Genomic DNA, 55,942 nt, shown 5'->3' on the forward strand with positions numbered 1-55,942 from the left:
GACACCACCATCCGGTGGAGCGCCTCAGCGGTGGGGGCCGTCTAAGCCACCCAAATCACCCTGTCAACCCCGGTAATCCAGCAAAACCAGACCACACAACAATCAACACCAGACAACAAAAACAGACGATCACCCAGCCAATCAGCCGGATCATCCATCCGATCATCACCCAGAAGACACAAACGCCAGCCCGCCGAACCGAAGTCCCCGCTGGCCGCCGCCGATGAACAGGCTTCTAGAGGCCGCACGCCGAGCCGTCAATGCCAAAATCGCAAAGCTGATCGATTTTCGCGACAAACNGAAGTCCCCGCTGGCCGCCGCCGATGAACAGGCTTCTAGAGGCCGCACGCCGAGCCGTCAATGCCAAAATCGCAAAGCTGATCGATTTTCGCGACAAACACATGACGACACAACATAACTCGTTGCCGGCAAACAGGGATTCCCGCTTCGTGAACACCGCCCCAGCTCGCGGTCTCCAGGTTGACCGAGGTCAGGAGCCCCTCTGACGTCGAGCGGCGCGCCAGTCTTCGCCCAGCGATCTTCCATTCCGCCCGCGCGCTCTGGCGTGCATGGAAACATTCCGTCTTCCGAGGCGCCTCAATGTCGACATGCTCGACTTCGACATGTCGACCACCGACCGATACCATCGGTCGTCGCTCATGGTGCGCCGTCCCTCGCGAAACGAGATCCGGCCCTCTGAAGAGAAGAGATACGCTTGCGAGGGAACACCGTGGCGCGCGGCCGGCTCAGGATCGGAGCTCCGACGAACAGCACCGACTCCCATCCAGGGCGAGCCGCCGATGCGCCTCTCGATCTGTTCCTCACCGATTCCGCCCAGATCGATCGACGTGAGGTCAACCTGCGCTGGCTCTGTGCCAGTGCGTTGACCGGGCTGACCGGGGCCGGTCTCATCGGAGCTGCGATCTACGTGTCGTTACAGGGCGACGTCTCTTTCGCCGCGGTTCCGGAACATGCGGAGATCATGGTGCGCTCCGCGCCCAACGACGACGTCGCGAACATCGCGCGCAAGGGCGACCGCCTCGTCCGCAACCTGATGATCGCGTCGGCCAAACAGACGTTCCGCTCGCCGGTGACCGTGCGCCTGGGAGACCGCGAGATCATCAAGGTCCGGCCTTTCGTACGGATCTCGACGGCGCTCTCCATGTCGACGGGCGTCTTCTCCGCCGAGGTGCCGCGCTTCGACCCGATGAAATTCGTGTCCAGCGAACCGCTCGAACGGGCGACGGAAGCGAGCGCGGCTGATGCTCCCGGCGCGGAAGTGACCGTCATCAAGCGTGATCTCACCACGATGCCGATCGAGGCGAACACGCCCGCCCTCGGCGATGACGCCGTGACCGCCCAGGTCGAAGAGGAAAAGCGGCTGGCCGCGGAGGCCGGACGACGCACGGCGCTTCCCATCGCGCCGCAAATGATGCTGTCGCGGGCGCTCCAGCAGGGGATCGCGGCTCCGGATTTCGGCGGGATCGCCCCCCCGTCCGGCGATGCGAGCCCCTTCAAGTCCATCGACGTCCTCGTGGTGCCGGAGAACGTCACCAATCTCGCGAAGACGAGCCTCCGGCAGGGCGAGACGCCGCTGGTGGAAGACCGCGACGTGGCGATCAAGCGCGGCGAGACCCTCGAAGCCCTGCTGAAGGCCACGGGCCAGGCCAGCGACGAGCAGATCAAGGGGATCGTCGCGGCTCTCGGCGGGCGGGCACGCGTCGGCGACCTCGCCGAGGGCCAACAGTTCCGCGTCCAGATCGCACCGGGTCCGAAGCCCGGCGATCCCCGGCAGGTGACACGGGTCGTCCTGTATGGCGAGAACGGCGTCGAGGGGATCGCCGCCATCAACGACCGCGGCGCCTTCGTCTCGGTCGCGCAGGCGGTGGAAGACAAGGCGGCGCGCAAGGCGCCCGCCGCGTCGGAATCCGGAGACGACGACGAGGACGAGGATGGCGGTTCGGGCCCTCGTCTCTATCAGAGCCTCTATGAGACGGCGGCACGGCACGATCTGCCGCGCGCGACCGTGGAAGATATCGTGCGGATCTTCAGCTACGACATCGACTTCCAGCGCCGCATCGCGAGCGGCGACAGTCTCGATGTCTTCTATACGTACGACGAGGAAGGCGGTCAGGCCGCGCTCGACCGGCCGGAACTGTTGTACGCGTCGCTCAACCTCGGCGGCGAGGTGCGAAAGGTCTACCGGTTCCAGTCGCCTGACGACGGCTCCATCGATTATCTCGACGAGCAGGGCCGCTCACTGAAGAAATTCCTGATCCGCAAGCCCATCGCCGACGGCATCATGCGATCGGGCTTCGGTTACCGGCGCCATCCGATCCTGGGCTATGCCAAGCTCCATACCGGCGTGGACTGGGCCAACCCGATCGGTACGCCCATCGTCGCCGCGGGCAACGGCAGCGTCATCAAGGCGGAATGGGATTCGGGCTACGGCCGCCGGGTCGAGCTCCAGCACATCAACGGCTACGTCACCACCTACAACCACATGTCGCGCTTCGCCCGGGGTGTGACGGCGGGGGCCAAGGTGCGCCAGGGCCAGGTGATCGGCTATGTCGGTTCCACCGGCCTCTCCACCGGCGCGCACCTGCATTACGAGGTCATCATCAACGGCCATTTCGTCGACCCGATGAAGATCCGCGTGCCGCGCGGACGCGAACTCGACGGGCGGATGCTCACCGAGTTCACGCGCCAGCGCGAGCAGATCGAGACCACGCTGCAGAAATCCCGAACCGGCGTCGCCATGGCCCAGCGCGACGCCCCGCGCTGAGCCCCCTCCCCTCACCCGAATCCGAGCCGGCGGCGGATCTCCGCCGGGGTGACGCCCCGCGCCCTCAGATCGCCGAGAGATTCCGAGCCGCGCGATTTGGCGAGCTTCGTTCCGTCGGGGCCGAGGATCAGGGCGTGGTGATGATAGGCCGGGCTCTCAAGGCCGAGCAGGGCCTGAAGCAGGACATGCAGGTCGGTCGAGGCCGCGAGGTCCGCTCCGCGAACCACGTGGCTGATGTCCTGGGCGGCATCGTCGACCACCACGGACAGGTGGTAGCTCGTCGGCACGTCGCGCCGCGCGATCGGCGCATCCCCCCAGCGGGCGGGATCGGCGACGTGGCTCGTCTCCAGGCAACCGGCGTCGAGGCAGGAAAATCCGTGCGGCCCCGGAGCCTGCGCGAGAGCGCGGTTCATGTCGAGCCGCCAGCTATGCGGCAGGCCAGCGGCAATGCGTGACGCCCGCTCATCCTGGGAAAGGACGCGGCACGTGCCGGGATAGAGAGGCGCCCCGTCCGGATCGCGGGGCGGCTCCGGCCCGGCGGCCGCGATCACGGCGGCGCGGCTACAGAAGCAGGGATAGACGAGGCCGCGCGAGCGAAGTGCGTCGACGGCACGGCGATAGGCCGGAAAATGCTCGGATTGGCGCCGGACGGAACCGCCGAACGCGATCCCGAGCCAAGCGAGATCGTCGGCGATGGCGGCGATCAGGTCCGGGCGCGAGCGCACCGGATCGATATCCTCGATCCGCAGGATGAGGTCGCCGCCGAGCCGCGCGGCGAACAGCTCGTTCACCAGGGCGGAATAGGCGTGCCCGAGATGGAGGCGCCCGTTGGGGCTCGGCGCGAAGCGAAGGCGGATCGGAACGGACGACCCGGTCATCCCCCGGAATGGCGCAGGCACTGTTTCGCTTGCGGAACGCAGGCGATGCCCGGCAGGGAGCAGGCTATCCCCTCCCCGTGGCGTCGGCAGATCGTGCAGCCGTCGCTCCATTCGGCGCAGGACGCATCGGCTGCCGGAGAAACTGGTCCTGAACGCCCGTGCGAGGAGGGCGCGAAGGTGCCGATCAGGACGGTGACCACCACGACGGCCGCCACGGCCAAGGCCACGAGACCATCCCGGTTCTGCGACGTCGGCACGGGTGCCGCGGCATCCGATGGTGGCGAGGTTGGTGCGCGCATGGCCCGTGTTCGCTCGCTCGCCGCGCCCTGTCAACGCGAATTGCCGCTCAAGCCGCGGTGACGGCACGGCGTTCGAGGAGGGCGGGCAAAGTCTTGAGGTCGAGGGGTTTTGCCAGGAATTCGTCGAACCCGGCCTCCCGCGCGGCCAATTCGTCCTCGCGACCGGTATTGGCGGTGAGCGCCACCAGCCGGAGCCGCGCACGATGGTGCTCGGCCTCGCTGGCACGCAGCCGCCGCGCCGTTTCCAGCCCATCGATTCCCGGCATGCGGATGTCGATGAGGGCGAGGTCGAACCGGGATGCGGGATGGTCGAGCCGAGCCAGCGCCTCGGATCCGTCCCGCGCCAGAACCACCGTCGCGCCGAGACGCTCCAGCGCCCTGGTGGCCAGCAGGGCGTTGATCGGGTTGTCCTCGGCGAGAAGCACGTGGACGCCCTCCCCCGCGCGCGCGCCGTCCTTGTCCGCCGGGATCGCGCCGTCGTCGGGCACCGGTTTCGGCACGGGGCCGGTCGCTTCGACCCAGGAGCTCGGCGCCAGCAGCCTGTCGAACAGTGAGCGCGCCCGGACCGGCTTGATCAGGTAGCTGTCGAAGCCCGCCGCCCCCGGCGCACCGAATTCCCGCCGATCGAAGGGGGACAGCAGAATGAGGCTGCAGCGCACTCCGCGTCGCCGGGCTTCCGCCGCGAGGCTGCGCACGCTCGCGTCGCCGAGAGCGCGATCGGCGATCACCGCATCGAAGGGCACGCCCGACAGCGTATCGAGCCCGGCCTCGACGGTCGGCACCACCACCGCCGACGCGCCGGACCGGGACAGGCGCCGGGCGAGGAACGGCGCCTGATAGGGAGAATCGGCGACGATCAGGATCTTCCGCCCCTGCAGCGAGACGGGCGGCAGCGCATCCTCCGACGCAGCGCCGACCGACAGGGGCAAATGGACCGTGAAGGTGCTGCCCTGGCCGACGACCGAGCGCGCGTCGATGTGTCCCCCCATCCGCGAGGCGAGGCGCCGGCTGATGGCGAGGCCGAGCCCGGTTCCCTCATGGCGCGTGCTGGCGCTGTTGTCGCCCTGCTCGAATTCCTCGAACAGGATCGGGATGCGCGCCGCGGGGATACCCGCCCCCGTATCCGAGACCGCCAGGACGATCTCCTGCGCGACCCATGTCACCGTGACGCCGACCCCGCCCTGATTGGTGAACTTGATGGCGTTGCCCGCGAGATTGACCACGATCTGCCGGACACGGTCCGCATCGCCGATGAATTCGGACGGCACGTCGTCGGCGACGTCGATGGCGATCTCGATGCCCTTGTCCTGGGCGCGGGGCGCCAGGAGTTCGACCACGCCTTCCACCACCGCCCGGAGATCGAAGGGTTCGGCCGACAGGTCGAGGCGTCCCGCCTCGATCCGCGAGAAATCGAGGATACCGTCGATGAGGGTCAGCAAGGCCCGGCCCGACGTGTGCACCGCCTCCACGTAGGTCCGCTGCTCGGCATCGAGGCCGGTCTCGAGAACGAGGTCGGCCATGCCGAGAATGCCGTTCAACGGCGTGCGGAACTCGTGGCTGACTGTAGCGAGAAAGCGCGACTTGGCGACGTTGGCCGCTTCGGCGCGGTGGAGCGCCTCGTCGAGGGAGCGGGCGGATTCGATCCGTTCGGTGATGTCCGAGCCCGCACGCAGCCATTGCGTGCGCCCTCCGGGACCGGTGACGCGCGTCTCGATGAAGGAGAACCAGCGCGGAATGCCGTCGACGGGGCGCACCTGCATCTCCACGCGGCTGACGCCGTCGGATTGCTGTTGCCGAGGTCCCTGGTCCAGGATTTCGAGGTCCACCGTCGAGCCGAGCAGCGTCAGCGGTTCGACCCCGAAGAGACGCCCGAATCCATCGTTGGCGAAGGTGATGCGCCCTTGCGTGTCCCGCTGGACGATGACGTCGGTGGTCGCCTCCACGAGCGCGCGGTAGCGCTCCTCGCTCTCGGACATCCGCCAGATGCTGTCCTGGAGACGTTCGACCTCGGACGCGTCGCCTGCCGGCCGTCGCAGGCCTTGGGCGACTAGGCTCGCCGTGGCCAGGACCGCGAACAGGGTGATGGCGAGAGCGACCTCCAGGGTGATCATCGACCTCTCCGTGGGGCGGCCCGAGCGGATCGCCGCAGGGCGAACCGCCGCGCAGACTGGCGATGACGCCGAGGTTCCCGCTCCCACTCCATTCCTGTCATTCGCATGTGAGATTGAAGGACGGCTTTCGAAAGGAGCTTAAGGCTTCCTTGCCGCGACGGACGACATCCCTCGCCCCGCATCGGTGCCGTCACGCTCATAGCCGATGCCGGACAGCTTGGCGCGCCGCGCTTCACGGGCAGGCCGCGATGGTGTAGGCGCGACGGCTTGTACCTGGGCCGTCCCTCCCCCGAGGCCAGGCCGCGAGACGCAGGCACCATGACCTTTTCTTCGTCAGAGACCTCTTCGCAGCCGGACACCGCCGGTTCCACGAAGACACGCATCGAGGCCACCTTCGCCCGCTGCCGCGCGGAGAAGCGCGCCGCCCTAGTGACCTACGTCATGGCCGGCGACCCCGATGCCGAGACCTCCCTGAAGGTCCTCCGGGCGCTGCCGCAGGCCGGCGCCGACATCGTCGAGTTCGGCCTTCCCTTCACCGACCCGATGGCGGACGGGCCGGCGATCCAGGCGGCGGCGTTGCGCGCGCTCGCAGGCGGCCAGGATCTGGTCAAGACCCTCGACCTCGTCCGCCGTTTCCGGGAGGACAATTCCGGAACCCCGGTGATCCTGATGGGATATTACAACCCGATCCATGCCTACGGCGTCGACCGGTTCCTCGACGACGCCGTCGCGGCGGGGATCGACGGGCTCATCGTCGTCGACCTGCCGCCGGAGGAGGACGACGAACTCTGCCTGCCGGCGCTCGCCAAGGGACTGGCCTTCATCCGGCTGGCGACGCCCACCACCGACGAGCGCCGCCTCCCCGCCGTCCTCGCGAACACGGCCGGCTTCGTCTATTATGTGTCGATCAACGGCATCACCGGCACGGCGACACCCGATTTCGGTCGGGTGGCCGAGGCGGTGGGCCGTATCCGCAGCCATACGGACCTGCCCGTGGTGGTCGGCTTCGGCGTCCGGACGGGCGTCCAGGCCGCCGCGATCGCCAAGGGCGCGGACGGTGTGGTCGTCGGCTCCGCCCTCGTGGATGTGATCCACCGGGCGGTGGTGGACGGCCGGGACGCCGTCGAGACGGTGAGCGAACTGGTGCGCGAACTGGCCGAGGGCGTGCGCGGCCGGACCGCCTGAGAGAACCACACCGGAACGATCCGTCCGCGAGCCGATCCCCGGCTCATCCGAGACCCCTTCCCTCAAGAACGGTCAGTCGACGATGGTTGAACCCATGAACTGGATCTCGGAGGTCGTGCGCCCCAGGATCAAGACCCTGTTCAAGCGCGAGACGCCCGAGAATCTGTGGGTCAAATGCCCGGATAGCGGGCAGATGGTGTTCCACAAGGAAGTGGAGGGAAACCACTGGGTCATCCCGGGGTCCGAGCATCATCTGAAGATGAGCGCGCAGGCGCGCCTGAAGATGATGTTCGACGAGGGCACCTGGATCGACGTGCCCCTGCCGGAGGTGGCCGCCGACCCGCTCAAGTTCCGTGACGAGAAGCGCTATGCCGACCGCCTGAAGGACGCCCGTGCCAAGACCGGGATGCCCGACGCCTTCAAGATCGGCTTCGGCCGGGTCTCGGGCCTGCCGATGACCCTGGCGGTGCAGGATTTCGCCTTCATGGCCGGCTCCCTCGGCATGGCGGCGGGAGAGGCCTTCGTGCGCGGCGCCGAGACGGCGCTGGACAAGCGCACGCCCTACATTCTGTTCTCGGCCTCCGGCGGCGCGCGCATGCAGGAGGGTATCCTGTCGCTCATGCAGATGCCGCGCACGACGGTGGCCGTGCGCCGGCTGAAAGCGGCGAAGCTCCCCTACATCGTGGTGCTCACCAACCCGACAACGGGCGGCGTCACCGCTTCCTACGCCATGCTCGGGGATGTCCATCTCGCCGAGCCGGGCGCCCTGATCTGCTTTGCCGGGCCGCGCGTCATCGAACAGACGATCCGCGAGAAACTGCCCGACGGGTTCCAGCGCGCCGAGTATCTGCAGGAACACGGCATGGTCGATCAGGTCGTGCACCGGCATGCCCTGAAGGACACGATCTCACGACTCTGCGGCCTGCTGATGAACCAGCCTGCGGCGGCACCGGCCGGCGCGGGCGCCGTTGCCGAGCCGGCCTGAGCCCACACGCTATACGGCGAGCCGATCCATGGATTCCTCCGACGCGCTGATGGCCCGCTTCCTGGCCCTTCACCCTCGCACGATCGACCTGTCGCTGGGCCGGATCCAGCGCCTGCTCGAACGGCTCGGGCACCCGGAACGCAAGCTGCCTCCGGTCATTCATGTGGCCGGCACCAACGGCAAGGGCTCGACCATCGCCTTCATGCGGGCGATTCTCGAAGCCGGCGGCCTCGCTGCGCATGTCTACACCTCGCCCCATCTCGTGCGCTTCCACGAGCGCATCCGCATCGGTGCGGTGGGGGGCGGCAGCTATGTGCCCGAAGACCAGCTCGCCGACGCCCTCGCCCGCTGCGAGGCATCCAATGCGGGCGAGCCGATCACGGTGTTCGAGATCACCACCGCCGCGGCCTTCCTCCTGTTCTCGGAGACCCCGGCCGACGTGCTCCTGCTCGAAGTCGGGCTCGGCGGCCGGGTCGACGCCACCAACGTGATCGACAATCCCGCGGCCGCCGTCGTCACGCCGATCGGGCGCGACCATGCGGAGTATCTCGGCGACACCGTCGAAGCGGTGGCGACCGAGAAAGCGGGCATCTTCAAGCGCGGTTGCCCGGCGATCATCGCCGCCCAGGATTACAAAGAGGCGGATTCGGTGCTCTGCCGCATCGCCGAGGAGATCGGAGCCACGCCGATCCGGGTCGGGAACCAGGATTTCTCGGTCCATGCCGAGCGCGGTCGCATCGTCTACCAGGACGAACTCGACCTGTTCGACCTGCCGCAGCCCCGCCTCAACGGACGGCATCAGTTCACCAACGCCGCCACCGCCATCGCGGCCCTGCGCGCGGCCGGTTTCGGCGATATCGGAGTGGAGGCCATCGAGACCGGCCTCAACAAGGTCGAGTGGCCGGGCCGCCTCCAGCGGCTCACCCGCGGCCGCCTGTCCGACATGGCACCGAACGATGCGGAGCTCTGGCTCGATGGCGGCCACAACATCGATGGCGGTCGTATTCTCGCGACGGCGATGGCGGATCTCGGCGAGCGCAGCGACGTGCCGCTGATCCTGGTGGTGGGCCTTCTCGGCACCAAGGACGCGGAAGGCTTCCTGCGTAACTTCGTGGGGCTGGCGCGACACCTGATCGCGGTCCCGATCGGAGGCCAGATGGCGGCGCGGCCGGCCGAGGAGGTCGCCCAGATCGCCGCCGATGTGGGGCTCACCGCCTACGTGGCCTCCAGCGTCGAGGCCGCCCTGGAGAGCCTCGCCGACATCGCCTTCGAGCGGCCGCCACGTATCCTGATCTGTGGTTCGCTCTATCTCGCGGGCAACGTCCTCACCGCCAACGGTACGCCTCCGACCTGATCGCGTCGGGTGGGAGGCGGTCTCCTGGCGGAAGGCAAGTGATTCTGCCGGACGAGTCCTTGCCCTCGTCGAACAGGGTTACCGCATCGTTTGTCTTGGACAACCATGCCGGACGAGGGTCTCCGGCAGCGGCCGGACGTGACGAACACAGCGTCCTTGCTTAGGATCAGCGGGCGACACATCGCGACAATCCCCGCTTTTCACCGAACCGGCCACACTTGTGGCATCGGACATCGGGTGTGGCTCCTGCGCTACATCTCGGCTGCCCGAAATCGACTAGTTTGATTGTGGATCGGGCAACTCGCTGGGGATCAACGATGAAAAAGCTTCTCACCTCTTTCGCGGCCTTCACGGCCCTCACGGCAGCGGCAACCGCCGCCGACCTTCCGCGTCGCGCTGCGCCGCCGGTCTTCGTGCCGGTGCCGGTGTTCACCTGGACGGGCGCTTACTTCGGTATCAACGCCGGTTACGGCTTCGACGCCGGTAGCGACAGCAACCGTTACGCCCTGCCGGGTGGTTCGGTGCTGAACTCCTTCACCCGCACCCCCGTGGTCGTCTCGACCACCGGCGGTAACGAGCTCGAAGGCTTCGTCGGCGGTGGCCAGGTCGGCTACAACTACCAGTTCACCCCGGGTTCGGGCSTSGTCGTCGGTMTCGAAGCTGACGCCCAGTACACCGACTTCGGCAACAAGAGCCGCWCCGTGACCGGCACCGTCAGCCCCGTCGCCGGCGCTCTCAACAGCCCCGTCGGTGTCCGCGTCCCGGGCAACGAGATGAACTTCTTCGGTACCGTCCGCGGTCGTCTCGGCTACGCCTTCGATCGCGTCCTGTTCTACGGCACCGGCGGCTTTGCCNGCGTCCCGGGCAACGAGATGAACTTCTTCGGTACCGTCCGCGGTCGTCTCGGCTACGCCTTCGATCGCGTCCTGTTCTACGGCACCGGCGGCTTTGCCTACGGCGACGGCGGCACTGGCCGCGACGACTTCCGCACCGGCTACACCGCTGGTGGCGGTTTCGAGTACGCCATGCCCACCGACTCGTTCTTCAACTTCTTCAAGTCGTCGGCCGTGACCCTGAAGGTCGAAGGCCTGTACGTGAACCTCGAGAACGAAGGCCGTACCGGCGAACGCTCGGTGTTCAACCCAGCCACCAACGTTCTTACGCTCAGCCGTTCGGTCACCGCTCGCGAGAGCGAGTTCGCCGTCGTCCGCGCCGGCCTGAACTACAAGTTCGGATCTTACTAAGNCACCAACGTTCTTACGCTCAGCCGTTCGGTCACCGCTCGCGAGAGCGAGTTCGCCGTCGTCCGCGCCGGCCTGAACTACAAGTTCGGATCTTACTAAGGCTTTTCGTCTTATATCATCTGCCTGAGCATCCCCGGCCCGATCCAGATGGTCGCTCAGCCAACAGACGCCCTAGGAGCTTCTCCTGGGGCGTTTTTCGTATGTGCATCGATCTCATTAGGGTGGTGAGAGGATGTGGCTGGCCAGTAGGGCGGACGAGCGCATCCCGATGGCCTGAGCTGGCTCACACACACTCTCGCCGAACTTCAGGAGGATCGTGGCTGCGGTGCGGGGCCTGTCCCGCTGCACATCGGAGCGAGCACGCCTATGATCAAAATCCTGACGGCGATCCTGTCGGTCTTCGTGGTCCTGGCGCTGGGCGCCTGTTTGACGGCTCTGACGCTTCCCTTCCGAGCCGTGCGCGGTCTAGTGCGCAGCCGAGCCCTGCCTGCATGAAGCGGGTCTTCCTTCCGCACCTTAACGGTTTGTTGCCGACGTCCGGTTAGGAAGTCTCAATCTTTTGAGGACCTCCCCATGCGCGTGCTGCTGATTGAGGACGACGCTTCGATCGCGCAGAGCATCGAACTGATGCTCAAATCGGAGAGCTTCAACACCTACACGACGGATCTCGGCGAGGAAGGAATCGACCTCGGCAAGCTCTACGATTACGACATCATCCTGCTCGACCTCACCCTCCCCGACATGTCGGGCTACGAGGTGCTGCGCTCGTTGCGCGTTGCGAAGGTCAAAACGCCGATCCTGATCCTCTCCGGCATGGCCGGTATCGAGGACAAGGTGAAGGGCCTCGGCTTCGGAGCCGACGATTACCTCACCAAGCCCTTCCACAAGGACGAACTCGTCGCCCGCATCCACGCGATCGTGAGACGCTCGAAGGGCCATGCCGAGTCGGTCATCACCACCGGCGACCTGAGTGTGAACCTCGATCAGAAGACCGTCGAGATCTCCGGTAGCCGGGTCCCTCTCACCGGCAAAGAGTACCAGATCCTGGAGCTCCTCGCGCTGCGCAAGGGTACGACCCTGACGAAGGAGATGTTTCTCAACCACCTCTATGGCGGCATGGATGAGCCCGAGCTCAAGATCATCGACGTCTTCATCTGCAAGCTGCGCAAGAAGCTCGCGAACGCCTCGTCCGGCAAAAACTACATCGAGACCGTCTGGGGACGCGGCTACGTGCTTCACGATGGCGTAGCCGAGATGCAGGCTTTGGCCGGCTAGGGTCTCTCATCCGCGTTTTGCGAGCAAACTCCAGAACCGTTGCGCGGCGAAGCGCTGCGCCTGGCCGCCGATTAGACCCTGCATGTCGGGGAACTCTCCCGACTCTGGTTGAGCCTGCGCGGCCGGTGTTTCGCCCATGGTCGCAGATCCGCCGCCCATGATCGCTTGTAGGGAACTCGCAGCACTGAACGAGTGAGTTGGCCGAGCTTCCGTTGGCATCTGCCTAGGCGTCACCGGCCCGGTCGAAGCTGGCGCACTCGATACACCACACTGGCCTGAGGGCGCGAGGCTGCGTCCAGCACCCGCATGCCGAGGTGTCCCGCGGCCATTCGCTCAAGTCGTGAACTGCCGGGGCCAACCCTGACGGGGGCCGCTCAAAATCTAACAGAAGAATAGACGAACATTTGCGCTCCTCCGCCTGCGCGGCCGGATCGCTGAGGACGAGGGAAAAACAAGGACAAGAGTTGGGCGAAGGTACTTCGTCGAAAACCCCGGAAGGAGGGGAACAACGGAACGCGGCTCTAGACAGAGCCTGCGGGACGTCGGCGCGGCTCCTTCTATCCTTTCCTCAACCTGAGAACCCACATCATGACATCATACACCGTGCCCCAGGGCGCGAACGCCGTCGCACGCCTTGCGGAGCCCGCCGGTATCACCGTGCGCGCCGAGATCAGCCGGCCCCACCGCCATCGGGACGGGTGGCAATTCGAGCTCAGCCCCCTCGATCGATCGCGGACGGGACGGCTGAGCGCCTTCATGTCAGACGGCTTCGCCCGACAAATCGAAGACGCCTCCGGCATGCTCTTCCATGCGGAGGATCTCATCGGACAGCACCAGGTGATGCTCACGATCAGCATGGACGCTTTGCTCGGGCTGACCGCGCGCATCATCGGCCTCGATCGCGGGATCCTGGTCGAGGCCTGGAACCGGCAGGATGCGGCCCTCGAGGCGGCGCTCATCGCGGAAGGGGTCTGGCAGGCCCAGCGCGCCCTCCCGAGGCCGCAACGGCTGCGCCGCGTGTTGCTGATCGAGCCTCACAGCGGCGCCCGCACTGGGGCGATTGGCGGGATCCTGTCCCGATGGGCGGATCTGGGGATGATTGCCCTGATCCGCTGGTCCGTCGCTTTCGAAGAGCCCGGATCGCTCGAGGTTCTCCAACAGACCCTTGAGGCCGCGGCAGATCAAGTCGAGTGGGGCACCGCCGACGTACTGATCGTCGATCGCGGCCCGGGTTACGCCTTCCGAGCCTTGTCGGACCCGGCCCTCGTCCGGCGGTTATGTCAGTTTCCAGTGCCGATCCTGACGCTGCAGGGGGGCCATCCGAACCTGCTCGATCGGCTGGCCTGGCACGCTTTCGAGACGACCGAGGCAATGGAGGCGGCCCTGACGGACATCCTCAGGGAGGAGGTCCGGCCGGCCGGCCGTGAACGCTTCGATGCGATCGTCCGCGAATTGGAACGGATCGCGGTCACCGCCGCCATGGCTCGATCGGGAGCCCTCTACGACTGAATTCTTCCCCGGCTGCCGACAGCGGCAGCCGGAACCCATGATCGGGCGTGTGTCGCCCGCTCATGAGCCGATTGCGCGCATCCGCGCTGCGGGCAGCTCCGGGAACGGTGCCGCACCGCTTGTCCTCGCCACCTTCGATCATCCCTCACTTTGGAACCCTATAATGCGTCAGCACAAAATTCCCGGCTGGAGCAGCACGCTCCCGGCTGCCTTGCCCCCTCAACCGTCTATTGAGGACGGCGGCAGCCAGCCAACCGCTAGGGAGCGTTCCGTCGCAACGGACGCCGCCGCCATTCCCCTGCAGCACCTCCTGGCCTCGTTACGCCAGCACGTCAGAGGGGACCACGTCGTTGATGCCAGCGTGCTGAGCGTCGAGGCCACGACGCGGGATGGCTTCGTGCTTCTCCTCGGCGAAGCCGAGCCGGCAAGCCGAAGCGAACCGCCCCGGCTCGAAGCTCACCTCAGCGAGGATCGGCGAGCTACCATCGAGGCCGAGCTCGGACGGCCCTTCGATCCTCTCCTCCTGGCCAACCGCAAGGTCCGGGTGGGGCTACGAACCTCCTTGAAGCAGCGCTTCGGTCGTGGGGCGACGGTCCAGGCCAAAGTCATCGGTCTTCATGCGATCAGCGAATTTCCGATCGAGCTCGAGATCCAGCGTGACGAGGTGCTGCGACAGCTTCGAGCCGATCGAGGGCGGTTCGGGCCTTCGACTTGGAGGGACCCCGAAGAACTCTACCACGTTGCGGTCGTTGCCTCGGAACACGGCGATGCCCTGCGCGATGTCGAGCATGTGCTGAAGCCTCTCGAGGCGTCAGGGCTGATCCTGATTCGCCGCATCAAGGCAAGCTTCGAGGGACCGAGCGCGGAACGCTCCTTGGTGGCAGCCATGGCCGAGGTCGAGGCTCTCCACGCCGAACACGGCTTGTCCGCTACCCTCGTCGTCCGCGGCGGAGGCCCCGCATCGTCCTTCTCACCCCTCAACGCCTGGGCGACGGCTGCGGCGGCGCGGCGCCTCCCGAACCTCGTCGTTGGCGTCGGCCACGCCGCCACGCCGCGCACCGTTCTCGACGACGTGGCCGGACGGTCCGTGCCGACGCCGACCGCAGCGGCCATGCTGATCCGTGATCTCGTGCTCGGCACGGCGCTGCGTGCCGAGCAGGCCATCGCTGCCCTGGACGACGCTCTACATGAGCATCTCGAGGCAGAAGCACGCAGAGCGCTGTTGCGGGTGATGGCGGCGTATGAAGACGCTGTCCGTCTGTGTGTCACGCACGCCGAACAGCAGCTTCTGAAGCTCGGCCTGACGGTCGAGAATAGCTTACTCGCTTCCATCGCCTCTCACAGCGAGGTGGTGGTCGCAACCGAGATGACGGCCGGAGGCATGGGCGACGATCGTCCTGCGGACCCACACGACGCTCAAGACCCTCTCGTAGAGGGCGGTTTGGCAATGGTCATCGAAGCAGAAACTGGCTTCGTGATGACCACGGCCGCAGACGCCCGTCTCGCCAGCCGCCTCATCCTGCAGTTCTCAGACGGCCTCATGGGCGTCTGGAATCACCAGAAATTAATCACAACCCACTGAACTTAATCATCAAAAGGAGTCCCACCTCATGAACGACACACCGAACACCCCCATCCCCTTCCTTGAAGCTCTCCGCCAGATTGAGGCCCTGACTTTACGTATTCGACAAGAAAGACTGGCGGCCTTCGAGACAGTAGAGGAAACCTACGCTGAAGTGCAGCGTCTCCGCCTTGTCCTGCTCGCCCGGGTCGCCGCGCTGCGTAGTGTGGCAGGCTGAGCCTGTATCCATAGAACGTACTCGAACCGGACCAGGATGGGACGGGGGGCCGGAGCGGCCCATGATGAGCAGCTCCGCCCCTGCGATGAACTTCACCACGCGAGGTGAGCGTTTCGCCGTTGATCAGTAAAATCGCATCACTTCATAGGCGTCGATAGGACCGGACCGGGAGGATCCGATCCATCGCCATGAGTGCCGATCAAAATCCCAGGATGTCTCAGGGTACGACATCACGCTTGAATACAGGCTAACGGGCGCCCAGGTAGGTCAGAAGCAGACAATGTTGGTCTCGTATCGGCACACGTCACAAGAATGATTTGTTTCGTACGAAACATCGTCAGCGAAACAGACAAGCTCCAAAGGCATGGTTTCGTACGATATGATGATAACTTTGACGGACCCGACAACGCGCACGTATTCCGGTCTCTCACATGCCTACGACTTTTTCAACGAGCGGCTGTTCTCGGCCAAGCTGCCTCCTTGCCTCATAACTATGCAGCGAAAGAACAAGGCCTACGGCTACTTCGCCGGGGACCGTTTCGGTACGCGCGGTGGCGAGGAGGTCACGGACGAGATCGCGCTGAACCCGAGGCATTTCGCCGAACGCACGAACGAGGCGACGCTCTCGACCCTGGTCCATGAGATGGTCCATCTCGAGCAGCATCATTTTGGAGCCCCGTCCCGCACGGGCTATCACAACAGTGAATGGGCCCAAATGATGCGGGCAGTGGGGCTGATCCCGTCCTCAACAAGTGAGCCGGGCGGTAAGGAAACCGGACAGCGGATCAGTCACTACATTGAGCCGGGGGGACGCTTCTCGGTCGCGTGCGTGGAGCTCATCGACGAGAGGGGCTTCACACTGCCCTATGTCGAGCTCTGCGACGATGGTGAGCGCGAAACGCGAGCGAAAAAGGCATCGAGCAAAACGAAGTACACCTGCCCGAGCTGCAGAGTGAACGCCTGGGCGAAACCTCGGACAAGGCTCCTCTGTGGTGGGTGTGGAGAGGCTGGCAGCGCGATAGAGATGATTGGCTGAAGCAACAAGCAATCCTTCACAGGAATAGGCAACCCTGAACGGATTTTGGCAAGCTGACGTCATAAAAAAGCCACAATATCAAATTGGTGCAATTTTGCAACTATTAAAGATTTGTTAAAATACCTTGATTTACTTACAGCGAATCGCTCGACAGCTTGAGTAAAAGGTGATCCGCGCAGATATATTCGTATTTTGAGCGATTCATTTCATATCTATGCTTCTATAGCCATTGACACTTATGCGCGGCATCTGCATTTGAATGATCGCGGCGCAAGCTGCATCTAACTATCAAAGCAAATGGAGTTGTCCTATGGACTGGTTCAGGCCGGGTTCTATAAATTTGCCCAAATCACATAGATATATAAGTAAAATATCTAGTAATAGTACATACTATATTTGTCATATTAAGCATTCAAGGGAATGCTTTAGCGAGTTGATGCTGTGACAAGTCCCCGCCGCTTCAAAGATGCCCTTGAACAAGTCCGGTCTGCCGATAAAACTCTCACAAGATGGATGCGCGAAAACGGACCAGATATTTTCGAAGAATATGGCTCAAGACGGCTTAATCTTCGTGAGCTCTCTGCGATTGTTCGTTCTGCCAACCTCACAAACGATCAGGGTGGTCCTCTAACTGAGGCGACGATCTCTAAAACTTGGGCTCGCCAGCGCCAGCGCATGCTGACGCCGAGAAACGTGCTCAAGCCCGGCGAGCTTGTCACTGGTGTCGTTAAGTTACCTGGGCACGAAGTCGAGCCCCTGTTGACGCCAAAGCCAGTCGTTTACCGCGAACGACCGCCTGTACCAGTAAGACCGTCAATTGAGTCTGCTCCTGCACATCTCAGTGCTGTAGAGCAGATCGCGCGCATGGAGGCAGATCAACGCGCCCTGCGCCCCCCAATGCCGAAATCCGTCAACCTTGGGATACGGCTCAGCCCCGCCCCAAAATGAAAGAATAAATTATGAGCAAGAGTACTGCATCTCCCAAGACTTCCGCGTCCCCACATAGCGACGATGCACACGATAACAGTCAGCTGGATACTTCCGCAATCCGACAGATTGTGCCGGAAGATAGAGTCAATAGCCCGGTCAATCGAAGAGCAGTTCAAACTCTTATCGTGCCGGTTGGCCGAGGACGAGGAGGAAAGTCCTTCATCAGCAAGCTGACCGTTGAATGCGCCAAAGCCGTTGGTACCCCCCTGCGCTTCAGTGATACGGATCCGAAGAACGTAGGATTGAAAGACACGCACAGCGACGGAGTTTTGGTGGAGGATGCTCATCCGCAAATTCTTTATGACCATGCCCGCGCCGAGATCGAGCAGTTCCTCGAGGGAAATTCGTCTTGCCTTCTCGACTTTGGCGGCGGAAATCCAACCTTCGAAAACATACTTCGAGAACTCAATCTCGCCAGCGTGATAAAGCGTCAGAAAAAGCGGCTGCTCTTGTTTTGCATGCTTGCCCCCGAGAAGGGCGATCTTTCGCAAATCATCACGTTCCTCGACCTACCCGGTCTGGCGGATGCCGATGTCGTCCTGTGCTGGAACGAGGGCCGGGTACAGCCAGGTCGTGAGATGTCGGCTTTGAAGCCCTTCGTTGAAGCCACACCGATCGTGGACGCCCTTGACCGCGGCGCCCGTCTCGTCCGGCTGCCGCGCCTCGCCCCTGCGGAGCGGATCGACGATCTTGGGCTGACCTTCCGGGATGCTGCGCTTGGCCGAGCCAGCGCTTCGGGCCAGCGTCTCGGCTGGCTCGACACGCAGATCACGGCGGAGTGGCTGATGCGGCTCCCTGGGAGTTTCGCGCCGATCGCCGATTGGATGCAGTTCGCACCTGTGGATAGCCTGCTGTCCGGGATCGAGGTTTAAGCGTCATGAATAGCCCCATCCCACCCAACAGGACGCCCGCGTCCGTCGGTTCATCACCGACGGGCGCGAAAAGCTCGGCGTTGGAAGCTCAAATCCACAAGCTGTTCAAGACCTACGAGGAAGCCGGCCTCCCCTCGAACGATGTCTTCCACAATGTCCTGATCTCCGTTTGCGCCCTGACTCTCATAGCGGATCAGTCGCGCAGTGATCACGCCTCAGCCATGAAGCGTGATCTGGCTCGGCTCGAGACCATTGCCGCCGGGATCCAGCAAGTGGGGGATCGAGCCGGGAAGGCGATAGTGAATGTCGAGCACGCTACGCAGCGGATCGAGCACTCCAATGCAATGGTTGCGGGCAACGTCGCAAAGCTCGAGGATCTCGATCGCAGATCTGAGACACACACTGCCCGGATCGAACAAGCCACGAGCCTCGACCTCCCCTCGATCGTCGCAGGCTATACCTCGATGATTATAGCCGTCGTGGTGGGAGGCCTCCTCATTGGGGCTACTCTTGGCTATAACCTCGGCGTATGGGAAGTCTTTGGCAGCCGATACACGGTGGCCGAGCGCGTAGAGCGGACGCTTGGGATCGACGAGCTCTCAGCTAAAGCTTTAAGCGATATTGTTCCACTCAATCGTGATCTGGGAATTACCATAGCGCGATGCAGAGATACCCAGCTATACTATTCAAAGACTGAGAGATTCTACTGCGATTGGCGGATCATCGTCCCTCCCCTGTCCCAGAAACCCGTGGCCCCGTGGTGAAGACGGTCTGGGCCCCTTGGATGGTCCGGCTCCATTCTTCATCTTTCCGTTCCCCAGGTCCTGTGCCTGGGGACGGGCCGGACCGAGGTGTGAGACCTCGGACCGGCCTCGGACCGGGCACAAACCCATCCCCGAGACGACATCCCCAACCTCGTACCCGTCGGGAAGGCGCGTCCAACCCGTCTTGAACCGGCGCACGACCCGCCTCCAACCCGCCTATCCCCTCCCTCAATTCTAACCCACAGACCAAGGCACCCCTTGGTGCAGGAAGCGATGAGATGCCCAACCCCACAGCCCGTCCTGTTCCTTCGGCGCCTCTCAATCTAGCGGATGACCCGCCCTGGACCCTGGACCGCCTTGCCGGGCTCACGGTCGCAATGATGCAGACGCTGGACGCGCTGACCCAGACCGCCGACGTCCATACCCAGTTCCTGCGCAAGGTGCTGGAGGCCGCTGACGCTCCTGGGGAGAGCAGCGAGTTCAGCCCCCTCAATCGGAACCTGAGCCAGATCGCCATACTGCTCAAGGCAAACGGTGATCTCTTGAGCTTAATCAGTCAGCAGGTGGGCGGATCTCTGCCGGCCAAGCCGTAGGATCCGCGCCCATGATGACCTACCTGACCGGGCGGGTCAGCACGCCCGGCCTCGCGATGGCGCGCCACCTGATGCAGGTGACCTTGCCGCCCGACCTCAAGGAGGTCGCTGCCTATTACGGGTGGTCGAATGACCTGCCGGGAGCCGGAACCGACAGAGGGCCGGCTCCAAGATCGCGCCAGGATCTCGACCCGCGCCTTGCACGCCTGCTCGGCCTCGATCTGGCTGCACCGCTGGACCTCGCTACTGTGGCCAACCTGCTCGCGGGCCACAGTAGCGATGGACGCCCCATCCCGGGCAAGCAGATCCAGGCTGGCGAACGTGTCACCTTCATCGATCTATGTTTCAGTTCGGACAAGTCGGTCTCCATTGCTTGGGCGCTGGCTCCGACAGAGGCAGAGCGGGCGGTGATCGCGCTCGCCCACCGTGATGCGGTCGAGGCGACAATGACCCAGGCGGTCGCACCGCTCATCGGCCGGGCGCGCAGGGGCAAAGCCGGCTGCGGTGGATCCGAGGCGGGAGCGACAGCCTGGTTGGCCTTCGACCATTGGACGAGCAGGCCGACCCCCGGTGAACCGAAACATTCCGGGCTCCAGACGCATGGCGACCCGCAGATACATACGCACAACACGGTTCTGTCCGTGGTTCTGACCCCCGATGGTCGGATCGGCAGCCTCGACCTGCAGCGCATGAGGGGCCGGGTGCACGAGCTGGGGGCGATCTATCAGGCCTATCTGGCGCGCAACCTCCGCCGGGCCGGGATCGCCGCCGTTCTCGACCCGCAACACGGCTGCGCTCGGATTACGGAGATCCCGGACGCTGTACGCACGGCTTTCGCTAAACGCACCCTGATCGGTACCGCAGCGGCCTATACCCGCGCCGAAACGCTCGGCCTCGACTGGAATGAGCTCGACGAACGCGCCCGTATCGCCCTGCTTAAGCAGGGCGTTCAAGGCGACCCGCGCTCGGCCAAACGGGATGACCTCGGCGATCGCGCCGCTTGGCAGGCAGAGGCGATGGCCATGGGCTATGCCCATCTAAGTGTGCTCGGCACCGAGCCGACGCGGCCTGCCCCAAGCCGCCTAGAGCGCCTGGAGCGAGCCTACGCCACGGCCCTCGACCTGATCGAGCCGGAGCTCGAGAGCAAGGCGGTGCTCAATGAAAGCCGTATCCGGTTAGCCGCGGCCCGTGCCCTGATTGCGACGGGGATCGAGGCCCCCGATGAGGTCGAGGCGATCCTCGGGCTGATCCAAACTCGTGGGGTGCGACAGGAAGGAGCGCAGGTCACGCTTCTGCCAAGCGCCGGCGATGCCTATGACGACGGGTCAGGATGGCAGCGTACGACCCGCTCCTACACGACCGGACTGCATCTGGAGCGGGAGCGCGAACTCATCGCCTTGGTGCGCGAGGCAGCCATGGAACGGGCTGGAGCGCTCGATGAACGGGCGATCACGCTTGCGGCGACCCGCTCAGGGCGGGATTTTGCCGGTACGGAGCATGGACGCACGCAGCGCGCGGCCATGGACCGGCTTGGGACCGGTGCGGCATTCACAGCCGTGATCGGTGTCGCCGGGAGTGGAAAGACCACCTTGCTGCAGCCCCTGGTCGACGCTTATGGCACCGCCGGCGCTCGGGTCTATGGCACGGCGTTGGGCTGGAAGCAGACGCGGGCGTTGGCTGAGACCGGCATACCGACAAACCGCTGCCTTGCCCTGGCTAAGCTCCTGGTCGATGCCGAGCAAGGTAAGCTCGTTTTGGGTCCCGATGCAGTCGTGGTCATCGATGAGCTGGGGCAGGTCGGTACCCGCGACCTTCTACGGTTGATGCGTCTGCGAGCAACACACGGGCGCTTCCGGGTCCTAGCTGTCGGCGACCCACGTCAATGTGCTTCCGTGGCGGCCGGACCGGTGATTGAACTGCTGCGCCAGGCGCTTGGCGCCGAGGCGATCCCGGAGATCCGGACCTCCGTGCGACAACGCGACGAGCGTGAGCGTGAAACGACCGGTCTGTTTCGTGAAGGCCGCGCTGCGGAGGCACTGACCCGCAAGCGAGCGGACGGTACGGCGCGGCTCGTCGCGGGAGATGGGGTCCAAGTCGCAGAGGCCGTCGCGGATCTATGGTGGGAGCGACGAACGCTTCACGCGAATGATCCCAACTACACACTGTCCGTGAGCACTCCGACGAATGCCGACGCCCTGGTCCTGGCCCACGCGATCCGAGCCCGGCGTCGGGCTGCCGCAGAGCTCCAGGGCCCGGATTTTCGGGTCCAAGCGACAGATAACGTCGGACGGCGCTTCGAGCTCGACGTGGCGGTCGGTGATCGAGTTCGGCTGTTCGCGAGGACGCCCGCCCGAAGTGACAGTGGCCAGACGATGGAGATCGGGGTCAACGGCAGCGTGTTGATCGTCGAGGCGATCACCTTCGAGGGGATGCGCCTACGTGACGCCCAAGGTCGGTCGGGCCGGGTAGCCTGGTCGACGCTGCTGCGTCCCGACGGTGATCCCAACGAGCCGCGCTATAAGCTTGCCTACGGCGATGTGATGACGATCGACAGCATCCAGGGCGTGACGAGTGAGGAGAGCATCTTCGTCATGCCGCGTGGCTCTGATCTTGTCGATGCCTCCCGTGGGTACACCGCCGCCAGCCGGCACCGAGGGGACAGCTACATCATCTGCAGCGAGGCAGCGGAGCGTGCAGCACTCGAGAGGCGCCGTCCTATTGGAGCGTCGCGCACTGTCACCGAAGACGAAATCTGGGATCGGGTCGCGGCCAACCTGACGCGTGAGCCTGCGGCGGTGACCGCAACCATGCTGGTGGCAGGTGCGAGAGCGGCGCAGACATCGGCGCGGCAAACCCTGGCCCTGTCACTAGCGCCCGTCGAGGCGGCTGAAAACCGTGGACTGATCCGGGCCAGCCTGCGGCGCGGGGTGGGGCGTGGACGGGAAGTGACGCAGATGGCGGCTTGGGCAGAGCGAGTGGCGGAACCGTTAGCTCATCAGCTTGCCGATACGGCCGCACTCGCTCGCCATCTGGTCGGTGCCAAAATGATATCCCCACCCCGTGAGGCGATCGAAGAGGCCGAACCGGTGGGGTTCGGCCGGGTCCGAATGCTGCGGCGGCGGGAGGTGTGGGCCCATGAGAGCATGGGTCCGATCGATCAGCAGCTCAGCCGGGTGGCCGGATTGGCGCAAAGCCTGACTGGTGCATCGACTGGTGTGATGTCGAGGCCGGGACAGCTGGCACAGCGCTTTAGTCACCGACGGGCTCTCCAACGTATCGACGACTGGGCCCGCTCGCTGGGGGATTGGCTGGAATTGAACCTCCAGGCCACCGGGGAGCTTCTCAAGGCAATTGCCGGAAAATCTTCGAAGGCGAGCGAGCTCGGCACTCAGTCAGAGCCTATGCCTGTTGGGTTCGTCGCTGATCCGACGATGGAAGAAAAGCGGGTACGACGGAAGCCGATCAAGGAGCGTTCAGTGAGGAAGGGAGGCGGCGGCCCGGAGCGGTGATCGAGGTTCCACTGTGTCCAGAGTATTCGGTAGCCACAGAGTACGCCCCCCGAAACAGGTAGCCGGAGGCATCGCGCCGGATGCTTTCTCCATCGGCGACATTCATGTTTCGAACGACATGAAGGTCTTTTGGCGCGTCAAGCGAAGGCCGCGCCAAAAAGGTCGAGCTGCTTGGAGGTGAGCGCAGACCGAGGCCGGCGGCCTCCACGTCCACGCTTAAGAACCAGCGGGTTAGGAAGCTCGACATTCGCTTTGCCATGCAGGACGGCACCAACGATCTGACACCCGTCCCCAGGGTGAAACACGTACAGGGTATGAGGTCCTGAGCGCAGGATTTCCTGTACGAGCGACGTCTCTGAAGGGATTGCTTGCAGGACTCGCAGAAGTTCAAGCAGCCCTACGAACTGGATATCCATAGCTCGAAACTCGATACCGCGCGTACTCCAAACCTGCCGCAAGACAGCCGCGCTGGTGATCGCAAAAGGCGCGTCGAGGAACTTGGTGGCTTCGTCCAGAACGAAGCCTGCCATCATATCCCGAGCCTCGATATGGGAAGTGCTCATGAGTGAGGCTGCAAGCTGGCGCTTCGTAACCGGCATCAAAGACTTAACCGCTCTCAGGACCCAACATAACGTCAAGCTCGCATAAGACCGTGCGGGAAGCGAGCCAAGGAGCGAAATGAGGGGACGGAACGCCAAGGAGACGGTGGCTAGCAATCAAAATCTGACATTTGGTACCCGCTACCGGGGGCTGCTTTCGACCCTCTCCGGACCCCGGGAAGGTCCGCTTTCCGGCAACTTGGCGGACGAAGACCTACGACCGGATCGGGTGGGAAGCAGCTTGGCTGCTTTCAGTCGCAAGACGTTCATAAGCGGACCTAGGATGACCCGCCGTCTCCGGATGGACGGTCCAACCCATCGCAGGGTCGAAGTTCGTTAAAGTCGGATGCCGACATCATCAGAGGCGATGCGACCAGCACGAAAGTGCTCTGCCTCGGGAGACAGGGTGATTCACGATTGCAAAGCCCCGGTCACGCGACATCTCGTGCTGGTCCGGCATGGCCAGAGCGTAGCCAACCGATCCGGCCTGTTCACGGGATTGCTGGACTCGCCCTTGACCGAGCAGGGCCGGAGGGAAGCCGAGGCAGCCGGCCGGCGTTTGGCAGAGTGCAACTGGCGCTTTTCCGCTGCCTTCACCTCGACGCTAACGCGGGCCGTCGTGAGCGGCCGGCTTATCCTCGATGCGCTCGGGCAACCCGGATTGGTCCCCCAAAGCTTCGCCGCGCTCGACGAGCGAGACTACGGGGACCTCAGCGGGCTCGACAAGATCGCCGCCGATGCGCGCTGGGGGGCGGAGCGGATCGAGACCTGGCGCCGCTCCTACGCAGAGGCGCCGCCGAACGGTGAGAGCCTGCGCGATACCGTCTCCCGTATCGTGCCATGCTACCTCCGAACCATCCAGCCGGCGGTCATGGGCGGAGACGTGCTCGTCGTCGCCCACGGCAATTGCCTGCGGGCGCTTGTGATGGCGCTCGAAGACCTCAGCCCGGCGGAGGTCGAGCACCTCGAACTCGCGACGGGCTCCGTCAGGATCTATGAGCTTGCCGCGGACACGACGATCAAGGCCCACTGGATCGACGGGTGAATCCGCCTGTCGGCCTCTCACAATGGGTCTCCGTGATCTGCGAAGGGGCACTTATTTCATCTATTTCAGTGATGGGAAGCATCTAATCATTCCGTTGGAGTGAATGAAAAGAACATGGGATTCTCCGGCATCACATCGGAGCCACCCATGTCCGCGCCCAGACTTTTCTCCCACGCTCGGTCAATGCGTGCCTTGGCCGGCACGAGAGCCATCCTTCCGGGACTGGGTCTCTGTATGGCGGTCACCGCCGCAGCGGTCGGCTTCGAGGCCGTCGAGGCGCATCTGTTCGGTCGCGCCTGGCTCGAAGCCCTGGTGCTGGCGATCCTGCTCGGGAGCGCGATCCGCACCGCCTGGACCCCGTCGCAACGTTTCTTTCCCGGCATCGCCTTCGGGGCCAAGACCGTACTGGAGATCGCGGTCGTTCTACTCGGGGCCTCGCTCAGCCTCACGACGATCCTCGCCGCCGGTCCGGGTCTGCTTTTCGGCATCGCGGGCGTCGTCGTGGTCGCGATCCTGTCGAGTTACGGCATCGGCCGAGCGCTCGGGCTGCATCCGCGCATGGCGATCCTCGTGGCCTGCGGGAACTCGATCTGCGGCAACTCGGCGATCGCCGCCACGGCACCGGTGATCGGCGCAGACGGCGAGGACGTCGCCGCCTCCATTGCCTTCACTGCGGTGCTAGGCGTGCTGGTGGTGCTCGGCCTGCCGCTGCTGGTGCCGCTGCTCGGCCTGTCGCCGATGCAGTACGGCGTGCTCGCCGGCCTTACCGTCTACGCCGTGCCGCAGGTGCTCGCCGCCACCGCGCCGGTCGCGGCGCTCAGCGTCCAGGTCGGAACCCTGGTGAAGCTCGTCCGGGTGCTGATGCTAGGCCCGATCGTCCTGGTGCTCTCGCTCGGCGCGAGCCGGCTGCGCGAGGAGACCGACGAGGCCGCCCCCGGCGTCACCGCGGGCGACCGCCCGGCCCGCGGCGGCCTCGCGATCCACCGCCTGGTGCCGTGGTTCATCCTCGCCTTCCTTGCGCTCGCGGGCCTTCGCTCGACGGGCCTGATCCCGCCGGTTGCGCTCGCGCCGATGTCGGAGACCGCCAACGTGCTGACCGTGGTCTCGATGGCGGCGCTCGGCCTCGGGGTCGACGTGCGCAGCGTCGCCAAGGCCGGGGCGCGGGTGACCCTCGCGGTGGTCGCCTCGCTCCTCGCCCTCGGCGCCGTCAGCCTCGGCCTGATCCGCGTGCTCGGCCTCGTCTGATCCGCGCTATGGCATCGATCCAACTCCTTGATGAAAGAACTGCCGTGACACGTTCGTCCCAATCTTCGTCCGAGGCGGTCGCGCAGGGGACGGGATGGTTGATGGGGCCGGGTCGCGAAGCGGCGGACGCGGCAGCCCTTCTCGACGGGTTCAGTGCGTGCCTCTCGGGGCTTGGCCTGCCACTGGCCCGCGCCACCACCCACGCGCCGACCCTGCATCCGTCGTTCCGCTGGGTAATGCGCGTCTGGCATCCAGGAGCGTCGAGCCTAGCCTTGCGTCGCCGCCACGGCATCGAGAGTACGCCGACGTTCCACGGCAACACCGTCGAGCGCGTAGTCGAGACCCGTACCCCGTTCCGATGCCGTCTCGACGGGGATGGGCCGCTGCCGTTTCCCGTGCTCGGCGAGCTTCGCACCGAGGGTCTAACCGACTACCTCATCGTGCCGCTGCGCGCCGCGCGTGGACGCATGGGCGCCGCCTCCTGGGCCACGGCGAGACCGGGCGGCTTCACGCCGATCGAGATCTGCACGTTGCTGGCGCTGGTCGAGCCGTTCTCGCTGCTGTTCGAGATCAAGGCGCTCGACGACATGCTAGGCGCGGTGCTGAGCGCCTATGTCGGACGCGACCCGGCGCGGCAAATCCTGACCGGCACGGTGCGGCGCGGCGACGTACGCTTGATGCGGGCCGCGATGATGCTGACCGACCTGCGCGGGTTCGGCGAACTGTCCGACCGGCAAAGCCCCGACCGTGTCGTGGCCGCCCTCAACCGGATGTTCGATGCCATCGTGCCGGCCGTCGAGGCGGAAGGCGGCGAGGTGCTGAAGTACATCGGCGACGGGCTACTGGCCGTGTTCGATGCCGATCGCGACGAGGCCGAGGCGCGCAGTGCCGCCTTGCGTGCCGCCGAGGCCGCGCTTGATGCGCTTGCGACCCTGCGCAACGGTGACAGGGCTGCCTTCGAGGTCGGCGTCGCACTTCATGTCGGGGAGGTCGCCTACGGCAATATCGGCGGCGGCGACCGGGTCGATTTCACGGTGATCGGCCGCGATCTCAACGTGCTCGCCCGCGTCGAGCGCCTGTGCAAGACCTACAACACGCCGCTGATCGCCACCGACACCTTCATCGACGGGTTGGCACATGCCCTTGAACCGCTCGGCACCGTCGCCTTGCGCGGTTTTTCCGAGCGTCACGCCCTGTTCGGGTGTCGCAGGACCGCGCCCGTCGGCGCGCCGGCGGCGTGACGCCGAGACGGCGTCCTTGATCGTCCCATTGGAGATCGAAACTTCTCAAATTATCGCGTTTGGAGATCATTCGTATCGCGAAAGACCGTTGGTGGGAATAAATCGTATCCCGTAGCATCTCCCTGGTCGCGAGGAATCGCCACGGGTCCGATGCCTTCGAACGCATCGACGCCGACATCCTTCAAGGGGAGAGACCATGCACGGACTGGACAGACCGATGAACCGCCGCCTCGTCCTGGGTTGCCTAGGGCTCGGAAGCCTCGGCGCCGCCATACCGGCCTGGGCGGCGGGCTCGGTGAAGCTTCCGCTGCCCGGCGGCCCGGACGAGCGGGCGCTGACCACGGCCTTTCCGGGCAAGGCCGAGATGATCCTCCAGCGCACTCATCCGCCGCTACTGGAGACGCCGTTCTCGGTGTTCGACGAGGGTGTATTCACCCCCAACGACCGCTTCTACGTCCGCTGGCACTGGGCCTCGATCCCGACCGAAGTCGATGCCGGCACCTTCCGGCTCAAGGTCCACGGCCATGTCGAGAAGGAGCTCTCGCTCTCGCTCGACGCCATCGCCGGCCTGCCGCGCTTCGAGATCGCCGCAGTGAACCAGTGCTCGGGCAATTCGCGCGGGTTGTTCGAGCCGCGGGTGACCGGCGCGCAATGGGCAAACGGTTCGATGGGCAACGCCCGCTGGACCGGCGTGCGCCTCAGGGACGTGCTCGAAAAGGCCGGGGTGAAGGCCGGTGCCGTGCAGGTGCGCTTCAACGGCCTCGACGAGCCGGTGGTCGACGACGCGCCCGACTTCAAGAAGTCGCTCGATCTCAAGCACGCCAACAATGGTGAGGTGATGATCGCCTACGCGATGAACGGCGAGCAATTGCCGCTGCTCAATGGTTTCCCGCTCCGGCTCGTGGTGCCGGGCTGGTACTCGACCTACTGGGTCAAGATGCTGTCCGACATCGAAGTGCTGGACAAGCCCGACGACGGGTACTGGATGAAGACCGCTTACCGCATTCCTGACGTGCCGGGCGCTAACATCAAGCCCGGTCAGACCGGCTTCAAGACGGTGCCGATCAACAGGATGGTGCCGCGCTCGTTCGTCACCAACCTGACCGATGGCGCCAAGGTGGCGGCCGGAACGCCGGTGGCGTTGCGCGGCATCGCCTTCGGCGGCGATTGCGGGGTGAAGGCGGTGGACTTCTCAGGCGACGGCGGCGCGACGTGGTTCCCGGCGCAGCTCGGCGCGGACGAAGGCCCCTACAGCTTCCGCCGCTTCGACGGCAGCTTGCCGGCATTGGCTGCCGGCAGCCACACGGTCAGGGTCCGCTGCACCAACACCAACGGCGTCGCGCAGCCCCTGGACCGGGTCTGGAACGGGGCCGGCTTCATGCAGAACGGCATCGAGGCCGTGTCCTTCCAGGCCGCTTGAGGAGAACAGCCATGAACCCGATCCGCCCTGCGGCCCTCATCGCCGCCCTCATACTGTCTCCCCTGGTGGCGTTCGCCGCTTCGGCTCCCGAGCCGATGCGCTTCACCTCGCAATCGATCGAATTCCCGACTTCCGACCGGATCTTCCCGGACGGGCCGGGGGCCGAGGCGGTCAACAACAACTGCCTCGCCTGCCACTCGGCCGGGATGGTGCTGACCCAGCCCAAGCTCACGAAGGCGCAGTGGACCGAGACCGTGAACAAGATGGTTCACGTCTACAAGGCGCCGGTCGATCCGGCCGACGTGCAGACCATCGTCGACTACCTCACGGCGTTGAAGCCGACGCCCTGAACCCCCGAATCCCGAGGCCGCCGCGTTTTTTTCGCCGGCCTCGGGGAATAGACCGCGCCCTCCGGCATCTCCCCAGGGCGATGCACGGCCAAACCGGTCTCGCATCACGCAATCCGAATTAGAACCAGCCCTCACGGCAGGCCCCGGCCGCCGAACGAGCGCGCATGCCAGAGAGACACGCTTCATGACCCACGTCCGCACCAGCCTCCGCGCCCTCCTCGCCGGAGCCGCCTTGCTCCTCGCCCAGGGCCAGCCCGGGTCCGCCGCTGGCTTCGACGGCGCGATCAAGAACAACGCCCTGGCGCTGAACGCCGCTGGGACCGTCGCCGCTGTGTCGAACAGCGAGGAGAGCGCCGTCATCGTCTACGACGTCGCCAAGGGCACGGTGCTGCGCCGCCTCGACGGCTTCGTCACGCCGCGCAACATCGTTTTCGCGCCGGACGGCGCCCGCTTCTACGTCTCCGACAGTGGCACCGGCCGGATCACGGTCTATGAGACCGCCACCGGCAAGGAAGCCGGCGTTCTCGCCGCCGGCCCCGGCGCGTTCGGCACGGTGCTCTCGGCCGACGGGGCCAAGCTCTACGTCAACAACGAGGCCGCGAGCACGCTGACCGTGTTCGACACCAGGACCATGCTCGCCGAGGCCGTGATCCCCGGCTTCGCGCAGCCGCGCCAGGGCGTGAAGCTGTCGCCTGACGGCAAGACCGTGTTCGTCACGAACTTCCTTGGCGACAAGATCACGTTGGTCGATACCGCCACCAACAAGATCACCGGTGAGATCGCCGGGTTCGACAAGCTGCGCGCCATCTCGATCACCAAGGACGGCAAGACGCTTTTTGCCGCCAACAGCGGCCGTAATACCATCGGCGTGGTCGATGTCGCCGCCCATAAGGTCACCTCCGAAGTGGAAGTGGGCAAGGACCCCTACGGCGCCGCACTGACCCCGGACGGGCGCTTCGTCTATTCGGGCAACCTCAAGGACAACTCGCTCTCGGTGATCGACACCGGCACCCTCAAGGTCGTCGCCACGGTGACCGGCCTGAACGAGCCGCGCCAGGCGATCGCGTTCTCGGCCGACAACGCCCATGCCTACGTCCTCAACCGCGACCTCAGCGTCGCCGTAGTGGACCGGGCGAAGAACGCGGTGGTCTCGACGATGAAGCCCTGAGGCGACGCGCGCCGGGGGCCTTATCGCCCCCGGCGCGTTCTCGTCGTCGATACGTCACGAACGCAGGACAAAAACCCCATGCTCGGCCTGTTCCAGCGCAAGGACCGCCTCATCGTGCACGGCGAGGCGCCCTACAATGCCGAGCCGCCGCTCGATCGCCTGCGGGCGGCCTTCCTCACCGACCAGGCCGACTTCTACGTCCGCAGCCACGGCGACATCCCGGACCTCGACGCCGACGGCTACCGCCTGACTGTCGACGGGATGATCGCGACGCCCCTCGAATTGTCCGTCGCCGATCTGAAGGCACGCTTCGCGCACGTCACCGTCACGGCGGTGATGCAATGCGCCGGCAACCGCCGGGCCGACATGCTGGCGGTGGCCCCGGTCGCCGGCGACCCGTGGGCGGCCGGCGCCATCGGCAACGCGGAATGGACTGGGGTGCGGCTCGCCGACGTCCTGCACGCCGCCGGGATCGATGCGGGCAGTCCGCGCCACGTCGCCTTCGAGAGCCACGACCGTATCGCGGGGTCGGACATACGCTTCGGCGCCTCGATCCCGCTCGCCAAGGCGCTGGCGCCCGAGACGCTGCTCGCCTTCGCGATGAACGGCGAGCCTCTCGCCCCCGAGCACGGCTATCCGTTGCGCGTGGTGGTGCCGGGATTTGCCGGCATCCGCAGCCCGAAATGGCTCGCCCGCATCACGGTGCAGGACCACCCCTCCGACAACCCGATGCAGGCCGACGACTACAAGCTGTTTCCGCCCGACGTGACCGCCGAGACCGCGGACCCCGCCCACGGCATCACCATCGAGGCGATGCCGCTCAACAGCGCGATCTGCGAGCCCGCCCGCGGCGCAGCGTTGAAGCCCGGCCGGCACGCGATCCGCGGCTACGCCATCGCCAGCGATCGCGCGGTCGCCCGCGTCGACGTCTCGACGGATGGCGGCCGCAGCTGGGCGCAGGCCCGGATCGACCGCGATGCCGACGCGCCCTACGCCTGGACGTTCTGGGAGATCGACCGCGAGCTGACCGCGGGCGAGCACGAACTCGCGGTGCGGGCCTGGGACTCCGCCGGCCAGACCCAGCCGGCCGCGCCCGACGACACCTGGAACTACAAGGGCTACCTCAGCGCCGCCTGGCACCGGGTACGGGTCACTGTGGCCTGACCGTCACGCCCAGAGCAGGGCGGTGGCCGCAAGGCCCGAGATCGCGATCAGCAAGGCCACGATCCCGACGGTGAGGATGCGCGGCATCATCGGGATCTCGGCATCGGCGAGACGCGCCCGGATCGCCCGGTCCCGCCATGCGGCGCCGGCGAACGAGGCAAGCGCGCAGGCGATCAACGTGAGCGACAGCACCTTCAGCGGCCAGACCGCCAGCACCTCCCGCAGGAAGCGCTGCGCGGCCAGGCCGACGCCGAGGAAGGCGAGCCCGGTGCGAAGCCACGCCACGAACGTACGCTCGGCTGCCAGAACCGTCCGGTCCTCGGCGAGCCTCACCCGGGGATCGTCGGGGTGCACGGGTTTCGCAGGATCGCTCATCCGGCATCCGCCATCGCGATCAGGTCGAGCAACGCGTCGGCGGCCCGGCTGCGGTAGCGCTCCTTGTGGCGCAGCACCCGGAACGGCCGGCTCGGCAGGGCGAACGCCGCCCGCACCAGGGTTCCGGTCCGAAGCGCGGCGGCGACCACGGTCTCGGACAGGACGGCGGCCCCGCCCCCGGCCTCGACGGCGGCGCGCACCGCCTCGTTAGAGGGCAGTTCGAGCGTGACCCGAAGCTGGGCGGCTGCGAGGCCGGCCGCACCCAGGGCCGCCTCGAAGGCCGAGCGGGTTCCCGATCCCGCCTCGCGCAGCACCCAGTCGGCCCCGGCGAGATTTTCGGGTTCGAGGTCGGTCGCCCCGGCGAAGGCATGGCCAGGGGCGACCACGAGGACCAGTTGGTCCTGCGCGATGGTGGTGCTCGCAAGCGTCGGGTCGTCGAGCGCCCCCTCGACGAAGCCGAGTTCGGCCTGCCCGGCGCGCACCGCGTCGGCGGCGTCGGTGGTGTTGCCCACCGCCAACCGGATAGCGATCTCAGGGTAGGCCCGGCGGAAGGCGACGAGGTGGCGAGGCAGCCAGTCGCTGGCGATGGTCTGGCTGGCGTAGAGCGCCAGCGTCCCGCGCCGCAGGCCGCTGAGGTCGGCGAGCACCAGTTCGGCGGCCTCGGCCCGGGCGAGCACGGCGCGGGCCTCGACGAGAAATATGCGCCCCGCCTCAGTCAGCTCGATCCCGCGGCCGACCCGGTGAAAGAGCTTGGTGGCGTGTCGCCCCTCGATGTTGGCGATCGCCGTGCTGACCGCCGACTGGACGAGGTTCAGCGCTTCGGCGGCCCGCGTCACGTGCTGTCGCTCGGCCACCGCCACAAAGATGCGGAGTTGGTCGAGGGTCATGGTTGCCGCTGCGGAACCGGCAGTCCACGGACTTGCGCGTCGACCGACTGCGCGACGATCAACAGCCGCGCCTCGTCGGTGCGACCCGTGACGACGTAGGACATGCCGCCATCGACCCAGGAGAAGGCGGCGATGTCGCCCTCGCGGGCGAAGCGGAACACCGTGCGGCCATCCGCATCGCCTACGCGGCTGTAGAGTGTCAGCCGGGTGCCGTGGTCGTCATCGTACATCAGCATCGCGGCGGATTCGGAACCCGCCGGCAGCAGCCGGCCGCCCATCAGGCGGAAGCCGTACGCCGTAAGGTCGGGGGTGGTCACCGCCCGGCCGAGGCGCTTCGAGAGCCACGTAACAAGGTGCGGCTTCTCGTCGGCGCGCACCTCCACCGGATGCACCGCCTCGACCACGTAGGTGCGGAAGGCCGCCACCGCGTCGTCGGTCGCTGGCTCGGTTCGCGCGAGCGTGACCGTGGGTACCTGCCGCGCGGCATGGCCGAACCAGCCGGCGGCGCCGCCGACCGCGAGGCAGAGCACGGCCGCAGCCGCGACCGGAAGCCAGCGGTAGGTTATCGGGCGATGTCGCGAGCGGATGTTGGCCACCCGGAGCCGCGCCGGAATCGCCTCCTCGGCGATCGGCGCGAGGCGGGCACGCAAGCGCTCGCGTAGGGCGCGATCCGCCGAGACCTCCGCCGCCCGCGCGGGGTTTCCCCTGAGCCATGCCTCGACCAGCGCCTGCCGCTCCGGTTCGAGACGACCGTCGATCAGGCCGTGGAGGTCGTCCTCGCCGACCGGGCGCGGATCCCCGCTCATTTCACCCTCCTCAAGAGTCCGGTCCGGCCAGTTTCCAGAAAACCGCGCATCCGCGTCCGGGCCCGGCTCAACCGCGACATCACCGTGCCGAGCGGTACCCCGAGCACCTGGGCCGCCTCGGCATAAGACAGATCCTCGACCGCGACGAGGAGCAGCACCGAGCGCTGCTCCTCGGGCAGGGTGTCGAGCCCGGTGAGCACGTCGCGTGCCCCCATAGCGGCCTCGGGGTCGGTACCCGGATCGGGCACCTGCTCCAAAGCCTCAGCGCCGACATCGATGCCGCGCCGGCCCCGGCGTCGAACAGTGCCAAGGAACAGGTTGCGCTCGATCGTGAACAGCCAGGCTCGCAGGTCGCCGTCGCGGCGACGTCCGGACCAGGCGGACAACGCCCGCTCCAAAGTGTCCTGGACGAGGTCGTCCGCCGCTTCGCGGTCCCGCAACAGTGCGACTGCGTAGCGCCGCAACGCTGGGATCTGCGGTTCGATGAGGGCGGCGATCTCGTCCACGAGGCTTTACCGATTAGGGCTTGGCGATGTGCCATGCACCGTTGAGGAATCCGTCGCCGGTGATGTCGCCGGGCTTCGTATCCTTGGCGAAGGTGTAGAGCGGCTTGCCCTTGTGGGCCCACTGCATCGTGCCGTCGTCCCGCGTCACCATCGTCCAGTCGCCACTAGCAGCCGAGCCGGAGGCGGCCATCAGTGCCGGCCAGTTGGCGGCGCAGGGGCCGTTGCACATCGACTTGCCGCCCATGTCCTTGTCGAAGGTGTAGAGGGTCATGCTCTTGGAATCGACGAGCGCCGGCCCCTTGGCAGTCTCGGCCGTTATCGCAGGCGCAGCGGCCTGGGCGGCGACGGCGGAGAAGGCGAAGGCCGCAAAGGCGGCGCGGATCAGCATGGTGCGCATGAGTGAGGTCTCCGGCGGTCTACCATGACCGCATCGGGAGAGATGCCGAACGGGCGCGTCTATTCCACTGACATTTGGAAAAGATCGATCACATCGGCAGGGCCACCAATTCGTCCCCGGCCAGGGAATAAAGCCGTTTCCCCGGCATCTCTCCCATCGACAACGAACGAGGAGGACGGCCCATGCGCGGAGCACTGGGATTTGCGCTCACGGCCGCCGTGATGGCCGGCGGCCTCGTCGGCGGCCGGATGATGATGCCCCCGACGCTGGCCGCCGCCGAGCCGCCGGCCATCGTCTCCGCGTCCTTCGACGCGATGATGGCGCAGTCGATGACGCGGATGCATGCCGACATGATGGTCCCGCCCTCGGGCGATCCGGACCGCGACTTCGCTGCGATGATGATCCCGCACCACGCGGGCGCGATCGCGATGGCCCAGGCAGAGCTGCTCTACGGCAAGGATCCGGTCCTGCGCCGCCTCGCGCAGGGGATCATCGTCGAACAGGGCCAGGAGATCGCGGTGATGCGCCGGGCGCTCGCCGATCTCCCTCCCGCGCCGGATTCGTCTGCCGCAGCCACCCACCTTCACCACCATGGCACGGCCCCTGCCGCCGAGATGCCTTCGGAGATCTGCCGATGAAGACCGCCCTCACCCTCCTCGCGCTCGCGATGCTCTCCGGCTCGGCTCTCGCCGGGCAGGCCCCGGGTGCAGCCTTTGCACCGGACGTGCCGGTCAGCGGCAGGGACCGGTTCTATACGTCGGACCAGTTCTCCAACACGGTCTCGGTGGTCGATCCCGCCGCCAACGTCCTGCTCGGCGTGATCCGGCTCGGCGACCCGACGCCGATGAACCTGAGCCCGATCTATCGCGGCCAGCTCCTCGTCCACGGCATGGGCTTCTCGCCCGACCACAGGACGCTGCTCGCGGTCTCGATCGGCTCGAACTCCGTGAGCTTCATCGACACGGCGACCAACACGGTCCGCCACACCGCCTATGTCGGCCGCGCGCCGCACGAGGCCTTCTTCACGCCGGACGGCCGAGAGGTCTGGGTGAGCGTGCGCGGCGAGGACTACATCGCCGTGCTCGATGCCGCGACCGCCAAGGAGACGCGCCGGATCACCGTGCCGAACGGGCCCGGCATGACGATCTTCTCGCCGGACGGCGCCTACGGCTATGTCTGCTCCAGCTTCAGCCCCGAGACGGTGGTGATCGACACGAAGACCCACTCCATCGTCGGGCGCGTGAAGCAGGAGAGCCCGTTCTGCCCCGACATCGCCGCGACACCGGACGGCAAGCAGGTGTGGTTCACCCTCAAGGATGTCGGCCGGACCCAGGTGTTCTCTGCGACGCCGCCATTCGCGCCGCTGAAGACGATCGAGACCGGGCCGATCACCAACCACGTCAACATCGTCTCGACCAAGGCCGGCCAGTTCGCCTACGTGACGATCGGCGGCCTGAACCAGGTCAAGGTGTTTCGCACCGACGACTTCACCCAGGTCGCCACCATTCCGACCGGCGCCCTACCGCACGGGCTCTGGCCCTCGGGCGACGGCAGCCGCGTCTATGTCGGCCTGGAGAACGCCGACAAGGCGGCGGTGATCGACACCGCGTCGAACACGGTGATCGCCGAGGTGCCGATCGGGCAGGGTCCGCAGGGCGTCGCCTACGTCCCGAACGCCGTGCCGGAGGGCGACGGAATGCAAAACCTCCAAGCGCTGGGCGCAGCCGGCAAGACCAGCGCGCTGACGCTCGCGGGTACCGATGGCAAGCCGGCGACGCAGGTCACCCTGTTCGACCAGGGCGTGTTGCAGACGCTGCAGGCCGCGGTAACGGGACTGCCCTCGAAGATGCCGTTCGTGCTGGCGCTGGCCGCCGATCCGAAGGGGGCCGCAGGCCTGGAGCCGCTCGCCGCCTTCATGACCAACCCGGCCGGCGCGGCCATCGTCAACGCGATCGGCCCGATCCGCCAGATCACCCGCACGGATGCCGGCGCGAGCCGGCGCTACCTCGTGGTGGTCTCGGGCAAGCCCGGTGAACTCGGCGGCGTCGTCCAGATGCAGACTGTGGATTGAACGGGCGGCCTCACGAGCGCGGGAAGCGGGAATCCGAGAGCATGCGTTCGCAGCGCGCGTCCAGCTGCAACGTCTGCTTTCAAGGCCTCCATTGGCTTGCTTCTATGACCGAGTAGGGTCGGAACCGGAACGTCTGCTTCTGGGCGAAGCATCAGGGTTAGCTTTCCATCTGTGGACGCCCCCTGGCACGCAAGTGGCTTTTGGTGTGTAGGCACGGTGTCGGTTGCTGCCATCTGTCCGGCCTCTGCTGCAGCTTTTGGCTGCGGGCCCGTATGGGAGTTCGCGGACCGGAACCAAGTCACCCGAAGCGTGCTCGCTGGCACGGTAGAAAGCACTGGTTCTTCCGGCCCCGTCTCGCCGACTGTTGTGCCATACCCTCCTTCGACCGACCTCGCGTCCCCGACAGCCTCTGACGCCGACCCCGGTTCTACGCCGTGGCCACCGCCAGAGCTCGGTAGCTTCCGCCCTTCGCCAGAAGGGCCCAGACGATGCGCGCCATCTTGTTGGCCAGCGCCACCGTCACCAGCATGCGGGGCTTTCGCGCCAGCATCTGTTCCAGCCACGATCCTTTAGGCGCTCCGCGTCGCGACGCCTGATGCACCACCGCACTGCTGCCGATGATGAGGAGGCGTCGCAACGTGCGTTCGCCCATCTTCGAGATCGCGCCCAGCTTCTGCTTGCCACCCGTCGACCGTTGCAGGGGGGCAAGGCCAAGCCACGCGGCGAAGTCCCGTCCCTTGGCGAAGGTCTCGGCCACAGGAGCCAGAGCAATCAGTGCCGTTGCGGTAATGGGGCCGATGCCGGGGATCGTCATCAGCCGACGAGCCGTCTCGTCCTCCCGAGCCCGGCGGGCAATCTCTCGGTCGAGTTCGGCGATGCGGTCATCCAGGTCGGCCAGGAGGTCCAGCATAACCCGGAACATCGCGACAGCGGCAGGCGGAAGCAAGGAGCCCATCTCGTCCTCCAGAAGATCGCCCAGCATCGCCATAGGGGACGGGCCTTTCGGTGCGACCCAGCCATACTCGGTGAGATGTCCCGTGAGGGCGTTGATCAGCTGGGCGCGTTGACGGACCAGAAGGTCGCGGGTGCGGAAAAGGAGAGCCGACGCCTGCTGCTCCTCGCTCTTGACGGCGACAAAGCGCATCGTCGGACGCTGCGCCGCCTCGCAGATCGCCTCGGCATCGACGGCATCGTTCTTGTGGCGCTTCACGAACGGCTTGACGTAAGCTAGCGGGATCAGCCGCACCTCATGGCCCAGCGGCATCAGTTCGCGGGCCCAGTGATGCGCACCGCCGCAGGCCTCCAGAGCCACCAGGCAGGGCGGCTGGGCTGCAAAGAAGCCGAGAAGCTTTGCCCGGCTCAGCCGCTTGCTGAAGACGCCCTGCCCACGCGCATGAAACACGTTCTTCGCGATGTCCAAGCCGATCGTGGTAACCTGGGAGACGGACGCCTCCCTCGATTGGTGCTCAACACCACCACTCTGGCACAACGATGCCGCCGGGGGGCGTCCACCCCATCACCCATCTCGGACGTTCGGGGGCGGTACCGAGTGTCAGATTTCCACCACTAGTACGAACCTCGGAACAGGTCGCCGGAGGCCTTGCGCCGGAAAAGGGTTCGCCATCGACGACGTTGGTGCTCCGGCCGGTCATGGTTCATGTGGCACCGCTGACAGAAGGCAGCGAGGTTCTTGTCCGTGTTGTTGCCGGTGTCGTGGTCGCGATGCGCGGTAGCGAGCACCACCCTGGTCGGGCGCAGGCGCCCAAGCTCCTCGAAGCTCGGCAGGCTTTGGAGAGTGTGCCCCCTTCCGTCACGCCAGCAGCCGGTCGAGGCATCCCACCAGCGTCCATCGCCCAAATGGTAGATCGTCTGCCCGTGCGGCCGTCCGCAACCCTCACAGGCGCCTCCTGCCCGTCGGAAGCGGATCACGGCGGAGAGCTGTGGCCAGTCGATCGGGTAGTAGAAGCGGTGCTCGCGCCGGATTGGCATCGCGATCAGGTCTCCCTGGCTACGACAGCAGCCTGGCTGCGTGCCCGGGCCTGAGGGAAGTAGCTGTAAAAGGTGTCCCGGCTGACCCCGAGGCGCTGGGCAATCGCCGCGATCGAGATCGTACCGGATTGCAGCAGAGCGCGGCCTACCTCGATGTCAGCCTCAGTAAGTTTCTTCGGTCGCCCTCCCTTCCGGCCGCGGGCTAGGGCCGCCTTCAACCCTTCCATCGTCCGTTCGCGGTTCAGGTCAAGAAAGTACTCAGCCATGGCACCGTGCATCTGCAAGGCGAAGCGACCATGAGCGGTGTCACTATCAAACTGTTCGGTCAGGCTGCGGAAGTGGATCTCCTTCGTACGAAGGCTATCGATCGTGCGCATCATCTCCACGAGCGAGCGGCCGAGCCGATCGAGCTTCCAGACCACTAACACGTCGGTGGGGCGTAGGTAGGCGAGGGCCGCATCGAACTCAGGCCGCTTCGTACCGGCCTTTCCCGACTTCTTCTCCTCGAACAGCCGTTCGCACCCGGCCTTGGTCAGCGCATCGCGCTGGAGGTCGAGGTTCTGATCGAGCGTAGAGACGCGGGCATATCCGACGAGCATGTCGGGATAGTGATTCAAGAGCGTTTAATCTGCAATAGAAAACCAGTCATATTTTCCCGACAGGAACGGGGCCGTTTTAGAAGGCAGACCGAGCCCAACTTACAAGTGTCGGGAAAACGGTCGTTTTCCCTCGCAAAAATAATTCCTGCGCTTGAAGCAGAGGGAATTAGCTTGTTTCTATATGCACGAGCGTTTTACATTCATCAATAAAAACTCCGATTTAAAGATCGTGAGTATGACGGTTTGATTTATAGATGTATTAGCTTATCAAATTTAACTGCCGCTGGATTAGAAAGGCGTCCCACCACGCTCAGCCGCCATAGGATCCGCTCGATCCGCAGATCACGGACCGGGACGACGACTATTGTCCCGATGGAAATCTGGTCACGAATTGTAGCGACCGAGACTATTGCTACACCAAGGCCGCTCGCTACAAGTTGTTTGATCGCCTCCGTGCTGCCAACCACCAGACGGCGAATTGGGCAAATTTTATTGGCACTTAGTGCTTCGGAGACGATCTCACGTGATCCGGAGCCTGGCTCCCTGACGATAAAAATCTCTTCCGAAATGCGCGCTGGATCAATTGGCTCAGCTGCGTTCGCGAAGGCGTGGTCAGGCGAGGCGATTAAAACCATCTCGTCCTGACGCCAAGCTTCGCTGACAATACTTGGTTCCTCAACAGGTCCCTCAACCAATGCGACATCGATTGCGTGTTCGATCAGAAGGGCCACGATCGCTCGCGTATTGGCGCTAATAATGCTGAGTTCAACACCAGGATACGCACGATGAAAAATACCAAGATAAGTTGGTATCATGTAAGTTGCAATTGTGGTGCTTGCGCCGATCCGCAACATCCCGCTCCCTAGTCCCCGCAGAGCGTACAGTTCTTCTTCAGCCGCCCGCTCCATGGCGAAAAGAGTTTTGGCATGTCGCAGCAGGGCTTCGCCCTCTCGGGTTGGCCGAACTCCTCGGGCGCCACGGTCAAGCAGTCGACATCCCACCTGGAGTTCAAAATCCCGTACCCCTTGCGAGATCGCCGGTTGGCTGACGTGCAGCTCCTCAGCTGCTCGGGAGAAGCTGCCGGTCTGAGCTACGGTCGCGAAGAAGCGCAGGAGGTGAAGATTGAGAGCCATAACCACAGCTTATAAGGCCAAAATGGAATTATATTAGTGCGAATCGTGGAAAAGGGAGCAAAGTTATCCTGCGGGACGAGCAAAATAAGAAAAATGATGCTCCCTCTAGCTCGTTCTCTCTGAACGGATGAGGGGCTGGTTACACGCTCAAGAAAGTCCGGGCGGCGTTCGCGGCGCACGTCCTGGACGCCAACGAGGGAACGTCCAGGAGACACGCCATGCACCTTGCCACAGACCCCCCGATCGGTATGGGGATCGAAATCACCGCTTCAAATCGAGCCGCTGCTGCGGCTACGGCCAACATTGCCGGACGTCTGGAGCGTCTGCCGATGTCGGCGTACCAGCGGAAGGTGTTCGCAATCATTGCCTCCGCCTGGCTGGTCGACCAGGTCGACGTGGCGCTGCTCACCTTCTTGCTAGGTTCGATTGTTGTCGCCTTCGGGCTCACGCCCACTGAGGCAGGCCAGCTCGCGGCGATGACCTTCGCAGGTCAGCTTCTCGGTAACATTGTGGCGGGCACTGCCGCCGATCGCTTCGGGCGCAAGGCCGTATTCCAGGTCACGATGGTGGTCTGGGGACTTGCCAGTCTCGCGGCTGCGGCGGCCTGGAGCTTGCCAGTCCTGATGGCCTGCCGCTTCCTGATCGGTGTCGGGGTCGGCGGCGAGGCCCCGGTCGCGCAAGCAATGGTCTCGGAGATTGTGCCGGCCAACGTGCGCGGCAAGTACATCGCCTTCATGGAGGGCTTCTGGGCCATCGGATACGTGCTCTCCGGTGCGATCAGCTTCTTCGTGCTGCCTTATCTCGGCTGGCGTTGGGCCTTTGTGATTGTGGGCCTGCTTTCGATGGTGGTGCTGTTAGTGCGCCGCTCCATGCCAGAATCCCCGCGCTGGCTCGCTGACAAGGGCCGCCACGCTGAGGCCGAAGCCGTGATGGCGACGATGGAGCGGGAAGTTGAACGCGCCACTGGCCGGCCGCTACCGCCGGTAGCGCCGTCCCTTGTGGACGCAGTCACGGCGCCCGTACCGTATCAAAACCCAATCGCGACGCTGTTCTCGCCTGAGTACCGCCTGCGCACGGTCATGGCCTTCGGAATGTGGTTCTTCGCGTTGATCGGCTTCTTCGGCCTCAACTCGTGGATCGCGGTGCTCCTGAAGGAGCGTGGCTTCTCGATCGTCGGCTCGGTCGGTTTCGTGACGCTGATCACGGTGGGTGGCATCCCCGGCTTCTTCACTGCGGCGCTACTCTTGGAGAAGATCGGGCGCAAGCCCACTACGGCGGCCTTTCTTATCTGTTCGGCGATCGCTGCATATTTATACGGTAACGCCGTCGATCAGACTTGGCTGTTCGTCTGGGGCTTCGTGATGCAGTTCTTCATGTTTGGTATGTGGAGCTGTCTCTACGCTTACACGCCGGAACTCTACCCCACCCGTGCCCGGGCGACGGGAGCTGGTTTCGCTTCGGCCTTCGGGCGGATCGGCGCCATCCTTGGGCCCATGATCGTGCCAGTGCTGGTGCAGAACTACGGCCCCGCCACTGCCTTCCAGGTCGGTGCGGGTGGCTTCCTCATCGCAGCTCTCCTCGTCCTGACGCTTGGCGTCGAGACGCGCGGCAAGGTGCTGGAGACGGTCTCTCACTGATCTGACCAACCTGGCGCTCAGGATCGTGCGCCGGGTTCCCCCTAACAAGGAGTGAAGAAGCCATGCCGATCGTAGACATGCGTAGCCGCCCGACCTTCCTGCACAAGTTCTTTGGTGGGGCGCCTGACACTCCTGAGTACGGCGTTGTGCGCTGGCTGAACGGGCGTGTTGGCGGCCGCGAGATCGACCACTTTACCCGAGGGATGACCGTTGAGGGCTTTTCTGCGGAAATGGACGGGGCTGGCATCGACGTCGCCGTCATGGTCGCCCGCTCGGTGCCGGGCGTGCGGATTGCCAACGACGACCTTGCTACGGTCGCTCGACACAACTCGAAGCGGCTGGTCGGTATCGCCTCGGTAGACCCAGTGGAGCTCGGCCGTGATGCTGCCGTGGCCGAAGCCCGCCGCGCGGTAACCGAGCTCGGCTTCAAAGGCGTCAATCTCGATGCTGGCTTCTACGGAGAAGCCATGCGCGCCGACGACGAGCGCCTGATGCCGCTCTACGAGCTGTGTCAGGAATTGGGGGTGCCGGCCTTCGTGATGTCTGGCCCGACGACGCCCGACTTGCGCCTCAATGACCCGCTTGCGGTCGATCGGGTGGCGAAGACCTTTCCGAAGCTGCCGCTCGTGTGCTGCCACGGCTTCTACCCGAACGTCGCCGAAATGGTGACGGTGGCTTTCCGCAACGAGAACGTTTTCGTCTCGCCCGACATGTACACCTTCGCGCCGGGCGGTGGCCTCTACGTTGAGGCGGCCAACAGCTTCATGCGGGATCAGTTCCTGTTCGGCTCCTCCTTCCCGTTCCGGCCGATGCGGCAGGGCGTGGAGGATTTCCGCCAGCTCGGACTCTCTGAAGACGCACTCGACGCTGCACTCTGGCGCAATGCAAACCGGTTGCTAGGGCTCGGCCTCGGCGCCTGACCACCTCCGAAGCTGCTTTTCAAGAGAGGTGTGCAATGAGGAAAGAAATTCCCAGACGTGAGGTCCTATTCGGCGCAGGCGCCCTAGCGCTGGTCGGACGTTCGGTCCTCGCGGCCGAGGTCGGTCTGCCCTTCGGCAATGGCGAGCGCCCGCTGGTGGCGTATCCGGGCAAGCGCCCGCTGTTGCAGATGACGGCCCGGCCGCCGCAGCTCGAGACGCCGTTCTCGGTCTTTGACGAGGGGGTGATCACTCCGAACGACGCGTTCTTCGTGCGATATCACCTCGCCGACATCCCCACAGAGATCGACCCGGACACCTTCCGCCTCAGAGTACAGGGCTACGTCGAAGCGCCGGTTTCACTCGCGCTGGCCGATCTTAAGGCAATGCCGCAGATAGAGGTCGTCGCGGTCAACCAGTGCTCAGGCAATTCCCGCGGCTTCTTCGAACCGCGCATGGCCGGTGGCCAACTTGCAAACGGTGCGATGGGCTGTGCGCGCTGGACCGGCGTGTCACTGAAGACCGTGCTGGATAAGGCGGGCGTAAAGGCGGGCTCCGTCCAGGTCGCGTTCGAGGGGCTTGATGGACCGGTGATCCCGGAGACGCCGGACTTCGCGAAGGCCTTGAACATCGACCACGCTCGCGACGGTGAGGTGATGCTGGCTTGGGGGATGAACGGGCAGGACCTGCCTTGGCTCAACGGCTACCCCTTACGCCTCGTCGTGCCGGGGCTCTACGGCACCTACTGGGTCAAGCACCTCAACGCGATCACCGTACTCGACAAGCCGTTCGAGGGGTTCTGGATGAAGACCGCCTACCGTATCCCCGACACGCCCTGCGCCTGCACCGAGCCCGGCAAGGCGGCAGCCAGCACCGTACCGATCGGGCGCTTCAACGTGCGCTCATTCCTCACAAACCTGATCGAGGGAGCCAGCGTGAAGGCGGGCCCGACGCCGCTGCGCGGCATCGCTTTCGACGGCGGCTCCGGCATCAAGACGGTTGAGGTCTCCGCCGACGATGGGGGAACCTGGCTGCCTGCCAAGCTGGGTCAGGATTTTGGGCGCTACGCCTTTCGGGCCTGGACCCTGGACGTCGACCTTCCCGCCGGCTCCCACGTCATCCGGGTCAAAGCAACGGCTAACGATGGCACGAGCCAGCCGATGCAACCGCGCTGGAACCCGGCTGGCTATATGCGCAACGTGGTTGAGAGCACCCACGTGCGGGCGGCTTGAAAGGGAATGGGATGACGCGATTTCTTGTCACCAGCATCGCACTCATACTCGCTGCCGGCACGGCCGTGGCCGAGCCTCGGAGTTACGCGCTACCCGAGCCCACGGCACAGCTGCGAGCACCCCAAGGTGGGACGGACACGACTCACATAATCGGCTTCGAGGCGGCGCAAGCCAACTGCATGAGCTGCCACTCCGTCGACTACATTGCGATGCAGCCGCCAGGGAAAGGCAAGGCGTTCTGGGAAGCCGAGGTGAGTAAGATGATCAAAGTCTACCATGCGCCGATCGCTGAGGCCGACGCCAAGGTCATCGCCGCTTACCTAACAGCGACCTATTAAAAGCTTCTACAGCCCAGCATTCGCGGGTTGGGAAAAATAGCTCAGGCCTCAGATCAGAGCCACGACCTTTGCGGCGTACGAGGCGACCGTTTGAACCACAGGCAGGTCAGCGGCGTAGATGCGTCCAGCCAGGATCAGAAGCGCCAAGCTCCAGAATATCACACCGCCGATTCGGCGAGCGGTGTGGTCGCCCGCGGTAGATCTGTAAGCGCGCGCAACGCCCTCGGGGACCGGCTCGCCGAAGGGATCGAAAGTGATCGGTGATGACCACGTGTCAGGAGTGTTGCGCATGACAAGATATGTCGCGCCCAAGGCCGTCTCAAGCAAGGGAGGGGTTTTCCGAACTTCACTCCCTCTGGAGAGAGTACTTCTCCGCAATGGAGAACCAACGAACGTTTTCTTCCCAACACGCCTCAAAGCCGCATCGTGAGCCTAGACGCATCCCAGAAAGCCCCCGCAATGGCAGTGCTCCGCGAAAAGCCTGTCTCGCCGGCATCGGTTCTGCCTGGCATTGGCCTGTGCGTAGTGATCACGCTCATTGCCATGGCCGCGCAGGCCTTGGAAGAGCATGTCTCCGGTCACCCTTATGTTGAGGCCCTGGTGTTGGCTATCCTGCTCGGCATCGCAGTGCGCACTGCCTGGGCACCCGATGCGCGCTTCCACACCGGCATTGCCTTTTCCGCCAAGCAGCTTTTGGAAGTCGCCGTTACCCTGCTTGGAGTCTCGCTCAGCCTTGGCGCGATCCTCGCTTCTGGCCCGGCGCTCTTGGGAGGTATCGTCGGAACGGTGATCCTCGGCATCGTAACGAGTTTTCTCATTTGCCGTGCGTTCGGCCTGCCCGCGCGCATGGCTATCCTGGTGGCCTGTGGCAACGCAATTTGTGGCAACTCAGCCATCGCCGCGGTCGCGCCGGTGATCGGGGCTCAAGCCAAGGACATCGCCGCTTCGATTGCCTTCACGGCGGTTTTAGGTGTGCTCATGGTGCTCGGGCTGCCCCTGTTCGTGCCGCTGGCCGGGATGAGCGATAACCAGTATGGGGTGCTGGCGGGGCTGACGGTCTACGCGGTGCCGCAAGTGCTGGCAGCGACCGTGCCCGTGAGCCTCCTGAGCACGCAAGTTGGCACGCTGGTTAAGCTCGTACGCGTTCTCATGCTCGGCCCCGTCGTGGTGGCCTTTTCACTGATTGCCTCGCGGCTTCCGGTCGAGCCCGGCACTCCAACACGGAAGGCTGGGCGGCTCGGCCTCACCAAGTTGGTGCCATGGTTTATCCTCGGCTTCCTGGCGCTAGCGACTTTGCGCTCTCTCGGTCTGATCCCGGACGTCGCGGTGAAGCCGCTGACCCAACTCGCGGGGTTCCTCACCGTGTTGTCGATGGCCGCTCTTGGTCTTGGCGTCGATGTCCGTGTGCTTGCACGCGTCGGTGGGCGCGTCACGCTCGCTGTCACTGCATCGCTGGCTGTTCTGATCGGGGTCAGTCTGTTGCTGATCCGCGTGCTCGGCATCACTTGAACGACGCACCGTCAAAAGTCGCTAGGATGGCTACTCAGGCGCACAAGAGGCAGTGAGGTCGCGTTCCTGGGACACGAGCAGGGATGCCGCACCAAGCGTCGGCCTGACGCAAGGGCTCCAGACGGGCCTGTCGCGAACTCAGTGTCAGGCCGCGGAAGGCTCTCTACCGTTCTGCTTTCACGCTTTGTTCGCCTGCGGAAGCCCAAAGCAGAGTGCGAGAAGACGGTTCTGCTCGCGGACCGTCCACGCGCCGGCGAAACCGAAGCCCTTCCGCAGCCAGAGCATGGCCTCGAAGCCGCAGATCGTGCGTCGCGCTGTATGGAAGGAGCGGAAGCCGCCGATCCGGGGCATGTTCTTCTTGACCCGGAAGTGGTCGCTCTCGATGCCTTGCTGCAGATGTTTGGTGACGTAGTGGAGCGGCGCGTGGGGCAGAAGACTATCGCTCTTCGCAGCCACGATCGCGGGTGGATAGGTGCTGGCACCATCCGTGCCGATCCGATCGGGCGCAAGAAGTGGCTGATCCGCCAGCATCTTACGGAAGAACCGCTTGGCCGCGTCGAGATCGCGGTTAGCGGTGAGGAGGAAGTCGACTGGGTTGCCGTGCTTGTCGACAGCTCGGTAGAGGTAGCGCCACTCACCACGCACCTTGATGTAGGTCTCATCGATCCGGATCGACCCGCAGTGCGGCTTGCGAAATTGGCGCAGCCGCTTCTCGATCAACGGCGCGTAGGCGAGCACCCAACGGTTCAGGGTGCTGTGGTCCACCTCGACCCCGCGCTCCAGGAACAGCTCCTCGATGTCACGATAGCTCAGCGGGTAACGCAGGTACCAGGCGACGGCCTGAACGATCAGGGCCGCCTCGTAGTGCCGGCCCTTGAAATCGGCTTTGGAGCGCTGCTTCAGCTTCGCGGCTATGGCGGACAGGATCATGGGGTGGCCTCCGAAACAGGAGGTGCCATGCGGGCTCTATGGTCAACGCGGGGTAAACGCCACGGGTTTGCGACAGGGCCCCCCCGCCGTCAAGAAACCCTGGTTCAATCTGGGGCTGGTCAGAGTTTTACGTTTAGGACGCTGGCGCCTCAGGGTTGGTCCGGGCTGAAAACCGGTCCCGCGCGGTGATCCGATCGACCGGCAGATGGGCGACCGACCGCTGAAACACCTCCTGCCGCAGGAAGGCGCGCTCGCCCTCCAACTGCTCCTCATCGCAGTCCATGTACCAGCAGCGCCGCGAACCGCTCCAGCGGAAGCCGCGTGCTTTCAAGGCATCCTTGGTTTCAAAGGCGGCCCCCTGCGCCCACAACCGCACGGTCGGCTTGCGAGCGGTCTCCAGCAGGGATGACAGGGCCAGACGGCCGGAGACCTGTAGCGGACGAGCCAGCAGCGCCATCAAGGCGTGGCAGTCGTCGATCGCCCGGTGGCCCTTGTGGAAGAACCCGTAGTCGATCAGCAGGTAGCCGAGCTTCATGCCTTCATGGCCCTCATCGCGCCACGGGATCTGGTGGCAGGAGCAGGCCCAGTTCTTCTCCGCGAACACCGGCCAGCGGCCCTCGCACATCTGCCGGTCGAAACTGGCGTTGTGAGCGATGACTACCGCCGCGTCGGCGGCAAGCGCCCGCACCGCGGCGTCATCAATGCGCTTCCCGGCCACGTCGGCATCGGTGATGCCTGTGATCCGGGTGATTTCGGCCGGGATCGGTTTGCGCGGCTGATGCAGCTGGTTGAACGTCTCCAGCACACGGTAGATGCGCCCGCTGGCGCCATACTCGAACTTGAGAATGCCAAGCTCGATCACCTCGTCGGTGGCGTAGTCGGTGCCGGTGGTTTCGGTGTCGAGGACCAGGCCGATGAAGGTCGGCTCATTGGGCGCATCCGGAGCGTCCGTCAGGGGTTCCAGCCGGCGCAGCACGCGGTAATCACCCGTGCTTTCGAGCACGGCGGCGATGCTGTCGAGGGGCTGGCTCACGGTCTGGTGCGTCCTGCTTGGTTCTCCGGGGTAGACGGCACTGAAGCCGGCCGTCATTGGGTCAAGCTTAGGCTCAGGTCACGCGATCTGACCAGCGTGATTGTCGGAGATCCACAAGGGGTCGGACGGTCACCCGGCTGGAAAGAGAATGGCGTCGTAATCCTGCGCCCCGTTGAGCACGTGCAGCACCTCGACCAACGCCTCGGCGTCGCTGAACCGGTAGAAGATCAGGTAGTTGCCGTGGGATCGGCGACGAATGCCGGCCTGCTCCCGGCCGGGCAGCAGCGGAAAGGCCCGCGCCATGCCAGCAAGCCCCTGACAGCGCTGCTCCAGCTCCTCCACAAACGTCACGGCGCGAGCGGGGTTATCCTCCTGGATGAACCGGCCGATGCGGAACAGATCCGCGATCGCCTTTTCGGTCAGGACGACCCTCACGGGCGCTTGCTCTCATCGACCATCCCGAGGGCGGCTCGGATCCGCGCGAACGCGTCCTGCACCGGCACAACCCGACCAGCCTCGGCGTCGGCGATGCCGGCGGCCAAGGCGCTGTCCAGCGCCCGCAGTTTGGCCTCATGGTCCTGCTCGGCGAGGTAGCGCTCGCGCACCAGGTCGCGGATGTACTCGCTGGGGGTGGCGAAGGCGCCGGCGCGCACCTTATCGCGTACGTACTGCTCCAGTTCGCGGGTGAGGGTGACGGTCATCTGACCATTGGGCGTTACCATGATCGGGCCTCCTGTTTGTAACTTTATAACACACAGTGATAATCACTGTCTAACAGTGCCAGGCCCCGGTCCTCCTGTTGTGACACAGGCCCAAAATCCCAATGTTTACGTTTCGTTAACCATGTTTTGGCACCCAGACGACGAGTGGGCGACCCCCGCCTCTCGTCATGGGTAAACCCTGCTTCAGCCTGGGGCTGGGCGGGGTTTTTCCGTTCAAGGCTCAACTGCTGCCCCCTAGGTACCGAGCCGCGTCGCAGTCAGAACCAGCGGGAGGATCTGCTGCCTGAGTGAAAATCGGCGTCAAAGGATGACCCTGGGCAAAACAGACGTAATCCATTATGAAAGCTAGGGAATTTATATTAGATGTAGGGTCACGATCGGCGCCGATCGTGACCCAATCTTCGGGAAAGATTGCGCTTCAAGAGCAATGACTTAGCGCGATCTTAGGGAGGGTCATTCTTCGAGGCTTTTTCACAGCCCCAACAAGCCACTTGTGGCGAACCATTTGCCACATGTGGTATATGATATGTGGCTCCGAAGGCTTGAGCCGCTTACTTAAGCCTGTGTCCGGCCCATGTGTGCCCGCATGAAGTTCAAAACCTATCACTCGCCTGCCAGTGCGCAGCCAGAGGCTCAAAGCCTAACCCTCGATCCGCGGACCCGGCTTCGCCTAGGGCGGCAGCTTCAATCGATGTACAAACCGATCATTGACGAGCCGCTGGATCCACGCCTGGCTGAACTGATGCAGCAGCTGGCGGCCGACCGGCACACGTAAGCCCCGGTCCTCGGCGCGATCGGCGCTGGTTTAGATCACCATTGCATGGGGAGCAGGTTGATCCGGTCGCATGGCCCCTGCCCTATGCAGGATTGGCATACCACCATGGCCTTTCGGCTCTTGCATTGTGCGGTGCAGCGTCCGACAACAGTGGAGTTAGACAGCGATGGCGTCGCGGTCCTGCAGCCCTTCTTGGGCGTTTCCTCCCTAGACTTCGGGCCGCTCCCTCATCGGGGCGGCCTTTTTTCTGTCTAGGACTGGGCTTCTAACGGGCAGCCCCTCCCCGAACAAGCACAATCATGCGCCACTCGTTCGGGAGAAGAAGTTTCCTGCGCATAGTGCCGTTTGGGCGTCCGAGCCGCGCCCTAGGCGCCTCTGGCGCCCGGAACCCGCCTACGGCGGTTTTCGCCTGACGGTGACGGTCGCTGACGCGATCAGGGCTTGTGGCAAGCCACAAGTGGTTTGCTGTTTAAGGCCAGTCGCCGGTAGCGGCCTCAAGGCACGCTACGCTCTCCGGCCTTGACCCCGCTACCGACGCCCGGCGATGGGCTGTCACGCGGGGGCCTAAGCCCCCGCATGAGCAACGGCTCTTCGTTCTATTGGAAGGTGCCACAAACCATTTGTGGTTTACGGTTGGGCCGTACGGTTGGCAGCCCGTTATGGTGAGGTAGCAGGCCGGGCCTACTGAGCGCACGTATCTCTATGTGCCGTAATTTGCCACAAGTGGCATGCCATAAATGGTGTGCCATAAATGCTACATGGCAAACGGCTTGTGGCTTGCGGCAAGCCATTAACCACTTGCCGTTTATCGTCATCTCCCGAAAGGATGCTGCCATGAATGTTCTCGCACTCGTCACGCAGAAGGGCGGCACCGGCAAAAGCAGCCTGGCCGTCTCCCTCGCCGTCGCCGCGCATGAGCGCGGTCTCCGCACCTATGTCATCGACCTGGATCCGCAGGGCACCGCCAAGAACTGGTACGAGCGCCGGAAGGAGGAGGGGATCGAGGTGGCTTCCTTGAACGCCAGCCAGGTCGAGGCCGCGATCGGCATGCTCAACAAGCAGGGCATCGAGCTGGTTATCATCGACACGCCCGGCGTGGACTCGCCGGCCACCACCGCGGCGATGAAGGTCGCAACCCTGTGCCTGATCCCGGCTCGTCCGAGCGTCGCCGACATCGAGGCAACCCGGCCGACCATCCAGAGCCTCAACAAGCTCGCCAAGCCGTTCGCCTTCGTCCTCAACCAGTGCCCACCCGGTCGCTCGATCCGGACCAATGACGCGTTCCGCGTGCTGCAGCTGTCCGGCGCCGTCGCCAGCACGCCGCTCGCGATCCGCGCAGACCATCAAGACGCCATGGCAACAGGGCAGGGGGTCACGGAGCGCGACACCAACAGCAAGGCTGCCGCGGAGATCCGCGAGCTGCTGCAGTGGGCAATCACCAGAATGGAAGGAAAAGTGAATGAGCAAGAAACCCGCGTCGCTTGAAATGGCCCTGGCCGGGAACAACACGGCCGCGCAGCCTGAAAGCGCCGCGGTGGTTCAGCACCCGTCCAGCGCCCCGGCGCCCAAGTCCGCGAAGGCCTACGAGCAGGTTGTCGCTTACATCCCGACCGCTGCGAAGAAGCGGCTGCGCCTGATGTGCGTCGAGCACGAGCGCGACCTCAACAGTTACATCCGCGAGGGCATCGACCTGATGCTGGCCAAGCACGGCCAGCCGTCTCTCAAGGAATTTGAGGGTAACTGACACAAGCCATTTGTGGTTTGTGGTTTGTGGTTTGTGGTTTGTGGTAAATTTTATGCGGTTATATGGCTTAATGAAGCGACTTTTATCCCGACAGGGCAGGGACTTACGGCGTGACAGATCCTGCCCGCTGACGGTAACATAAGCCCATGGAGAACGTCCGCCTTGACCTGATGTCGCGGGAGAGCTTTGCCGCGCTGACCAAGGCCGACAAGGATCTGTACCTGCAGGAGCTGACCGCCCGGTATTGCCGGGCCAGCGATATGGCCGAAGTCACGCTCGACAAGCAGGAACTAAGCCGCCTGCGCCGGTTCTACGCCCGGCGCAGCCTGGCCGAGCTGCACCTCGATACCTACCCTGACAACGACCTGGGCCAAGCGCTGCGCCGGCTCGCCGAGGCCATGAAGTCCAGCGAGCGTCAGGGTGACGTGCTCGCGATCCTCAAGGGAGAAACCGCGCCGTCGCCGGTTACCCGAGGCGACGAATGACACGCTGGCGCTGATCAAGGCGGCTCGTGAAGGCGTGGCCCGCACCTGGCGCGAGGCACCAGGCGACCGGCCGTGGCGCTCGCTCGCGCATCGAGCGCATCGTGAAGGAGGAAATCGGCATCAGCACCGATACTGCACTCCGGTTGGCCCGGTACTTCGGCACTTCGCACCAGTTCTGGCTCAACCTACAGGCCGATTTTGAGAGCGATACCCTACTTTCCGAGATCGGCCTGGAGCTGGATCGCATCGAGCCGCTGCCGGCTGTTGCGGCCTAGTCCCAATCCGGGCCGGGCTGGTTCAGCCTGCTTGTTCGTCTGCTAACCAGCTCACCCCTCGCTCGCGCATCGAGCGCATCGTGAAGGAGGAAATCGGCATCAGCACCGATACTGCACTCCGGTTGGCCCGGTACTTCGGCACTTCGCACCAGTTCTGGCTCAACCTACAGGCCGATTTTGAGAGCGAGACCCTACTTTCCGAGATCGGCCCGGAGCTGGATCGCATCGAGCCGCTGCCGGCTGTTGCGGCCTAGTCCCAATCCGGGCCGGGCTGGTTCAGCCTGCTTGTTCGTCTGCTAACCAGCTCACCGGCATCCTCTCCGTCGAGCCAAGTTGCGTACCGGCTCAGCGTGAGATGGACGACCCACCCCGCCGGCCCCGTGATCAGATCGGGGCGGCGGGGCTGAGYCCGCCTCCCYTAACGTCCGTAGCTAGGCTCATGGACGGCCTAGGCGGCATCCATGAATGCCTATCAAGCAGCGGGCGCCTTACGCGGCCGACCCGCCTTCTTGGGCTTATCAGGAGCCGGAGGGGCCTTCTCGCTGACCGTCTCCTCCTGCRCCGCTGACTTTGMCGTTGCCGTCTTATTCCGCTGCTGTCCAAGTCCGAGGGACCGGGCAAGCTCCGAGCGCTGCGCCGAGTAGCTCGCAGAGGTCATCGGGTAATCCGGCGACAGACCATGCTTCGCGCGGTAGGCTTCAGGGGTCAGACCTCGGAGCGTCAGATGGCGGCGCAGCGTCTTGTAAGGCTTGCCGTCTTCGAAGCTGATYAGCGCGTCCGGTGTGATCGACTTCCTGATCTGGGCCGGCGTCGCCTTCTCGATCTTGTCAGCTTCCGCCGTGGCAGATCCCCCGTTGGCAAGGCCACTGACGGCAGCATGCACGCTGCTCAGCAGTTCGCCCAGTGATCCTATCGGAACCGAGTTGTTGGAGACGTAGGCGGCGACGATGTCGGCCGTGAGTTCGATGTGGTTTGCTTGGAATTCCTGATTGATATCGGTCATGCTGATTTCTCTGAGGGCTAATAAATAYCCTATAGATACTTTCTAGGRRCTTTTACAATAGGGCAGGATATCGGCGGCTTAGAGAATTAAAATGGCTGCATATCGTGAAGTGAACAATTTCAATTCGATTTGCTGAGGGCGGAAAYGTCATCACCCCCGGTATCATCGGAAAATTACAGCTGGCCTCACGAGCACATTGAGCCAGTGGGATGCACGCTTCCAAAGTATGATTCGGAGCGTGTTGGATTAGGGTGTAGGCATGRGCAAAGAAGGAAGCCMCCATGCCGCGCAGGAAGACAACGCTTCAGCGCTCTGCACTCCTGGCGTTGGTCGCGGGAGGCCTCTGGCTGCCCGCCGGCATCGCTTCATCTCAACCATCGCCGAGCACGTCCGATGCCGATCGGGATAAGCGGATGGAGGCTATGCACCAGCAGCACGTCCTGAATTCCGCAGGGCAGGCAAAGAAGGATAAGGATCGGGACGCCCGCACCGATCGCCTATCGAGGTCCGTTTGCATCGGATGCGGCGGTGGCGTCGTTCCGTTCGATCGATCAGGCGGCGCTGCAAAGAAGGAACCGCGCAAGGCTCAGGCAGCGAAGCCCCGTCGTATCGATCCAGCGCAAGCTGACGGCAAGAGTAGCGATTGACGGCTCAAAACAGCCGGTGAACTACCCACCCATCAGATCGAACTCAGTCGCAGCAATTATCCATGGCAAAGCTAGCGTTCAATTTGATGCTGGAGGAGCCGCGCGARACATACATTGTCACCAGCGCCGCATTGATCGTCGGTAGGATCGACTGYATTCAGGCCGAGCCTGTGACGGATCAGCAATGGGCATGGGCTATGCACCTCGACATTGGAGTGGCRCCATTCCGGCGCGGCGGAAACGCTGGTTCTGCCGACGAGGCGGCATCCAAGATGCGTGAGGCTTGGGAGGATTGGAAGGTCTGGGCCGGGCTGCAGGATGTCGAGGGAGCCGGAGGCACCACAACAGCGGYCGTTCAGGTGCCGATYAAATCGCTGACGWGAGGTATGGCAAAGTTAGCCAGCTCGTTGCCATAGCCTCGCGCTGACCACCATACCACCATCAGGCCCTCTATATGCTCGCGAGAGRCTCTGTCGCAGTCGTTGTCCGTGTTGGTTGCYGCCGGATGTCGTAACGGGRAGAGCTTTCCGCACCCGGTCGACGCTCAAGCAGGCACGATCTCGAATTCCATTCCCCTGCCCGGTCCCTGATCGGCATARTCGACTAGCGCATACCCGCGCTCGCCCAAGCCGGCATCRAGGATGTCACGGTGCTTGCGGACCATCTGGCCAATCGCGAGGGGCGTTAGGCGGGGGTTGCCCCGCCGCAGCTGATCGACACCGATACTGACCGGCGCGCCCTCGCGATCCGCGATCCTGACGAGGGCCGATGCYAGATCGGTGGCCTTCGTTTCCGAGGCTGATTTTGCTTTGAACGCCATGTCGTCTCCCTGATCCGGCGGTGAGCCTACCYGCCCTGGAGGCTCTCGCCGAAATCATCCGGAATCTCGCCGAACTGGCCGAGGATTGTCGCGCTCTCCAGCTCGCGGGCCTCGGCATAGGCCAGCGGCCCATGAGCGGCGATGAGAGCCGTCGCCTTGGCCTCGATCTCGCGGCGGAAGCGCCCAGGTCGCAGCCGGTCTGTAAGCCAGCGCGCCACCCATGCCGAGCGATTGCCGAGCCTGTTCACCCCCGGGGCGCCCGCCAACCGGCCGCCCTGGCCTCGTCCTCGGAGCAGAACATGCGCTCGCCGTCCTTCTCACTGATCCGGGTGCGGTCATAGTCGCGCGATCCGGGGACGTGGAAGACCCTCTCGCCCTTCCGGCTGATGTTRCCCTTGATCGCGCACCCGCCGGCCTTGGGGGGCGGCTGTGCCGAAGGTATGGGGCCATCCGGGCCGCCCGGCGCGGCGAACCCCATCGTCATGGCCCGCTCGCCCTTGCGCCAGTCCCCAGGCGTCGTGAAAGAACCGGCCCAGATCCCRAGCTTCCCCGCCTTCGCGGTGTCCTCGGCGGTGATGTAGTCCTCCGAGTACCGGCGGTACGCGACGGCATGACCCTGCGCGACTAGCCACGCGTTCAGGTCCTCCGCGCCCTTCCGGCAGACCGCGACGGTGCGCCCGTACTTGTCGATATCCCTAGGATCGCAGGAGACAGGCGCAGAGCCGATCCGGTCGGYTAACGCGAGGGCRGCGGTCTGCCCGCATCGGAAGGTCTCTCCTGCCTTTCTATTGCAGAGCTGTGCGCTCTCGGGCGCATCGATCCCGTGGAGCCGGATACGGGTGCCGCCGATGTCGAGGGTGTCGCCGTCTACCACCGAGGCCCTATCGATTTCATCAATACCGGATATCGATTTGATCTGTTGGAATGATGGTGCACCGCAGCGCATATTTCTCTCATCAGACGGGGCGCAGTTCCCGAAACACCAGTGGGATAAGTACCATGACCGTTCGCAAAATCGTGCTCGCCGCTCTCGCCGCTGCCACCCTGACCGGTACGGCGATGGCTGAGGATCGCGTCAACATCACGCCGACGCTGTACCGTGAACAGGCTCGCGTCACGGCATCGGTTCGTCCGGCTTCCGAACTGACAACTACGCCGTCCCTGGCCCCGCGTGTCCCCGCGACCCGGCGCCTTGTTGCCGATGCAGAAGCCTCGGCCCGTTAAGACGGCTTCCTGGCCGGCCTGGTCCCACCACCAGGCCGGCCGGGATGCGATCCTCATTCTGCCGGATCGCGCCGTGCGCCCGTCGCCACCACCTTCATCATGGCGTCGGGCAGCGGGCGCTGTAGCTCAAGGGCGACCTCTGTCGGCGCCTCGAGCCACGTCTGCCACTCTTCTGGCGTCGTCAGCAGGACCGGCATCGCCTTCGGGTGGACCGGCCCAACGATGCCATTCGCATCGCAGGTGAGGAACGAGAACAACCGGTGCTCGGCCTCCTCCCTATCGGGGTTCTCGGCCTTCGTCCCACGCACGCCCGTCCAAGGCCGCCAGATGCCGGCGAAGGCGAAAAGCGGCCGATTGTCATCGAGGGCGAACCACGTCGGTGTCTTCTTCGGCTTGGTGTCGGCGTACTCGCTGAAGGAGGAGACCGGGACGAGGCAGCGGTATTCCGGCTTGAGCCAGGGCCGCCAG

At 64.7% G+C, this 55,942-nt stretch carries 59 protein-coding genes and 1 pseudogene (1 of these 60 cut by a window edge); 37 read left to right on the plus strand and 23 right to left on the minus strand.

Going from position 1 to position 55,942, the window contains the following annotated elements; translation table 11 throughout:
- The first annotated feature begins 730 nt into the window (after window positions 1–730).
- Window positions 731–2,785 carry a M23 family metallopeptidase gene (locus tag ASF34_RS07305; RefSeq protein WP_156465666.1) on the plus strand — a complete coding sequence of 685 codons (2,055 nt, stop codon included), beginning with the start codon at window positions 731–733 and terminating at the stop codon, window positions 2,783–2,785.
- Between the two features lie 11 nt (window positions 2,786–2,796).
- Here ASF34_RS07305 and gluQRS read toward each other — a convergent pair whose 3' ends face one another.
- The 3 genes from gluQRS to ASF34_RS07320 form a co-directional block, all read right to left on the minus strand.
- Window positions 2,797–3,663 carry a tRNA glutamyl-Q(34) synthetase GluQRS gene (gluQRS, locus tag ASF34_RS07310; protein WP_056160218.1) on the minus strand — a complete coding sequence of 289 codons (867 nt, stop codon included), beginning with the start codon at window positions 3,661–3,663 and terminating at the stop codon, window positions 2,797–2,799.
- On the minus strand, window positions 3,660–3,920 hold the full coding sequence (locus tag ASF34_RS22110; protein ID WP_082494099.1) for a hypothetical protein: 261 nt from the start codon (window positions 3,918–3,920) through the stop codon (window positions 3,660–3,662). Before ASF34_RS22110 ends, gluQRS begins: the two co-directional genes overlap by 4 nt.
- 89 nt (window positions 3,921–4,009) lie before the next feature.
- A complete protein-coding gene (locus ASF34_RS07320) occupies window positions 4,010–6,073 on the minus strand; it encodes an ATP-binding protein (RefSeq protein ID WP_056160223.1) in 2,064 nt (687 codons plus the stop codon).
- A gap of 318 nt (window positions 6,074–6,391) precedes the next feature.
- On the opposite strand from ASF34_RS07320, the gene trpA reads away from it, so the two are divergent.
- From trpA to mobF, 15 genes and pseudogenes are all read left to right on the plus strand, one after another.
- Window positions 6,392–7,258: a tryptophan synthase subunit alpha gene (gene trpA, locus ASF34_RS07325; RefSeq protein WP_018042114.1), complete on the plus strand. Its 867-nt coding sequence runs from the start codon at window positions 6,392–6,394 to the stop codon at window positions 7,256–7,258.
- A gap of 82 nt (window positions 7,259–7,340) precedes the next feature.
- Window positions 7,341–8,243, plus strand: coding sequence for an acetyl-CoA carboxylase, carboxyltransferase subunit beta (gene accD, locus ASF34_RS07330; RefSeq protein ID WP_026175637.1), 903 nt, complete (start codon window positions 7,341–7,343; stop codon window positions 8,241–8,243).
- A gap of 28 nt (window positions 8,244–8,271) precedes the next feature.
- Window positions 8,272–9,597, plus strand: coding sequence for a bifunctional folylpolyglutamate synthase/dihydrofolate synthase (locus ASF34_RS07335; protein WP_018042112.1), 1,326 nt, complete (start codon window positions 8,272–8,274; stop codon window positions 9,595–9,597).
- A gap of 317 nt (window positions 9,598–9,914) precedes the next feature.
- Window positions 9,915–10,451 (plus strand): outer membrane protein (locus ASF34_RS23380; RefSeq protein WP_244478928.1); only part of this gene is annotated, 537 nt, incomplete at its 3' end.
- A gap of 1 nt (window position 10,452) precedes the next feature.
- Window positions 10,453–10,841: pseudogene (locus tag ASF34_RS23385) on the plus strand (outer membrane protein); the annotation flags it as partial.
- Window positions 10,842–11,207: 366 nt separating this feature from the next.
- Window positions 11,208–11,336 carry a hypothetical protein gene (locus tag ASF34_RS23610; RefSeq protein ID WP_264483997.1) on the plus strand — a complete coding sequence of 43 codons (129 nt, stop codon included), beginning with the start codon at window positions 11,208–11,210 and terminating at the stop codon, window positions 11,334–11,336.
- Between the two features lie 78 nt (window positions 11,337–11,414).
- Window positions 11,415–12,116: a response regulator transcription factor CtrA gene (ctrA, locus tag ASF34_RS07345; RefSeq protein ID WP_056160229.1), complete on the plus strand. Its 702-nt coding sequence runs from the start codon at window positions 11,415–11,417 to the stop codon at window positions 12,114–12,116.
- A gap of 588 nt (window positions 12,117–12,704) precedes the next feature.
- Window positions 12,705–13,625 (plus strand): hypothetical protein, encoded by a 921-nt coding sequence (locus ASF34_RS07350; RefSeq protein WP_056160231.1) that lies wholly within the window; start codon window positions 12,705–12,707, stop codon window positions 13,623–13,625.
- Window positions 13,626–13,662: 37 nt separating this feature from the next.
- Window positions 13,663–15,207 carry an exodeoxyribonuclease VII large subunit gene (locus ASF34_RS07355; protein ID WP_162240031.1) on the plus strand — a complete coding sequence of 515 codons (1,545 nt, stop codon included), beginning with the start codon at window positions 13,663–13,665 and terminating at the stop codon, window positions 15,205–15,207.
- Between the two features lie 28 nt (window positions 15,208–15,235).
- Complete coding sequence (locus ASF34_RS07360) at window positions 15,236–15,424, plus strand: hypothetical protein (RefSeq protein WP_056160236.1); 189 nt, start codon at window positions 15,236–15,238, stop codon at window positions 15,422–15,424.
- Window positions 15,425–15,788: 364 nt separating this feature from the next.
- Window positions 15,789–16,460 carry a SprT-like domain-containing protein gene (locus tag ASF34_RS07365; RefSeq protein WP_082494101.1) on the plus strand — a complete coding sequence of 224 codons (672 nt, stop codon included), beginning with the start codon at window positions 15,789–15,791 and terminating at the stop codon, window positions 16,458–16,460.
- A gap of 959 nt (window positions 16,461–17,419) precedes the next feature.
- Window positions 17,420–18,322 (plus strand): hypothetical protein, encoded by a 903-nt coding sequence (locus ASF34_RS07370; protein WP_156465661.1) that lies wholly within the window; start codon window positions 17,420–17,422, stop codon window positions 18,320–18,322.
- Window positions 18,323–18,327: 5 nt separating this feature from the next.
- Window positions 18,328–19,086, plus strand: a complete 759-nt coding sequence (locus ASF34_RS07375; protein ID WP_156465662.1) for a hypothetical protein — start codon at window positions 18,328–18,330, stop codon at window positions 19,084–19,086.
- Window positions 19,087–19,364: 278 nt separating this feature from the next.
- Window positions 19,365–19,679, plus strand: a complete 315-nt coding sequence (locus tag ASF34_RS07380) for a hypothetical protein (protein ID WP_156465663.1) — start codon at window positions 19,365–19,367, stop codon at window positions 19,677–19,679.
- An 11-nt stretch (window positions 19,680–19,690) separates the two neighbouring features.
- The gene (gene mobF / locus ASF34_RS07385) at window positions 19,691–23,188 is read left to right on the plus strand and encodes a MobF family relaxase (protein WP_056160247.1); all 3,498 of its coding nucleotides are present in this window, start codon (window positions 19,691–19,693) and stop codon (window positions 23,186–23,188) included.
- Between the two features lie 137 nt (window positions 23,189–23,325).
- Here the strand turns inward: mobF and ASF34_RS07390 are convergent, their stop codons facing one another.
- Window positions 23,326–23,787, minus strand: coding sequence for a hypothetical protein (locus tag ASF34_RS07390; RefSeq protein ID WP_082494102.1), 462 nt, complete (start codon window positions 23,785–23,787; stop codon window positions 23,326–23,328).
- Between the two features lie 406 nt (window positions 23,788–24,193).
- On the opposite strand from ASF34_RS07390, the gene ASF34_RS07395 reads away from it, so the two are divergent.
- The 7 genes from ASF34_RS07395 to ASF34_RS07425 all read left to right on the plus strand — a co-directional run bounded on the left by ASF34_RS07395 (window position 24,194) and on the right by ASF34_RS07425 (window position 31,420).
- Window positions 24,194–24,832 carry a 2,3-bisphosphoglycerate-dependent phosphoglycerate mutase gene (locus ASF34_RS07395; RefSeq protein WP_056160253.1) on the plus strand — a complete coding sequence of 213 codons (639 nt, stop codon included), beginning with the start codon at window positions 24,194–24,196 and terminating at the stop codon, window positions 24,830–24,832.
- A 183-nt stretch (window positions 24,833–25,015) separates the two neighbouring features.
- Window positions 25,016–26,077, plus strand: coding sequence for a YeiH family protein (locus ASF34_RS07400; protein ID WP_056160256.1), 1,062 nt, complete (start codon window positions 25,016–25,018; stop codon window positions 26,075–26,077).
- 101 nt (window positions 26,078–26,178) lie between these two features.
- Window positions 26,179–27,318, plus strand: coding sequence for an adenylate/guanylate cyclase domain-containing protein (locus tag ASF34_RS07405; protein WP_056160259.1), 1,140 nt, complete (start codon window positions 26,179–26,181; stop codon window positions 27,316–27,318).
- Between the two features lie 196 nt (window positions 27,319–27,514).
- Window positions 27,515–28,738, plus strand: coding sequence for a molybdopterin-dependent oxidoreductase (locus tag ASF34_RS07410; RefSeq protein ID WP_056160263.1), 1,224 nt, complete (start codon window positions 27,515–27,517; stop codon window positions 28,736–28,738).
- An 11-nt stretch (window positions 28,739–28,749) separates the two neighbouring features.
- Window positions 28,750–29,088 carry a c-type cytochrome gene (locus tag ASF34_RS07415; protein WP_056160265.1) on the plus strand — a complete coding sequence of 113 codons (339 nt, stop codon included), beginning with the start codon at window positions 28,750–28,752 and terminating at the stop codon, window positions 29,086–29,088.
- A gap of 184 nt (window positions 29,089–29,272) precedes the next feature.
- Window positions 29,273–30,256: a beta-propeller fold lactonase family protein gene (locus ASF34_RS07420; protein WP_056160267.1), complete on the plus strand. Its 984-nt coding sequence runs from the start codon at window positions 29,273–29,275 to the stop codon at window positions 30,254–30,256.
- Between the two features lie 78 nt (window positions 30,257–30,334).
- Window positions 30,335–31,420, plus strand: a complete 1,086-nt coding sequence (locus ASF34_RS07425; RefSeq protein ID WP_056160270.1) for a sulfite oxidase — start codon at window positions 30,335–30,337, stop codon at window positions 31,418–31,420.
- A 3-nt stretch (window positions 31,421–31,423) separates the two neighbouring features.
- Here the strand turns inward: ASF34_RS07425 and ASF34_RS07430 are convergent, their stop codons facing one another.
- The 5 genes from ASF34_RS07430 to ASF34_RS07450 are packed head-to-tail and all read right to left on the minus strand — an operon-like array spanning window position 31,424 to window position 34,391.
- Entirely contained in the window at window positions 31,424–31,795 is a 372-nt protein-coding gene (locus tag ASF34_RS07430; protein ID WP_056160273.1) for a YidH family protein, read from the minus strand.
- The gene (locus tag ASF34_RS07435; RefSeq protein ID WP_056160277.1) at window positions 31,792–32,682 is read right to left on the minus strand and encodes a LysR family transcriptional regulator; all 891 of its coding nucleotides are present in this window, start codon (window positions 32,680–32,682) and stop codon (window positions 31,792–31,794) included. The genes ASF34_RS07430 and ASF34_RS07435 overlap by 4 nt, the downstream gene beginning before the upstream one ends.
- Window positions 32,679–33,488, minus strand: a complete 810-nt coding sequence (locus ASF34_RS07440) for an anti-sigma factor family protein (protein WP_056160280.1) — start codon at window positions 33,486–33,488, stop codon at window positions 32,679–32,681. The genes ASF34_RS07435 and ASF34_RS07440 overlap by 4 nt, the downstream gene beginning before the upstream one ends.
- Window positions 33,485–33,994, minus strand: a complete 510-nt coding sequence (locus ASF34_RS07445; RefSeq protein WP_056160283.1) for an RNA polymerase sigma factor — start codon at window positions 33,992–33,994, stop codon at window positions 33,485–33,487. The genes ASF34_RS07440 and ASF34_RS07445 overlap by 4 nt, the downstream gene beginning before the upstream one ends.
- A 13-nt stretch (window positions 33,995–34,007) precedes the next feature.
- Complete coding sequence (locus ASF34_RS07450) at window positions 34,008–34,391, minus strand: COG4315 family predicted lipoprotein (RefSeq protein WP_056160287.1); 384 nt, start codon at window positions 34,389–34,391, stop codon at window positions 34,008–34,010.
- 182 nt (window positions 34,392–34,573) lie between these two features.
- Here ASF34_RS07450 and copM point away from each other — a divergent pair, with 182 nt between their 5' ends.
- Window positions 34,574–35,029, plus strand: coding sequence for a CopM family metallochaperone (gene copM / locus ASF34_RS07455; protein WP_056160290.1), 456 nt, complete (start codon window positions 34,574–34,576; stop codon window positions 35,027–35,029).
- On the plus strand, window positions 35,026–36,462 hold the full coding sequence (locus tag ASF34_RS07460) for a YncE family protein (protein WP_056160292.1): 1,437 nt from the start codon (window positions 35,026–35,028) through the stop codon (window positions 36,460–36,462). Before copM ends, ASF34_RS07460 begins: the two co-directional genes overlap by 4 nt.
- 427 nt (window positions 36,463–36,889) lie before the next feature.
- Here ASF34_RS07460 and ASF34_RS07465 read toward each other — a convergent pair whose 3' ends face one another.
- The 4 genes from ASF34_RS07465 to ASF34_RS22115 form a co-directional block, all read right to left on the minus strand.
- Window positions 36,890–37,951 (minus strand): IS110 family transposase, encoded by a 1,062-nt coding sequence (locus ASF34_RS07465; protein WP_056160295.1) that lies wholly within the window; start codon window positions 37,949–37,951, stop codon window positions 36,890–36,892.
- Window positions 37,952–38,028: 77 nt separating this feature from the next.
- On the minus strand, window positions 38,029–38,451 hold the full coding sequence (locus ASF34_RS07470) for a hypothetical protein (RefSeq protein WP_056160297.1): 423 nt from the start codon (window positions 38,449–38,451) through the stop codon (window positions 38,029–38,031).
- A 5-nt stretch (window positions 38,452–38,456) separates the two neighbouring features.
- On the minus strand, window positions 38,457–39,050 hold the full coding sequence (locus ASF34_RS07475) for a recombinase family protein (protein ID WP_056160300.1): 594 nt from the start codon (window positions 39,048–39,050) through the stop codon (window positions 38,457–38,459).
- Between the two features lie 248 nt (window positions 39,051–39,298).
- Window positions 39,299–40,183 carry a LysR family transcriptional regulator gene (locus ASF34_RS22115; RefSeq protein WP_082494103.1) on the minus strand — a complete coding sequence of 295 codons (885 nt, stop codon included), beginning with the start codon at window positions 40,181–40,183 and terminating at the stop codon, window positions 39,299–39,301.
- Between the two features lie 248 nt (window positions 40,184–40,431).
- On the opposite strand from ASF34_RS22115, the gene ASF34_RS07485 reads away from it, so the two are divergent.
- From ASF34_RS07485 to sorB, 4 genes are all read left to right on the plus strand, one after another.
- Window positions 40,432–41,820, plus strand: a complete 1,389-nt coding sequence (locus ASF34_RS07485; RefSeq protein ID WP_056160341.1) for an MFS transporter — start codon at window positions 40,432–40,434, stop codon at window positions 41,818–41,820.
- A gap of 62 nt (window positions 41,821–41,882) precedes the next feature.
- Window positions 41,883–42,740, plus strand: coding sequence for an amidohydrolase family protein (locus ASF34_RS07490; RefSeq protein WP_056160302.1), 858 nt, complete (start codon window positions 41,883–41,885; stop codon window positions 42,738–42,740).
- Between the two features lie 35 nt (window positions 42,741–42,775).
- Window positions 42,776–43,969 carry a SorA family sulfite dehydrogenase catalytic subunit gene (gene sorA, locus ASF34_RS07495; RefSeq protein ID WP_056160305.1) on the plus strand — a complete coding sequence of 398 codons (1,194 nt, stop codon included), beginning with the start codon at window positions 42,776–42,778 and terminating at the stop codon, window positions 43,967–43,969.
- A gap of 11 nt (window positions 43,970–43,980) precedes the next feature.
- The gene (gene sorB, locus ASF34_RS07500) at window positions 43,981–44,307 is read left to right on the plus strand and encodes a SorB family sulfite dehydrogenase c-type cytochrome subunit (RefSeq protein ID WP_056160309.1); all 327 of its coding nucleotides are present in this window, start codon (window positions 43,981–43,983) and stop codon (window positions 44,305–44,307) included.
- A gap of 48 nt (window positions 44,308–44,355) precedes the next feature.
- Here sorB and ASF34_RS07505 read toward each other — a convergent pair whose 3' ends face one another.
- On the minus strand, window positions 44,356–44,598 hold the full coding sequence (locus ASF34_RS07505) for a hypothetical protein (RefSeq protein WP_056160344.1): 243 nt from the start codon (window positions 44,596–44,598) through the stop codon (window positions 44,356–44,358).
- 168 nt (window positions 44,599–44,766) lie between these two features.
- Here ASF34_RS07505 and ASF34_RS07510 point away from each other — a divergent pair, with 168 nt between their 5' ends.
- Window positions 44,767–45,816, plus strand: coding sequence for a YeiH family protein (locus ASF34_RS07510; RefSeq protein ID WP_056160311.1), 1,050 nt, complete (start codon window positions 44,767–44,769; stop codon window positions 45,814–45,816).
- Window positions 45,817–45,993: 177 nt separating this feature from the next.
- On the opposite strand, the gene ASF34_RS07515 is transcribed toward ASF34_RS07510, so the two are convergent.
- The 4 genes from ASF34_RS07515 to ASF34_RS07530 form a co-directional block, all read right to left on the minus strand.
- Complete coding sequence (locus ASF34_RS07515) at window positions 45,994–46,746, minus strand: IS6-like element ISMex25 family transposase (protein WP_043768345.1); 753 nt, start codon at window positions 46,744–46,746, stop codon at window positions 45,994–45,996.
- Window positions 46,747–46,879: 133 nt separating this feature from the next.
- Window positions 46,880–47,779 (minus strand): 3'-5' exonuclease, encoded by a 900-nt coding sequence (locus ASF34_RS07520; protein WP_056160347.1) that lies wholly within the window; start codon window positions 47,777–47,779, stop codon window positions 46,880–46,882.
- 129 nt (window positions 47,780–47,908) lie between these two features.
- Window positions 47,909–48,214, minus strand: a complete 306-nt coding sequence (locus ASF34_RS07525) for a type II toxin-antitoxin system RelE/ParE family toxin (protein ID WP_056160314.1) — start codon at window positions 48,212–48,214, stop codon at window positions 47,909–47,911.
- Entirely contained in the window at window positions 48,211–48,501 is a 291-nt protein-coding gene (locus ASF34_RS07530; RefSeq protein WP_156465664.1) for a type II toxin-antitoxin system ParD family antitoxin, read from the minus strand. The genes ASF34_RS07525 and ASF34_RS07530 overlap by 4 nt, the downstream gene beginning before the upstream one ends.
- A 586-nt stretch (window positions 48,502–49,087) precedes the next feature.
- Between ASF34_RS07530 and ASF34_RS07535 the strand changes: the two genes are divergently transcribed.
- The 6 genes from ASF34_RS07535 to ASF34_RS07560 all read left to right on the plus strand — a co-directional run bounded on the left by ASF34_RS07535 (window position 49,088) and on the right by ASF34_RS07560 (window position 52,034).
- Window positions 49,088–49,276: a hypothetical protein gene (locus tag ASF34_RS07535; protein WP_056160349.1), complete on the plus strand. Its 189-nt coding sequence runs from the start codon at window positions 49,088–49,090 to the stop codon at window positions 49,274–49,276.
- 834 nt (window positions 49,277–50,110) lie between these two features.
- Complete coding sequence (locus tag ASF34_RS07540) at window positions 50,111–50,761, plus strand: ParA family protein (protein WP_056160317.1); 651 nt, start codon at window positions 50,111–50,113, stop codon at window positions 50,759–50,761.
- On the plus strand, window positions 50,736–51,020 hold the full coding sequence (locus ASF34_RS07545; protein ID WP_056160319.1) for a hypothetical protein: 285 nt from the start codon (window positions 50,736–50,738) through the stop codon (window positions 51,018–51,020). Before ASF34_RS07540 ends, ASF34_RS07545 begins: the two co-directional genes overlap by 26 nt.
- A gap of 146 nt (window positions 51,021–51,166) precedes the next feature.
- Window positions 51,167–51,505, plus strand: a complete 339-nt coding sequence (locus tag ASF34_RS07550) for a hypothetical protein (protein ID WP_056160321.1) — start codon at window positions 51,167–51,169, stop codon at window positions 51,503–51,505.
- A 101-nt stretch (window positions 51,506–51,606) separates the two neighbouring features.
- Window positions 51,607–51,780 carry a hypothetical protein gene (locus ASF34_RS07555; protein ID WP_244478929.1) on the plus strand — a complete coding sequence of 58 codons (174 nt, stop codon included), beginning with the start codon at window positions 51,607–51,609 and terminating at the stop codon, window positions 51,778–51,780.
- Window positions 51,781–51,848: 68 nt separating this feature from the next.
- On the plus strand, window positions 51,849–52,034 hold the full coding sequence (locus ASF34_RS07560; RefSeq protein WP_338011526.1) for a HigA family addiction module antitoxin: 186 nt from the start codon (window positions 51,849–51,851) through the stop codon (window positions 52,032–52,034).
- 218 nt (window positions 52,035–52,252) lie between these two features.
- Here ASF34_RS07560 and ASF34_RS07565 read toward each other — a convergent pair whose 3' ends face one another.
- From ASF34_RS07565 to ASF34_RS07585, 4 genes are all read right to left on the minus strand, one after another.
- Window positions 52,253–52,783, minus strand: coding sequence for a MucR family transcriptional regulator (locus ASF34_RS07565; protein WP_056160326.1), 531 nt, complete (start codon window positions 52,781–52,783; stop codon window positions 52,253–52,255).
- A 1,191-nt stretch (window positions 52,784–53,974) separates the two neighbouring features.
- Window positions 53,975–54,250: a hypothetical protein gene (locus ASF34_RS07575; protein ID WP_018044629.1), complete on the minus strand. Its 276-nt coding sequence runs from the start codon at window positions 54,248–54,250 to the stop codon at window positions 53,975–53,977.
- A 26-nt stretch (window positions 54,251–54,276) separates the two neighbouring features.
- A complete protein-coding gene (locus ASF34_RS07580; protein ID WP_162240030.1) occupies window positions 54,277–54,468 on the minus strand; it encodes a hypothetical protein in 192 nt (63 codons plus the stop codon).
- A 26-nt stretch (window positions 54,469–54,494) separates the two neighbouring features.
- Entirely contained in the window at window positions 54,495–55,124 is a 630-nt protein-coding gene (locus ASF34_RS07585; protein WP_244478930.1) for a thermonuclease family protein, read from the minus strand.
- 125 nt (window positions 55,125–55,249) lie between these two features.
- Here ASF34_RS07585 and ASF34_RS22120 point away from each other — a divergent pair, with 125 nt between their 5' ends.
- On the plus strand, window positions 55,250–55,474 hold the full coding sequence (locus ASF34_RS22120; RefSeq protein ID WP_081612676.1) for a hypothetical protein: 225 nt from the start codon (window positions 55,250–55,252) through the stop codon (window positions 55,472–55,474).
- Window positions 55,475–55,527: 53 nt separating this feature from the next.
- Here ASF34_RS22120 and ASF34_RS07590 read toward each other — a convergent pair.
- Window positions 55,528–55,942, minus strand: part of the annotated coding region (locus ASF34_RS07590; protein WP_210166713.1) for an SOS response-associated peptidase (this coding region is incomplete at its 5' end). Its footprint extends 134 nt past the window's final position; 415 of its 549 annotated nt are in view.

It is taken from the genome of Methylobacterium sp. Leaf106, from assembly GCF_001422895.1.
Lineage (GTDB): Bacteria > Pseudomonadota > Alphaproteobacteria > Rhizobiales > Beijerinckiaceae > Methylobacterium > Methylobacterium bullatum.

Coding starts and splice junctions, on each gene's coding strand:
- ASF34_RS07535 (WP_056160349.1), top strand. CDS start 49,088: ATGAAGTTCAAAACCTATCACTCGCCTGCCAGTGCGCAGCCAGAGGCT.
- ASF34_RS07425 (WP_056160270.1), top strand. CDS start 30,335: ATGCTCGGCCTGTTCCAGCGCAAGGACCGCCTCATCGTGCACGGCGAG.
- ASF34_RS07430 (WP_056160273.1), bottom strand. CDS start 31,795: ATGAGCGATCCTGCGAAACCCGTGCACCCCGACGATCCCCGGGTGAGG.
- mobF (WP_056160247.1), top strand. CDS start 19,691: ATGATGACCTACCTGACCGGGCGGGTCAGCACGCCCGGCCTCGCGATG.
- ASF34_RS22115 (WP_082494103.1), bottom strand. CDS start 40,183: ATGGCTCTCAATCTTCACCTCCTGCGCTTCTTCGCGACCGTAGCTCAG.
- ASF34_RS07375 (WP_156465662.1), top strand. CDS start 18,328: ATGAATAGCCCCATCCCACCCAACAGGACGCCCGCGTCCGTCGGTTCA.
- ASF34_RS07505 (WP_056160344.1), bottom strand. CDS start 44,598: ATGCGCAACACTCCTGACACGTGGTCATCACCGATCACTTTCGATCCC.
- ASF34_RS07410 (WP_056160263.1), top strand. CDS start 27,515: ATGCACGGACTGGACAGACCGATGAACCGCCGCCTCGTCCTGGGTTGC.
- ASF34_RS07405 (WP_056160259.1), top strand. CDS start 26,179: ATGGGGCCGGGTCGCGAAGCGGCGGACGCGGCAGCCCTTCTCGACGGG.
- ASF34_RS23610 (WP_264483997.1), top strand. CDS start 11,208: ATGATCAAAATCCTGACGGCGATCCTGTCGGTCTTCGTGGTCCTGGCG.
- ASF34_RS07515 (WP_043768345.1), bottom strand. CDS start 46,746: ATGATCCTGTCCGCCATAGCCGCGAAGCTGAAGCAGCGCTCCAAAGCC.
- ASF34_RS07350 (WP_056160231.1), top strand. CDS start 12,705: ATGACATCATACACCGTGCCCCAGGGCGCGAACGCCGTCGCACGCCTT.
- sorB (WP_056160309.1), top strand. CDS start 43,981: ATGACGCGATTTCTTGTCACCAGCATCGCACTCATACTCGCTGCCGGC.
- ASF34_RS07540 (WP_056160317.1), top strand. CDS start 50,111: ATGAATGTTCTCGCACTCGTCACGCAGAAGGGCGGCACCGGCAAAAGC.
- ASF34_RS07460 (WP_056160292.1), top strand. CDS start 35,026: ATGAAGACCGCCCTCACCCTCCTCGCGCTCGCGATGCTCTCCGGCTCG.
- ASF34_RS07390 (WP_082494102.1), bottom strand. CDS start 23,787: ATGCCGGTTACGAAGCGCCAGCTTGCAGCCTCACTCATGAGCACTTCC.
- ASF34_RS07485 (WP_056160341.1), top strand. CDS start 40,432: ATGGGGATCGAAATCACCGCTTCAAATCGAGCCGCTGCTGCGGCTACG.
- ASF34_RS07370 (WP_156465661.1), top strand. CDS start 17,420: ATGAGCAAGAGTACTGCATCTCCCAAGACTTCCGCGTCCCCACATAGC.
- accD (WP_026175637.1), top strand. CDS start 7,341: ATGGTTGAACCCATGAACTGGATCTCGGAGGTCGTGCGCCCCAGGATC.
- ASF34_RS07450 (WP_056160287.1), bottom strand. CDS start 34,391: ATGCGCACCATGCTGATCCGCGCCGCCTTTGCGGCCTTCGCCTTCTCC.
- ASF34_RS07365 (WP_082494101.1), top strand. CDS start 15,789: ATGGTTTCGTACGATATGATGATAACTTTGACGGACCCGACAACGCGC.
- gluQRS (WP_056160218.1), bottom strand. CDS start 3,663: ATGACCGGGTCGTCCGTTCCGATCCGCCTTCGCTTCGCGCCGAGCCCC.
- trpA (WP_018042114.1), top strand. CDS start 6,392: ATGACCTTTTCTTCGTCAGAGACCTCTTCGCAGCCGGACACCGCCGGT.
- ASF34_RS07415 (WP_056160265.1), top strand. CDS start 28,750: ATGAACCCGATCCGCCCTGCGGCCCTCATCGCCGCCCTCATACTGTCT.
- copM (WP_056160290.1), top strand. CDS start 34,574: ATGCGCGGAGCACTGGGATTTGCGCTCACGGCCGCCGTGATGGCCGGC.
- ASF34_RS07545 (WP_056160319.1), top strand. CDS start 50,736: ATGAGCAAGAAACCCGCGTCGCTTGAAATGGCCCTGGCCGGGAACAAC.
- ASF34_RS07380 (WP_156465663.1), top strand. CDS start 19,365: ATGCCCAACCCCACAGCCCGTCCTGTTCCTTCGGCGCCTCTCAATCTA.
- ASF34_RS22120 (WP_081612676.1), top strand. CDS start 55,250: ATGACCGTTCGCAAAATCGTGCTCGCCGCTCTCGCCGCTGCCACCCTG.
- ASF34_RS07335 (WP_018042112.1), top strand. CDS start 8,272: ATGGATTCCTCCGACGCGCTGATGGCCCGCTTCCTGGCCCTTCACCCT.
- ASF34_RS07530 (WP_156465664.1), bottom strand. CDS start 48,501: ATGGTAACGCCCAATGGTCAGATGACCGTCACCCTCACCCGCGAACTG.
- ASF34_RS07490 (WP_056160302.1), top strand. CDS start 41,883: ATGCCGATCGTAGACATGCGTAGCCGCCCGACCTTCCTGCACAAGTTC.
- ASF34_RS07435 (WP_056160277.1), bottom strand. CDS start 32,682: ATGACCCTCGACCAACTCCGCATCTTTGTGGCGGTGGCCGAGCGACAG.
- ASF34_RS07470 (WP_056160297.1), bottom strand. CDS start 38,451: ATGCCAATCCGGCGCGAGCACCGCTTCTACTACCCGATCGACTGGCCA.
- ASF34_RS07360 (WP_056160236.1), top strand. CDS start 15,236: ATGAACGACACACCGAACACCCCCATCCCCTTCCTTGAAGCTCTCCGC.
- ASF34_RS07475 (WP_056160300.1), bottom strand. CDS start 39,050: ATGCTCGTCGGATATGCCCGCGTCTCTACGCTCGATCAGAACCTCGAC.
- ASF34_RS07510 (WP_056160311.1), top strand. CDS start 44,767: ATGGCAGTGCTCCGCGAAAAGCCTGTCTCGCCGGCATCGGTTCTGCCT.
- ASF34_RS07550 (WP_056160321.1), top strand. CDS start 51,167: ATGGAGAACGTCCGCCTTGACCTGATGTCGCGGGAGAGCTTTGCCGCG.
- ASF34_RS07355 (WP_162240031.1), top strand. CDS start 13,663: ATGATCGGGCGTGTGTCGCCCGCTCATGAGCCGATTGCGCGCATCCGC.
- ASF34_RS07320 (WP_056160223.1), bottom strand. CDS start 6,073: ATGATCACCCTGGAGGTCGCTCTCGCCATCACCCTGTTCGCGGTCCTG.
- ASF34_RS07400 (WP_056160256.1), top strand. CDS start 25,016: ATGCGTGCCTTGGCCGGCACGAGAGCCATCCTTCCGGGACTGGGTCTC.
- ASF34_RS07420 (WP_056160267.1), top strand. CDS start 29,273: ATGACCCACGTCCGCACCAGCCTCCGCGCCCTCCTCGCCGGAGCCGCC.
- ASF34_RS07440 (WP_056160280.1), bottom strand. CDS start 33,488: ATGAGCGGGGATCCGCGCCCGGTCGGCGAGGACGACCTCCACGGCCTG.
- sorA (WP_056160305.1), top strand. CDS start 42,776: ATGAGGAAAGAAATTCCCAGACGTGAGGTCCTATTCGGCGCAGGCGCC.
- ctrA (WP_056160229.1), top strand. CDS start 11,415: ATGCGCGTGCTGCTGATTGAGGACGACGCTTCGATCGCGCAGAGCATC.